The sequence below is a fragment of the Kitasatospora sp. NPDC094016 genome (assembly GCF_040304045.1).
GTDB lineage: Bacteria > Actinomycetota > Actinomycetes > Streptomycetales > Streptomycetaceae > Kitasatospora.
In genome coordinates this window covers 1-55143 of the sequence record NZ_JBEOUK010000046.1, presented here as the reverse complement: position 1 = coordinate 55143, position 55143 = coordinate 1, and the positions used below count along the sequence as shown (strand labels likewise).

Genomic DNA, 55143 nt, shown 5'->3' with positions numbered 1-55143 from the left:
GCCCCTTTGCGCCCACGCCGGGGCGTGCAAGCATGGAGGTGATCCGGGGACGCCGTACGGCGCCACGAGACGACAACCCTTCAGGAGTCCGTTCGATGAACGCTTCTTCGCCTTCGCCTGCCCAGAACCAGGCGGCGACCGCCACCCTCTACGGCGGGGTCACCAACCGCCGCATCACCGTCCGCGACCTCGCCAGCGCCAAGCAGCGCGGCGAGAAGTGGTCGATGCTCACCGCCTACGACGCCCTCACCGCCGGGGTGTTCGACGAGGCCGGCATCCCCGTCCTGCTGGTCGGCGACTCCGCCGGCAACTGCCACCTCGGCTACGAGACCACCGTGCCGGTGACCATGGACCAGATGGTGATGCTCTCCGCCGCCGTCGTCCGCGGCACCAAGCGCGCGATGATCGTCGCCGACCTGCCGTTCGGCTCCTACCAGGAGTCCCCCGCGCAGGCCATGCGCAACGCGGCCCGGCTGATGAAGGAGGCCGGGGTCGGCGCGGTCAAGCTGGAGGGCGGGGAGCGCAGCGCCCGCTCGATCGAGCTGCTGGTCGAGGCCGGGGTCCCGGTGATGGCGCACATCGGCCTCACCCCGCAGTCCGTGCACGCCTTCGGCGGCTACCCCGTCCAGGGCCGCGGCGACGAGGCGGCGCACCAGCTGCTGCGCGACGCCAAGGCCGTCCAGCAGTCGGGCGCCTTCGCGGTCGTGCTGGAGGCCGTGCCGGCCGAGCTGGCCGCCCAGGTCACCGAGCAGCTGACCATCCCGACCGTCGGCATCGGCGGCGGGCCCGACACCGACGCCCAGGTCCTGGTCTGGACCGACATGGCCGGCATGACGGCGGGCCGGGTGCCCAAGTTCGTCAAGCAGTACGCCGACCTGCGGACCGTCCTCGGCGACGCCGCCCGCGCCTTCGCCGAGGACGTCCGCGGCGGCGCCTTCCCGGCCGCGGAGCACAGCTTCCACTGACGGCCTACCCGCACCGTCGCCCGTCGCCGCTTCGGCATCGCCGAAGCGGCGACGTTGCCGGTCGAAAAGGGCAGGGCCCCGCGGTTCCTTCGTTGGCCGCGGGGAGACAGGACGAATCCCGGCCTCGTCAGAGCTCGATCCGCTCAGATGTCGGAGACGCAGACGACCCCCAGGTCGGCGAGTCCTTCGCTCTGGCAGAGGTGATCGGACGCGCCGCCGACGGCGGTCTGCAGCAGCTGGTAGTCGGCGCCGTGCGCCCGGCCCCAGTGCATGGCGGCCCGCCACAGTTGCCGCCCCAGGCCGAGTCCGCGGTACTCCGGCAGGACTCCGAAGTACTGGGGCAGGAGGCGGACTCGCCCGATCGGGTCAGCCATCGTCTCCATGGGGCCGATGGCACCGGCCACCCGCCCGTCCCGCACCTCGATCAGAACGGGGCCGACGGTTTCGAGCCTGGAGTGCAGGAAGGCGAACCCCTCGCCGGCCAGCTTCTCGGCGAAGGCCTCGAAGGTCTTCGCCACGTCCGCGGCTGTTCCGGACAGGGCCTCGACTCCGTCGACAGCGGGAACGCGGCTGTCGAAGGTCCTGAGCTGGACGCGGGTGGATGCGGCCAGAGGCTCCGGGGCCTCCTGGAACCACACGACGCGGGCTTTTGCGGCTCCGCGCAGGGTGGCGAGTCCGGCGGCGTTCTCGCGGGCTCCGGGCAGGCACTCCGAGGCACCGTAGAGGTGGAGCCGCATGATCCCGCGGTCGGTGATCGTCGGGATCAGGGTGTGTTCGCGGTCCCTTCTGGCTCGCACGGACCCAACTCCAGCGGCGAGAGGTCGAATTGGCATGCGCCACCGCTGGGGAGGCCCTCGCCCTGACCGCAGCCATCGAGTCCCCCAGGGTGGTCGCCCATCTCCATGAGTTCTGCCGACTCCTGAGGCCCTACCGCAGCAGCGCCTCGGCCGCGGAACTGTCCGACCGGATCACCGGCATGGCCGAGTGATCAGTGACCGGCCTCGTCAAGCAGCAGGTACAGCACTCCCACGAGCGTGCCGCTGCTGACGATCTCGCGGCGGTCGATCATGCCGCGAAGCTCGGACAGGGGAATCCACTCGACTCGGTCGGACTCGTTGCGCTCGGTCGGCGGGCCCACGTACTCGACAGCGTCGGCCCGGAAGACGAAGTGCTCCGAGTCCGTGATCCCGTTGGCCGGCTGGGCGTAGATCAGCGGCTCGACCCCAGCGACCTTCCAGCCGGTCTCCTCCAGTGTCTCGCGGGCTGCCGCCTCTGCCGGGCTCTCGTCCGGCTCGATGAGCCCCATCGGGAGTTCCCAGGCCCAGGTATTGGTGATGAAGCGGTGCCGCCACATCATGAGGACCTGCTTCCGGTCGTTCACGACAGCCGCCACAGCGAGGTGCCGCAGCTTGACCACGTGGTGTTCCCAGCGGTGGCCGTCGGGCTGCTCGATGTCGGCCAACCACAGGTTCACCCATGGGTTCTCGTAGATCGGACGTTCCCCGTGGATCTTCCACTGCATTGCTGAAGCCTCCCTCGATGGACCCTCAGCATCTCAGAGGTCGGCGCCGCGGGCAGGCCCCTCCGACTAATTCGCGTCAGACTGACGAATAGTGGTGATATCGGCAGACAGTTGCCAAGTCCCCCTTCATTCCGAGCCCGGTCCCTCCCTGTTCGTTCAGAATTTTTTCTTTCGGTGGCGCCTCCTCGTCCGAGGAGGCGCCACCGATTAAAAATCTTTTCTTTTGGTGTTGAAATAACTTGGATGCCGCATCCCCGTACGCCGGTGACAGCCGGGTGACAGCGGCCTGACAGCGAGCGGCGCCGGCCGACAGGGGGCTGACAGCCGGGCCGGACAACCTGAGGGCATGACACGAATCGCCACCGCCCCGAACGACCGGGGGACCGCCGCGGGCAACGCCGTCGAAGTCCGCGGCATCGTCAAGCACTACGGCACCACCAAGGCCCTCGACGGGGTCGACCTCACCGTCCGCGAGGGCACCGTACTCGGCGTGCTCGGCCCCAACGGCGCCGGCAAGACCACCCTGGTCCGGGTCCTCTCCACCCTGATCAAGCCCGACGCCGGCACCGCGTTCGTCGGCGGCTACGACGTCCTGCGCCAGCCCAAGCAGCTGCGCCGCACCATCGGCCTCACCGGGCAGTACGCCTCCGTCGACGAACTCCTCTCCGGGTACGAGAACCTGTACCTGATCGGCCGGCTGCTCGACCTCCCCAGCCGCGAGGCCAAGGCCCGGGCCACCGAACTGCTGGAGCGCTTCTCGCTCACCGAGGCCGCCAAGCGGACCGCCAAGACCTACTCCGGCGGCATGCGCCGCCGCCTCGACCTGGCCGCCAGCATGATCGGCCGCCCCAAGGTGCTCTACCTGGACGAACCCACCACCGGCCTCGACCCGCGCACCCGCAACGAGGTCTGGGACGAGGTCCAGCGGATGGTCGCCGAGGGCAGCACCGTGTTGCTCACCACCCAGTACATGGAGGAGGCGGAGCAGCTCGCCGACGAGCTGACCGTCATCGACCGCGGCCGGGTGATCGCCAACGGCGGCGTGGCCGAGCTCAAGGCCAAGGTCGGCGGCCAGACCCTCCAGATCCGCGCCGTCCACCCGGCCGAGCTGCCCGAGATGGCCAGGTGCCTGCGCGACCGCGGCATCACCAGCGCCACCGTCTCCACCGACACCGGACTGCTCGCGGTGCCGATCACCGACGACGAGCAGCTGACCACCGTCATCGGGGTGCTCGGCGGCCGCGGCTTCGCGATAGCCGGCATCGACACCAAGGTGCCCAGCCTCGACGAGGTCTTCCTCGCCATCACCGGCAAGCCCGCCGACACCGCGGACGCCACCCCCAGCCTCGTCAAGGAGCCCGTCGCATGACCACCGCCACCATCGCCCCCTCCCGGGTGGAGGACTCCCGGATCGGCCTGTCCGGCACCTTCCGCCACGTCGGCGCACTGACCCGGCGCAACCTGATGCGGATCAAGGCCGACCCGGAGTCGATGTTCGACGCCGTGCTGATGCCGGTCATCTTCACGGTGCTGTTCGTCTACGTCTTCGGCGGCGCCGTCTCCGGCAACCAGGACTCCTACAAGCAGTACATGATCCCCGGCCTGCTCGGGCAGACCGGCCTCACCCTCGCGATGGCCGTCGGCACCGGTCTGAACAGCGACTTCCAGACCGGCGTGATGGACCGCTTCCGGACCCTGCCGATCGGCCGGGCCTCCGTCCTGCTCTCCAAGATCGCCGCCGAGACCTGCCGGGCGCTGCTCTCCTTCGTGATCCTGATCGGCTTCGCGATGTGCATCGGCTTCGAGGTGAAGACCGGTCCGCTGGAGGTCGTGGCCGCGGTCGGCCTGTCGCTGGTGTTCGGCATGTCGATCGTCTGGGTCTCGATGCTGCTGGGCATGGCGCTGCGCAGCGCCCAGGCCGTCCAGGGCGTGGCCATGCTGGTCCTGATGCCGATGCAGTTCGGCAGCTCGATCTTCGCGCCGACCGACACCATGCCGGGCTGGCTCCAGGCCTTCACCAAGGTCAACCCGCTGTCGGCGCTCGCCGATGCCTCCCGCTCCCTGCTCAACGGCCAGGGGCCGCTGGCCCACCCGGTGATGGTCGTGCTGATCTGGTCGGTGGCCACCACCGCGATCTTCGCGCCGCTCGCCGTCGCCCGCTTCCGCAAGCGGACCTGAGAACGGCCGCCGGCCCTCCGCGGGGGAGGGCCGGGGGGCGACCGGCCGGCACCAGGGGACGGGGCCGGCCGGCGGATCGGCTGACCGGTGACCAGGGACGGACGCCGGTCAGCCGATCCACTCCTGTCGGCTGACCGGTGACCAGGGACGGACGCCGGTCAGCCGATCCACTCGTACATCCGCTCCCGGACCTGTTCCGGGTTCAGGCCCTCGCCGGCGGCGTGGGCGGCCTCGAACGCGGCGTCGCCCAGCTGGGCCCGCAGGTCCGCCGCCGCCCTGCCCCGCTCGACGCGGTCCAGGTAGCCGCCCTTCGGGCCGTTCAGCACGTGGTGCGCGCCGTGCAGCACGGTGGCCTGCCGGGCCCGCTCCAGGTCGCCGTCGCGCTCGGCGAAGGCACGCAGCACCCCCACCACCGCGGGAACCACCATGACCGTCATCTGCTCGCCGAAGCCGCTCGTGCGCGACGTCTCGCGGAGCAGCGTCCGCCCCTCGCGCAGCATCGCGAGCCCCTCGTCCGGCCGGCCCGCCCGGGCGGTGATCCAGCCCCGCGTGGTGATCAGCATCCCGGTCACGATCCCCGGGGCGAAGCTGCCGACGCTGGTCGCCTCCATCCGGTCCAGCTCGGCCAGCGCCTGCCCGTACTCGCCGCGCAGCATGTGGACGCCGCAGAGCGTGAGGCCGCCGAACAGCAGCGCGCCGGTGGAGGAGTGGTCCGCGCTGTGATGGTCCAGCCCTTCCAGCGTCTCCCGGATGATCCGCTCGCCGTGCTCCATGTCCTGCTCCAGCAGGGCGGAGCCGAGGTTCACCCGCAGCATCGGCACCTCGTGCGGCGTCCCCAGCTCCTCGGCCAGCTCGATCGCCCGCTCGTACGCGACGGCGGCCGCCTCCGGATCACCCCGGTTGGCCAGCGACTCGCCCTGGGCGGACAGGGCCTGGGAGACCCCCCAGAGGTTGCCGGCCTGCTCGAACAGCTCCAGCGAGCGCTGGCCGTCCAGGATTCCCTGGTCGGCCCCGCCCGGCCAGTCGTTCAGCATCTTGGCCCGGAGCTGCAGGATGAACGCGAGGTCGTTCGGCCCGCCGTGCTCCTCGCAGCCGCGGACGGCGTCGTCCAGCAGGCTCCTCATCATCTCCAGCCGGCCGGCCAGGAACGCCCCGAACACCCGCATCAGGCCCGGGAACCGGTAGGCCTGCGGCAGCTCCGGGGTGTAGACGTCCAGCAGTTGCTCCGCGACGGCGATCGCCTCCGGGTTGCCGAGCACGTCCAGGTTCCCCTCGAACATGCCCATCAGCCGGTACATCGCGAGCAGTCGCCGGGCCTCCTCGACGACCCCTTCGGGCATCGGCAGGCCGTAGGAGAGCACGTCCCGCTCCAGCGGTACGGGCGGCTTCGGGCCGAACGGATCCGGCCCGAGCGCCGCGACGGCCTCGTACCAGCCGCGGGCCTCCATGCTGTAGCCGCGCAGCGACCAGTACCAGCTCATGCCGAGGGTGAGGGCCAGCGACTGCTCCTCGTCCCCGAGGTCGATGGCGCGCCTCAGCGCGGCCCGGATGTTGTCCAGCTCGCGCTCCAGCACCGTCAGCCAGTGCAGCTGCTGGGGGCCGTGGATGTTCAGGAAGGCGGTGGCGGCGATGGTGCGGAAGTGCGTCAGGTGGCGGGCCCCGGTCGCGTCGCGCTCCTCCTCGGACTCGGCGAGGCGCTCGGTCGCGTACTCGTGGATGGTCTCCAGCATCCGGTAGCGCGGCAGGCTGCCGTCGTCCAGGTCGGCGACCAGCAGGGACTTGTCGACCAGCGACAGCAACAGGTCGGCGACCTCCCCGCCGACCACCTCGACGCCGTCCGCGCAGATCGCCTCGGCGTCCTCCAGCTGCCAGCCGCCGGCGAACACCGAGAGCCGGCGCAGCACCGCCCGTTCGCGCTTGCCCAGCAGATCCCAGCTCCAGTCGACCACCGCGCGCAGGGTCTGCTGGCGCGGCAGCAGGGTGCGGCTACCTGCGGTGAGCAGGGCGAACCGGCCGTCCAGGCGGTCCGCGATCTGGCGCGCCGTCATCACCCGCAGCCGGGCGGCGGCGAGTTCGATGGCCAGCGGAAGGCCGTCCAGGCGGCGGCAGATCTCGGCGCAGGCCGCCGGGTCGGTGTCCGGGTCGAAGCCGGGTCGGGCGGCGGTGGCGCGCTCGGTGAGCAGGCGCAGCGCCACCGGGTCGGGCAGCGGCTCGACCGGCAACACGGTCTCGCCGGGCACGCCGAGCGGCTCCCGGCTGGTGGCGAGCACGGTCAGCTCGGGGCACTCGGTGAGCAGGATGTCGGCGAGGTCGGCGGCGGCCTGGATCAGGTGCTCGCAGTTGTCCAGGACGAGCAGCATCCGGCGGTGGCCGCAGTGCTCGACCAGTCGGCGCACCGGGTCCTCGGCGCGCTTCTCGATCACCTCGGCGACCATGCCACCGCTGTGCAGCACGATCTCGCGCAGGCCGAGCGCGGAGACCACGGCGGCGGGCACCGCGTCCGGGGTCTCCAGCGGGGCGAGTTCGGCCACCCAGACGCCGTCCGGCCAGTGCCCGGCGGACTGCTCGGCGCGGCCGGCCTCGATCGAGAGCCTGGTCTTGCCGGAGCCGCCGGGGCCGGTCAGGGTGACCATCCGACGCTCCGTCAATGTCCCGCGCAGGGCGGCGAGATCGCTCTCACGACCGACGAAGCTGGTCAGCCTGCCGCGCAGGTTGCCGCCGACCCGCGGGGGTTGGGGCGCAACCCCGGACCGACCGGCGGCCGGCGGGGCCGGCGGGGCCGGTATGGACTCCGGCGCGGGCCCGGGCTCCGCCGCCGCGGGTGCCGGTTCGACCTCGGCCGGGGTCAGCAACGTGGCGTACAGGGACTGGAGTTGGCGCCCCGGGTCGACGCCGAGCTCCTCGGCGAGGGCGCGCCTGGTCCGCTCGTAGTGGCGCAGCGCCTCGGCGGTGCGGCCGCTCTCGTGCAGCGCCCGGATCATCAGCTGCTGCAACGGCTCGTCCAGCGGCTGCCGTTCGCAGAGCTCGGTGAGTTCGGCAACCAGTTCGGCGGCCCGGCCGAGCCCGAGCTCGGCGGTGATCCGGTGGCGGCGGGCCTCCTCGCGCTGGGTCTCCAGCCGGGCGGCCGGGCCGCCGCGGTCCGGCAGGTCGGCCAGGGCGGGGCCGCGCCACAGCGCCAGGGCGGCGCGCAGCCGCTCGGCGGCGAGCGCGTGGTCCCCGGTGTCGAGGGCACGGCGGCCTTCGGCGCCGAGCCGCTGGAACTCGGCGAGGTCGGTGGCCGGGTCGGTCAGCCAGTACCCGGCCGGGCCGGAGCCGATCTCGTCCCGGCCGACGGTCCGGCGCAGCCGGCCGACCAGGGTCTGGAGCGCGGCGGAGGAGTCCTGGGGCGGCTCGGCCTCCCACACCTCGTCCACCAGCAGGTCGGCGGGCACCGGGCGGCCCTGCCGGAGGGCGAGCGCGGTGAGCAGTGCCCGTAGCCGGGCGCCGCCTAGCGGCACCGGGGTGCCGTCGTCGTGGTGGGCCGTCGTGGTCCCGAGGATGCCGTAGTACACCGGTCCATTCTGGTCGATGGGCGGCGATCGGGGCGCACAATTGTGCAGGGGCCCCTCACCGGCGGTGGAACCCGGACGGGGCCTTCGGACGTTCACCCGGGACGGCTTGTCCGGTCACCGGCCCGCCCGGCATGATCGATCCCCTGCCCGCTTTCCCTCGGACACCCGGAGCACCCACACCATGACCTTCGCCGCCACGCAGCGCTCACGCAGCGAGGACCGCCGGATCAGCCCGGTGTTCTGGGTGCTCCTCGCCGTCCTCGCCACCTCCGGCTGGGCGGTGTACTCGGGCTACGGGAACGCCGCGTTCGGGGTGTTCCTGTTCGTGGTGGCGGGCTGGATGGTCTCGCTGTGCCTGCACGAGTACGCGCACGCCCGCACCGCGCTGCACGGCGGCGACATCACCGTCGGCGCCAAGGGCTACCTCACGCTCAACCCGCTGAAGTACACCAACGTGCTGCTCAGCTTCGTGCTGCCGATCGTGTTCGTGATCATGGGCGGCATCGGCCTGCCCGGTGGCTCGGTCTGGATCGAGCGGGACCGGATCCAGGGCCGGCTCAAGCACAGCCTGATCTCGGCGGCCGGGCCGCTGGTGAACCTGGCGTGCGCGGCCCTGCTGCTGATCCCGATCGGCGCCGGCTGGCTGGACGACCCGACGGTGCACGCGGTCTGGAACGGCTACGAGCTGAACGTCTCGCCGTTCGCGGCCGCGCTCGGCTTCCTCGGCCTGCTCCAGCTCAGCGCCGCCCTGCTGAACCTGCTGCCGGTGCCCGGGCTGGACGGCTACGGGATCGTCGAGCCCTGGCTGTCGTACAAGACCCGGCGCGCGGTCGAGCCGTTCGCGCCGTACGGGCTGCTGGCCGTGTTCGCGCTGCTGTGGCAGCCCTCGGTGAACTCGTTCTTCTTCGGGGTCCTCCACGACCTGATGAACCTGTTCGGCGTGGACCAGGACTACGCGACGCTCGGCCGGTACCTGTTCAGCTTCTGGAACAACTAGCCGGCTCGGCCGGGCTCAGGACACTAGCCCTGCTCGGCTGCCGCGGCGGCCGTGGCCTCGGCGATCTTCGCGCGGCGGCGGTTCATCCAGAGCACGTTGCTCGCCACACCGGCCATCGGGAGCCAGATCAGGCCCAGCCAGAAGCCCTGGGTCAGCGAGACCACGGCGGCCGCCAGCGCGAGGACGACGACGATCAGGGCGAAGAGGGACGTGCGGGGCATGGCGGGAGGCTCCTAGGGCCGGGTGCGGTCGGCCGGGTTGCGGCCGCACCCATTGTCGCCGACCTCACCTCCGGAGCCGGTCCAGGGGTGAGGCCGACACGGCTCCACCGGATCTCAGACGTCCGTCACCCGCAGGCCCGCGTGGGCCTTGTAGCGGCGGTTGACCGAGATCAGGTTGGCCACCAGCGACTCCACCTGGTGCGCGTTGCGCAGCCGGCCAGCGAAGATCCCCCGCATGCCGGGGATCCGGCCGGCCAGCGCCTGCACGATGTCGGTGGCGGCCCGCTCCTCGCCGAGCACCATGACGTCGGTGTCGATCTGCTCCACCGACTCGTCCTGGAGCAGCACCGCCGAGAGGTGGTGGAAGGCGGCGGTGACCCGGGAGTCCGGCAGCAGCGCGGCGGCCTGCTGGGCGGCGCTGCCCTCCTCCGGCTTCAGCGCGTACGCGCCCTGCTTGTCGAAGCCGAGCGGGTTGACGCAGTCGACCACGATCTTGCCGGCCAGTTCCTCGCGCAGCGCGGTCAGGATCGCGGCGTGGCCGTCCCAGGGCACCGCGACGATCACCACGTCGCTCTCCCGGGCGGCGGTGGCGTTGTCGGCGCCGCGCACGCCGAGGCCCAGTTCGGCGGCGGAGGCCTCGGCCCGGGCCGCGTCGCGCGAGCCGATGATCACCTGCTGGCCGGCCTTGGCCAGCCGCAGGGCCAGGCCGCGCCCCTGGTCGCCGGTGCCGCCGAGGACACCGATCACCAGCTGTGAGACGTCCGGCAGTTCGTGGGCCGGGTTTGTCGCTGAATCGAGGGAAGTCATGGGCCGATCCTGTCAAACCCCCGGCCGGACGCGACATTCTGGGCCGCATGGACACGGTGAGAGTTTCGGCACTCCGGCAGCACCTGGCGGGCACCGGCTGGCTGGAGGCGGTCGGCGGCTTCGCCGGATCGCTGCGGCGCTCGGTGTCGCGGCGCGGGGCCGGCGAACTGCTGCTGATCGGCACCGAGGCGTACGAGCCCTGGCATCTGGCCGCGCACCTGGCCGACGAGGCCGCCTGGTCGGCCGTCCCCCGACTGGCGCCCACCCTGCTGCGGCACGCTCCGCCGGCCGGCGCCCCGGCGCACCTCGCGCACGGCCTGGGTCGGCTCACCGCGGCCGGGCGCGGCGCCACCGTCCTGGTGGTGGCGCCGGAGGCGGCCGGCGCGCCGCTGCTGGAACGGGTGCGGGACGCCCGCCGGCACGGCGCGACCGTGCTCGCGCTGGACGGCGCCGCCCCCGCCGAGCCGGGTGACCTCGGCGGGCTCGCGCACGAGCGGCTCGCGGTCGGCACCGCCGACGAGGAGCCCTTCGACCTCGCCCAGCACCTGGTCAGCGCCGCCGCCGGGCGGCCTCCGGCCCGCCGCACCGCGCTGGACCGGCTCGCCGAACTCGCCGGCCGGCTGACCGCACCGCCCGCGATCAGCCGCTGGTAGCCCGGGCCCGACCCGCCCCAGCCCGCCCCAGCCCGCCCCGGTCCGACCGCGACGGCCGGACGCCGACCGTGACAGCCGTGTGTCGGGCTGAAAAACCCTTTGCGAACCCGGCGGCCCGCGTTCGAGGATGCTGGTTCGTGAACGACGACGAACCCCCGCATCCCCCCGGCACCTCCGGACGGCTGCGCACGCTGGTGCGCTCGCTCGCGCCCGACCTCTCGCCCTGGCGCGCCTCCCGCGACTTCCGCTTCCTCTGGCTCTCCGGCTGCGTCACCAGCTTCGGCAGCTACCTGACCTACGTCGCCGTGCCGATGCAGATCAAGGAGCTGACCGGCTCCTCCTTCGCGGTCGGCCTGATCGGCGCCTTCGAACTCGTCCCGCTGATCGTCTTCGGCCTGTGGGGCGGCGCCCTCGCCGACGCCCTGGACCGCCGGAAGCTGGTGCTGCGGGCCGAGGCCGGGCTGGGTCTGCTCGCCGGCCTGCTGCTGCTCAACGCGCTGCTGCCGTCCCCGCTGCTCTGGCCGATCTACCTGGTCGCCGCGCTGGTCGCGGCCTGCGACGGGTTGCAGCGCCCGGCCCTGGACTCGCTCACCCCGCGGATCGTCCCGCACCAGCACCTGACCGCCGCGTTCGCGCTCAACTCCCTGTACCGCAACGCCGCTTCGGTGGCCGGTCCGGCGCTGGCCGGCGTCGTGGTGGCGTTCTCCGGGGTGGGGACGGCGTACGCGCTGGACGTGCTCACCTTCGCCGCCTCGCTGCTGCTGCTCGTCCGGATCCGGGCGGTGCCGCCGGCCACCGGCGCCGAGCGGCCGTCGGTGCGGGCGGTGCTCACCGGCGTCCGGTACGCGTGGAGCCGCAAGGACCTGCTCGGCACCTACACGATCGACCTCTGCGCGATGCTGTTCGCCTTCCCGGTGGCCGTCTTCCCCTTCCTGGCCTCCGAGTTGGGCGCGGACTGGGCGCTCGGCCCGATGTACGCGGCCTCCGCGGCCGGTGCCCTGCTGGTCGGGGCGACCAGCGGCTGGACGTCCCGGATCCACCGGCACGGCCGGCTGCTGGTGGTCGCCGCCGTGGGCTGGGGCGCGGCCATGGCCCTGGCCGGCCTGTCCGGGAGCATCTGGCTGGTGCTGCTCGGCCTGGCGCTGGCCGGCGGCGCCGACGAGATCAGCGGGCTGGCCCGCTCGACCATGTGGAACCAGTCCATCCCGGACGAGGTGCGCGGCCGGATGGCCGGCGTCGAACTGCTCAGCTACTCCGTCGGCCCGCAGCTCGGCCAGGTCCGGGCCGGCACCATGGCCGGGCTGGTCGGCGTCCGCGCCGCGGTCTGGAGCGGCGGCCTGATCTGCGTCGCCGCCGTCCTCGCGGTGGCCGCCGCGCTGCCCAAGCTGCTCGCCTACGACGACCGCACCGACCCGCACACCGCCGCCGTCCGCGCCGGGCACGAGCGCGCGGAGCGCGAACGGGAGCAGCGGCGCGAACGGGAGGCCGCCCCGGCGACGGACTGACGGCGGCCGGCCGGCGGCGGCTTGGACGGCGACGGCTTGACGGCGGAAGCCGGCCGCCGGGCGCCGCCCCGGCCGCTACTCGCCGCCGCCGTCCTTCGGCGTGTCGTTCCAGCGCTCGTCCCCCTGCCGCCACTCCCGGTTGCGCTCGTCGGCGAGTTGCAGGGCGTGTGCGGCCTCCTCCGGGCTGTCGTACGGGCCGAGGCGGTCCTTGGCGGGGCACTCCGGCCCCTCCTCGACCTTGCCGTGCTTGATGCAGTAGAACCACTCGCCGGGCTTGCCGGTCGGCTTGCGGTGGAATCCCAGGGGCATGGTGCCCTCCCGTCGATGCGATGGGGTCGTACCGATCATTCCCCGGCCGGGGCCGCCACGCACACCGCCCGGGCGCGCCGGGGGCGGCCGATAGACTCGCGGCCATGGCTCTCGTACCCGGCATCCAGTCCCCCACCCGCAAGGTCCCGGCGCACATCGCGCGCCCCGAGTACGTCGGGCGGCCCGCCCCGACGCCGTACACCGGGCCCGAGGTGCAGACCGCCGAGACGATCGAGAAGATGCGGATCGCGAGCCGGATCGCCGCCCAGGCGATGGCGGAGGCCGCCAAGCTGATCGCCCCCGGCGTCACCACCGACGCGCTGGACGCCGTCGCCCACACCTACATGTGCGACCACGACGCGTACCCGTCCGACCTCGGCTACCGCGGCTTCCCCAAGTCGGTCTGCACCTCGATCAACGAGGTGATCTGCCACGGCATCCCGGACTCGACCGTGCTCCAGGACGGCGACATCGTCAACATCGACGCCACCGCGTACATCCACGGGGTGCACGGCGACCTCAACGCCACCTACCTGGTCGGCGACGTCGACGAGGAGTCCCGGCTGCTGGTCGAGCGGACCCGCGAATCCCTCAACCGGGCGATCAAGGCCGTCAAGCCCGGCCGTCAGATCAACGTGATCGGGCGGGTCATCGAGTCCTACGCCAAGCGCTTCGACTACGGCGTGGTGCGGGACTTCACCGGGCACGGCATCAACACGTCGTTCCACTCCGGCCTGATCATCCCGCACTACGACAGCGAGCGGGCCACCGAGGTGATCAAGCCGGGGATGACCTTCACCATCGAGCCGATGCTCACCCTCGGCACCTACGACTACGAGATCTGGCCGGACGGCTGGACGGTCGTCACCAAGGACCGCAAGCGCACCGCCCAGTTCGAGCACACCCTGGTGGTCACGGCGGACGGCGCGGAGGTCCTCACCCTGCCGTGACCCCGGCCGGGCGCCGGTTCAGCCGATGAGCCACTGCTCCTCGGCGACGGCGCCCACCTCGGTGCAGGCGTCGGTGAGCACGTCCAGGACGCGCAGCGGGTCCGGCAGCGGCAGCTCGGGCCCGCGCAGCCACCGCACCTGCGAGCCGTCCGGCAGCGCGGCCGGCGGCAGCAGGGTGTACGAGCCGCGGCAGTGCCAGCGCAGGCCGGGGTGCTCGGACATGGTGTCCGGGGTGGAGTCGAGGACGCTCGGCCACCACTCGTCCTCGTCCTGCGGGGTGCCCCTGGTGGCGGTGAAGAACAGGTAGCGGTCCTCGCCGACGGCGGCGACCGGGCCCTCGACGCCCCGCTCGGTCAGCCGCTCCAGGGCCAGCCGGCCGGCCTCGACCGGGACGTCCAGGACGTCGTGGGCGCGGCCGGTGGCGGTGATGAAGTTGGTCTGCGGATCGCGGGCGAGCCAGCGGGCCAGCTGCTCGGGATCGGTCGTGGCCTGGGTCTGCCAGGCGAAGGAGACCGGGTGCTGGGCGGGAGCCGGACAGGCCACCCGGTCACAGGAACAGCGGTAGCCGGCCGGATGCGCGGCCGGCGCTAGCGGGAACCCGGCGCGCACCGCGCCGAGCAGCTGATCGAGCCGGGCGGCGGGGCCGTCCGCCTCACCCGACCGGGCCCGCTGACGCTCACGCTTCTGCCACCAGGTCGTCCACCTGCCGCCGGCTTCCATCGGGCCCCTTCCGCGCACTGCCGTACCTGGTGCGGCACAGCGTTCGACGTACCACTCCGACGCAACGCACAGCGCCCCCCGCTGCTTCCCGGGGCGGTGCTCGGCCCTGCTGTCCACGCCCTGCCGACCGGGAACCGGGGTCACCGGAGGGCCGACGCCCGGGTCACGGTACGCAGTCGCGGCAGCACGCTGTCCGCGCCAGGTCGGCCGGAGGGCGCGCGGATCCGCGCCCCGCCCGGCCCGTACGGGGCCCGCTGACCCGGGTGAACCCCGGGGGCGTAACAGGAAGGATAAGGGTGCGCGGGGCCTCCGGATGACCGGGGGCGGTGCCTCTCCGGTCACACTCCCCGCGCCCGGCCGGAGGGCTCCCCGGCGTGTGCGCCGGTCACCCGTACGGAGGTGAGACCCTGGTGGGGTGAAGAGCGCGGACACCGAATTCGTCGGCGGCCCCCTGGACGGCCGCATCCTCCCCATCCCGCTGGGGCCGATGTTCGGCGTGCCCAAGACCTACAAGGTGCCGGTCCCCGCGCACGGCGCCTCCCCCGCGCGCACACTGGTGTACGTCCGGTCCAAGCAGGTGCGGGGCATCAGCTGGCACTGGCGCTACGAGTTCGACGAGGCGGCCACCGCCCGCGCGTCCGGCTGACGGCCGCGCCGACCGCACCGGCCGCCGCCCCCAGCCTCCCCGGGAGGACGGCATGGCGAGAACGGCACGGCACCCCCGCAGCCGCCCCCAGGCGGTCGCGCACCATAACCGGCAGGTCGCCGGTGTCACCGGGGCGCTGCTGGTGGCGGTGTGCGTCTACACCGTGGTGATCGGCCCCGACGGCTGGCTCTGGTTCGGCTGGGCGGTGCTGCTGCTCGCCTGCGTGGCCCTGTTCACGGTCCACCCCTGACTGAACAGCCGCACCGCCCGTGCCCAGCCCCCCACGGCGGTCAGTCCTCCTCGGCGAGGATCAGGTACAGCTTCTTGCGCGCCTCGGTGAGCACCACCAGGCCCTTGGCGCGCTGCGCCTCGGTGCCCGTCGCCATCACCTGGCGGATCGCCTGGTCGACCGCGGCCAGCGCCTGGCCGACCTCCTGGACGGCCTCCCAGTCGACCTCCCGGCCGGCCTCCGCCCACGGCTCGGCGGGCCCCGCCTCGGCCTCGGCCCGGCCCGCCTCGGTGAGCGACACCAGCCGCTTGCCGCCGACCTCCTCCGCGGTGATCAGGCCCTCCTCCTCCAGCAGTTGGAGGTTGGGGTAGATCGAGCCCGGGCTCGGCCGCCAGGCCCCACCCGTCCGCTCGGAGATCTCGGCGATCATCTCGTAGCCGTGCATCGGCCGCTCCTTGAGCAGCGCCAGCAGCGAGGCCCTGACGTCCCCGCGCCGCGCCCGGCCGCCGCGCCGCCCGTGCGGACCGCCGCGGCGCCCGCCGTGCCCGCCGAAGCCGTGCCCGAACGGACCGCCCATCGGCCGCCCGGGGCCACCACCGCCGAACGGCGGCGGGCCGAAGCCGCCGAAGGCCTCCCGGCCCTCGAACTCCCGGCCTTCGAAGTCCGGCCCCGGCCCGCGGCGCCAGCCACCGCGCGGACCCTCGCCGCTGAACCGCATTCCCGGATTTCCTCGGTTTCCTGAGCGCATGGCGCTCACCTCCTCGTTCACCGAGCCAGTCGAGTTACTGTCTCGATAGCTCGACGATATATCGGCGACTGTCGCTCGTCAACGGATTCCGACACGAACGGCGCATCGGCACCCCACCCCGCCGCCCAGACCCCGTCCGCCCGCTACGGTGACGGGCATGGCCGGTGAAAGAGACCTCGCGAAGCTGCTGCACGGGATGCGCCCGCTGCTCAATCCGGGGCGGTACGTCTACTGCACGCTGCCCGCCAAGGTGCCCGCGGGCATGCGGCCGGTGGTGACCGTCGCCGAACCCGAAGGGGTCACGGTCGTCGTCGCCCAGGAGGAGGCCGACGCGCTCGGGCTGCGCTACGAGTACGTGGCCGCCTGGATCACCCTGCAGATCCACTCCGCCCTGGAAGCCGTCGGCCTCACCGCGGCCGTCGCCGGGCGCCTCGCCGAGGAGGGGATCAGCTGCAACGTGGTCGCCGGCTTCCACCACGACCACCTGTTCGTCACCGCCGACGACGCCGACCGCGCCGTCCGGGCCCTGGAGGAACTGGCCGCCCGGCCCGCCTGACGACGCCGCCGAGTGGCCGCCCCCGCACGGCCCTCCGACACTGGGAACGGCTGCCCGGCCACCCCGGCCGACCGGCCCCCACCGGAAGGAGACGGCCGCCATGGCCACCTGCGTCACCTGCGGCAACGACTACTGGCTCGCCTTCGAGATCAGGACCATCACCGGCGACACCTACACCTTCGACAGCTTCGAGTGCGCGATGGAGAAGCTCGCGCCGCGCTGCGAGCAGTGCCAGGTCCGCATCGTCGGCCACGGCGTCGAAGTGGCCGGCCGCTTCTTCTGCTGCGCCAACTGCGCCCGCGTCAACGGCGGCCTCGGCGACCAGATCCGCGACGCCGTCGGCGCCCGCCCCGCGTAACGGCGGGCGGGCGAAACAGCCGGCCCGCACCCCCGGCTCTTCCTCCCGGAGTGCTCGCGCGACGGGGGCGGCCCCACGACGAAGGCCCCCTGAGCAGCCCCTCGTCCAGGAACCGGCCCTGGTGGCCGGTCAGGTCGTAGCCGAAGGCGGAAGCGGCCTCGATCATCAGCGAGTGTGCGGGCTTGCCCACGTGCCAGTCGCGGGTACCCGCCGAGCGCACGTCCAGCACGCCCCCGGACCGCTCCGCGATGGGGGAGCAACATGCCGCAACACAGCAGCGATGGCGATGACTTGACCGCTACGTTCTTCTGCACGGACCCCAACTCTCAGGGTGGCGTCGAGTGCGAGACGTTCTATGAGACCGACCGTGACTCATGGATCGTGCAACTCAAGAAGCGCGGGCCGAAGGTTCGGGATCAGCTCGTCGCCCTTGCCGACGACGAGACGTTCGGGGAGATGTCCGGGCGGACCATGGATGTGTTCGTTCGGAAGTACGTCAGGGAGCGCTATGGAATTGATCTCGGCGGCACGCCGAATTGAGCTGCTGTTCGGTGAGCCCGCCCAAGAGGTCCGAAAGCTTGAGCTACGGGACTTCTATGAGGTGGACCGACCGTTGTTCGAGGCATGGCGCTCGGGCGACCGTGGGACGGTCGAGGAGACGATGCGCGGGCATCGGGCGTTCCTGACCGGGAAGGCCACTGCCGGCTTCCCGTACCGGCGTGTGCGAGTCGTCTCCGAACCCCTCTCGGACTACCAGCGGATGGCGGTCGAGCTGGCCGACCCCACGGAACGTCTTCGGTGGCTTCCCCGCCGTCTCGTATCGGCCCTGCCGTTGCCGGGGAACGACTGTCTCATCCGGGATGACCTGGTGGTCTTCAACCTCATCGGAGGAGACAACCAACAGACCGACATCCAGCTCTCAACCGATCCGGACGTGATCCGGTCCTGCAGCGAAGCGTTCGAGCGGGCTTGGTCGCTCGGCGTCCCCAATGGTGAGTACAAGCCGTAGCGACATGTCCGACCAGGAACCATCCGAGTCCGCAAGGCGCGCTTTCGGGACTCAGCTCAAGGAACTCCGCCGGGATGCCCATCTCTCGGGTGTCGAACTCGCGCAGCGCTGCGGTTGGCACAAGACCAAGGTGTCGAAGATCGAGCACGGGACGCAGATCCCCACCGAGGAAGACATCCGAAGATGGGCAACGGCCTGTGCCGTCGAGGGACAGACCCCCGAGCTCACCGCGATGAGTCGTGAGATCGAGCAGATGTGGACCGACTACAAGCGGTGGCACCGACCGGGGATGAAGCGTCTCCAGTTCCAAGCCATGGACTTGTACGCGAAGACCAAGCTGCTCCGGGTGTACGAGTCACTGTTCGTCCCCGGCTTCCTACAGACGGTCGACTACGCCAAGGCGCAGTTCACCATCCATGCCAAGCTGCACGGCCTGCCGTCGGATGACGTCGAGGAAGCGGCACAGAACCGCATGGTCCGGAAACGGTTCCTCGGTACCGGGGCACCGATATTCTCGTTCCTCCTGGAAGCCTCAGCGCTAACTAACAATACGGGCGGTGCTGAGGTGATGAACGGGCAACTTGACCACCTCCTGGAGGTGTCCAGACTCCCGTACGTGTCCATCGGGATCATCCCGCAAGGTCGGCCACGGTCGCTCTACCCCGGTGAGGGCTTCTACCTGTTCGATGAGAGCTTGCTCAAGCAGGAGTTCTGGTCGGGGGCGTTCCAGACGGCCAGGCCCGAGAACATCTCGTACTTCGTCCGCGTGTTCGCCGCTCTGCGGGACCAAGCCGTGTTCGGCGCTGCGGCCCGGAGCGAGATCGAAGCGGCCCGTGGCCGTCTTCAAGGGACCTGAGGAGCGGTGATCAGCCGACGGCGCCGCCACACCATCGCCACAGAGCGCCGAGAAACGGCCCCGAACGGGCAGAACCACCCTGGATTGACAACCCGGGGTGGTTCAAAGGTGAAGGCCCCCTGAGCTGCGGTTTCGCAGGTCAGGGGGCCTTCCCTCAGGTCGGCGACGGAAGAGTCGGCCTGTACGCCGGGTTCTGTCTCCCGGGGTGCTCGCGCGGCCCGGGGAGGCGGCCATCCATCTAGGGCTGCCGTTGCCGACAGCCTCGTGCGGTCTACCCGCGGACTCGGGCGAGCAGCCCTCGGTCATCCGCGCACGGCGCCCGAGGGCACCGATCTTGACCTTGCTCCAGGTGGGGTTTACCGAGCCGGCCGAGTCACCCCGGTCGCTGGTGGTCTCTTACACCACCGTTTCACCCTTACCCGCCGCCGAAGCGGTGGGCGGTCTGTTTTCTGTGGCACTGTCCCGCGGGTCACCCCGGGTGGGCGTTACCCACCACCCTGCTCTGTGGAGCCCGGACGTTCCTCGGCGGGTCAGGGACCCGTCGCGACCGCCCGGCCGGCTCTTCCGCCGTAGTGGTCATCGTAGCCGCTCGGGTGGGGCCTCCCGTACACCGGAGCGGACCGCGGGCGGCTCGCCGCCGAGGCGGGCGGCCACCCGGACGGCGGTCGCGGTCGCCCACGGGGTGGTGGTGGCCAGGCCGAGGAGGAGGATCGCGCCGCCCAGGCCCACCAGGATCCACCAGCCGGCGTGGCTGGCCGGGGCGAAGCCCGTCGCCACCGGGCCGACCACGGCCGAGGTGACGACCGTGCCGATCACCGCCACCCCCAGCGACTGGCCGATCTGGCGGCTCGTCGAGGCGACCGCCGCGGCCACCCCCGCCTGGGCGCGCGGCATGCCGGAGACGGCCGCGTTGGTGATCGGCGCGTTGACCATGCCGAAGCCGAAGCCGAACAGCGCGTACGCCGCCAGCAGCAGCGCCGCCGGGGAGTCGGCGGCCAGCCTGGTCAGCAGCAGCCCGCTCGCGACCAGGCCCAGCCCGGCCGCGACCAGTGGCCCGCGCGGGCCCCCGCTGGCGACGATCCGGCCGGACAGCGGCGCGCAGACCAGCATCATCGCGGCCATCGGCAGCGTCCACAGGCCCGCCTCGAACGGGTCGTAGTGCCGGACGTTCTGCAGGTAGAGCGTGTTGAGGAAGAGGAAGCCGCCCAGGGCCGAGAAGGCGCAGACCGCGGTGACGGTGGCGCCGGTGAACGGCGCGCTGGCGAAGAACCGCGGGTCCACCAGCGGTTCGGCCACCCTCCGCTCCCACAGCGGGAAGGCGACCAGCGCGACCACGGCGACCGCCGCCAGGGCGAGGATCAGCGGGGACGTCCAGCCGCTGCCCGGGCCTTCGATGATGGCCGCGGTGCCGCAGCCCAGCAGGACGATCATCAGCAGCTGCCCGACCGGGTCCAGCCGGCGCGGCCGGGGCGAGCGGGACTCCGGGACGTAACGGGCGGTCAGGAGCATCGCGACCACGGCGACCGGAACGTTGATCAGGAAGATCGACGGCCAGCCCGCGCCCTCCACCAGGAAGCCGCCCAGCAGCGGGCCGAGCGCCATCGAGATGCCGACCACGCCGCCCCAGACGCCGATCGCCCGGGCCCGCTCCTTCGGGTCGGTGAAGGTGTTGGTGATGATCGACATCGCCACCGGGTTCAGCATCGAACCGCCGACCGCCTGCAACGCCCGGAACGCCACCAGCCACTCCAGGCTCGGCGCCAGACTGCACAGCAGCGAGCCGAGCGCGAAGCACAGCAGCCCGGTCTGGAACACCCGGCGGCGGCCGAAGCGGTCGGCCACCGAGCCGAACAGCATCAGCAGCGAGGCCAGGACCAGGGTGTAGGCGTCGATGATCCACTGCAGCCCGGACGCCGGGGCGTCCAGGTCCCGCTGGATCGCCGGCAGGGCGATGTTCACCACGGTGTTGTCCAGACCGACGATGAACAGGCTCAGGCAGCAGATCGCCAGGACGAGCAGTCGGCGGCGGCGCCCCGGGGCGCCGGAGGGCTGGGCTTCGGGCACGGGACCGATCCTCCCACCTGGGCGGTGCTCGGGGGCCGTGTGACGGACCGTCCGGGTGGCGGCGCCGGGGGGAGCGCCGGGGGCGCGTGGAAGCCCGGGGGGTCAGACGGCGGCGAAGCGGACGGTGCGGGTGACCGGGTCGGCCTGCGTCAGCCGGACCCGGATCAGCCCGCCGAGCGGCAGCACCGCCCCGGGATCGGCGCCGTCGCAGCGGGCCCGGACGGCGGGCCGGCGCAGTTGCACGGTGCCGGCCGCGGGCCGCCGCTCGTCCACGTCGATCACCACCGCGGTGAAGTCCTCGCCCTCCCGGCCTGCCAGCAGCTCCGCCTCCACCAGGTCCACGCAGGCCCGTTCGACCTCGGCCGCGCGGCGGTCCCCGCTCGCCATCAGGCCCGGCACGGCGGGCAGCGCCTCGCGCGCCCAGTCCGGCACCTCCTCCCCCGCCGCCACCGCCGCGCACACCTCCTGCGCGAAGCGGTCGCCGAGCCGGCGCAGCGGCGCGGTGCAGTGCGCGTACGGCGCGGCGAGCGCGGCGTGGCCCGGGTCGGCCGGGGCGGGCAGGCCCCGGGACTCGTCGAAGGCGTGGTAGCCGGCGCCGCGCAGCAGGCCGGTGCACGCGTTGAGGAAGGCGGCGTCCATCGGCGCGTCCGGGTCCAGCGAGCGGATCAGCTCCGGGTACGGGAGCGTCTGCGGCCAGTCCACGTCCAGCGCGGCGGCGATCCGGCGCAGCCGCTCGTACGCGGCGGCGGGCGCGGCGGGCAGGGTGCGCAGCAGGCCGACGCCCGCGTCGAGCATCAGGTCGGCCGCGGCCATGCCGGTGAGCAGGGAGATCTGCGCGTTCCAGCCGTCGGCGGGGCCGGGCGCGCGGTAGCCGAGGACGTAGCCGTGCAGGGTCTCCTCGACCTCCTGCTCGGGCACCGGGAGGCTGATCCCGCCCCGCGCGCGCTCCCGCTCCTCGCGCAGCCGGCCGACGGTGGCGAGCAGGGCGAGCTGTTCGTCGGCGCCGCCGAGGTCCACCGCGCGCTGGACGGCCGCGTAGTCGAGGCGGCGGTGCGAGCGGACCAGGGCGCGGCGCAGGTCGGCGAGCACCACGGCGCCGTCGGCGTCCAGGTCCAGCTGCCAGAGCAGGGCGGGCCGGGGCTCGCCGGGCAGCAGGCTGGCGGCGTCCTCGGAGATCCGGGTGGGGTGCAGCGGGACGCGGTGGTCCGGGAAGTACAGGGTCTCGACCCGGCGGCGGGCCTCGGCGTCGATGGCGCCGCCCGGGCGGACGAAGGCGGCGACGTCCGCGATGGCGTAGTACACCCGGTAGCCGCCGCCGGGGCGGTGGAGCAGGTGCATGGCCTGGTCGAGGTCGCGCGAGCCGGGCGGGTCGACGGTGAACAGCGGCAGGTCGGTGGCGTCCTCCTCGGGCAGCCGGGGGCGCTCGGCCGCCTCCTCCGCCTCGGCCAGCACCGGCTCCGGCCACTCGGTGTGGATCTCCAGGCGGGCGCGGAGTTCGGTCAGTTCGGTGTTGATCCGGGCGGAGTCGGCGGCCTTGACGCGCAGTTTTCGGCGAGGCATGCAGGCAGCGTAGGGCGAATCGGGTGATTCCGGACGGACCACCCCGCCGGACGCGCCGGACGCCGGGCCGCCGGTGCCACCGGACTGCCGGTGCTGCCGGTGCTGCCGGTGCTGCCGGGCTCAGCGCCCCAGCAGCGACTTCAGGTCCTTGCCCGCGAGCACGACGGCGTCGTCGTAGCCGCCGGTGGCCAGCCGGAGCATGAAGGCGACCGCGTCGTCCGGGTGCGGGTCGGTGTACGGCTCGCCGTTGTAGTCCAGGAACAGCAGCATCGCCTCGAAGGCGGTGCGCTTGTTCCGGTCGATCAGCGGGTGGTTGCGGGCCAGGCTCTGGCCGAGGGCGGCGGCCTTGGTCCACGGGTCCGGGTAGGCGTCCCCGCCGAACAGGCTCGCCTGCGGGCGGGCGATCGCCGAGAGCAGGCCGCCGAGGTCCCGGATGTTCTCCGGGCCGCCGGCCAGGTAGGTGACGTCCTCCAGGTCCAGGTACTCGGTCACAGGTCCTTGAGCCTCTCCAGCGTCTCCGCGTTGGCGGCGCGGATCCGGGCCACCATGGCGGCCCGGCGCTCGGACCTGCTCTGCCGGCCGGGCTCCTGCTGGTCGGACCTCTGTGGGCCGGGCTCCTGCGACTGCTCGGTGAGCGCGTCCGGCACCTCGGACTGGCGGACCTCGAAGGCCAGCTCGGCGGTGTCCGACCCGGCCGGGGCCTCGGTCACCCGCACCCGCCCGGCCATCACGGCCTCGGCGGCGGCCCGCACCGCGAACTCCAGGGCCTGCCGGGTCTCCGCCGGCAGGCCGGCGGGCAGGCGCACGGACAGGGACTCCTCCACGGCGTCGTCGTCGCCGGGCACCAGGTCCAGGGGTCGCAGGGTCATCTCGTTCACTCTCCTCGCTGCTCACCGTAGTGGCGAACGCCGGGCGGCCCCAGCGGATTTCCGTTCCCGGGCGGGGGCACGGGCGGGGGCACGGGCGGGGTGGGGCCCGGGTGTGAGCGCTCGTAGGGTGGGGGCGAGTTGTCGTTCACGGAGGGGGTTCGGGCGATGGGTGTGGTGAAGGCGACCGGGGCTGCGGTGTCGGGGGTGTTGGCGGCGACGGGGGCGCTGCACGTGGTGTGGGCGGTGACGCCCTGGCCGCTGCGGACGCCGGAGGAGTTCGCGGACACCGTGGTCGGCGCGGGCGACGGGGTGCCGTCCGCGGCGGCCTGCGTCAGGGTGGCGGGGCTGCTCGGGACGGCCGCGTACCTGGTGGGGGCGGAGGCCGGGGTGCTGCCGGCGGTGGGGCCGCGGCGGCTGCGGCGGGCCGGGGTGCGGGCGGTGGCCGGGGTGATGCTGGCGCGCGGCGTCGGCGGCCTGGTGCTGTTCGGGAGGGTCGTCGAGCGGTCGGAGCGGTTCAAGCGGCTGGACACCCGGTACTACTCGCCGCTCTGCCTGGCGCTGGGGGCCGGGGCGGCCGTGGTCGCGGGGGCCGGTGGCGCCGGGTAGCCGGGGCCGGACGGGCCGCCCGGGGCGGGCCGGTTTTGCGTAGGGTGGCGGGGTTCATCCGCCACAGAGTGTTGAGGAGTCCGCTGTGCTGGTGCTGTTGCCGCCTTCGGAGGGCAAGGCCGCGTCCAGGGACGGGGTGCCGGTGGCGCTCGACCGGCTGTCGCTGCCCGGGCTGACGGCCGCGCGCGGCGAGGTGCTGGACGCGCTGGTCGGTCTCTGCCGGGGTGACGAGGACACCGCCGCGGAGGTGCTGGGGCTCAGCCCCGGGCTGCGGGGCGAGATCGCCCGCAACGCCGGGCTGCCGGCGGCGGGTGCCCGGCCGGCGGGCGAGGTGTACACCGGGGTGCTGTTCGACAACCTGGGTCTGGCCACGCTGGACGCGGCCGCGTACGGCCGGGCCGAGCGGTCGCTGCTGGTCTTCTCGGGCCTGTGGGGCGCCGTGCGGATCTCCGACCGGATCCCGCCCTACCGCTGCTCGATGGGCGTGAAACTGCCCGGCCCGGGGGCGCTCGGCGCGTACTGGCGGGGCGCGATGGCGTCGGTGCTGCCGGAGGTGGCGGACGGGCTGGTGCTGGACCTGCGCAGTTCGGCGTACGCGGCGGCGTGGAAGCCGGTCGGCGAGGTGGCCGCCCGGACGGCGACCGTCCGGGTGCTCCAGGAGCGCAACGGCAAGCGCACGGTCGTCAGCCACTTCAACAAGGCGACCAAGGGGCGCCTGGTGCGGGACCTGCTGGTCGCGGGGGTCGAGCCGAAGACGCCGGGCGAGCTGCTGGACGCGCTGCGGGGCCTGGGGCACCGGGTGGAGCTCGCCGCCGAGGGCACGGCGCGCAAGCCGTGGCAGCTGGACGTGGTGGTCACCGAGGTGCACTGAGCCGGCTCCGGGAGGGGGGCACCCCCCGGAGCCGGGCGTTCAGCGCAGGTGCGAGGTGTCGTTGAGCAGCCGCACCGAGGCGTTGCCGTCCGCGTAGTACTGGACGGCGCAGAACGAGGCGGCGGACAGCTCCATCCGGTACAGCGCGTCCGGCGGGGCGCCGAGCGCCAGCCGGACCAGCGTCTTGATCGGGCTGACGTGGGAGACCACCAGCACGGTCTTGCCGGGGTGCCGGGCGATGATCTTGTCCCGGGCGACGCCGGCCCGGTGGGTGAGCGTGGTGAAGCTCTCCGTGCTGCCGGTGGGCTTGGCCTTCGCCGAGCCGAGCCAGGCCGCCAGGTCCTCCGGGTGGCGCTCCTGCACCTCGGCGAAGGTCAGGCCCTCCCAGGCGCCGAAGTCGACCTCGCGCAGCCCGTCCTCGTACCGGACCTCCAGGCCGAGCCGGGCGGCGACGATCTCGGCGGTCTCCCGGGTGCGGCGCATCGGCGAGGCCACCACGGCCTGGATGCTGCCGCGGGCGGCCAGTTCCTCGGCGGCCCGCGCGGCCTGCCAGCGGCCCTTGTCGGACAGTTCCGGGTCGCTGCCGCCGCTGCCGGAGAAGCGCTTCTGCGGGGTCAGCGCGGTCTCGCCGTGACGGAGCAGGACGAAGGTGGTCGGGGTGCCGAGGTCGGCGGGGGCGGCCCAGCCGACCTTGGGGGCGGCGGTCTCCAGCGGCGGCTCGTCCACCACCGCGGCGGCCCGCGGCCGGGGCTCCCACTGGCGGCCGGCCTTGCCCGCGTCCATCGCCTCGTTGGCGAGCCGGTCGGCGTCCTTGTTCCGCTCGCGCGGGATCCAGGTGTACGTCACCCGGGCGCGCGGGAGGATCGTGCGGGCCTCGGCGGCGAGCGGCTGCATGTCGGGGTGCTTGATCTTCCATCGCCCGGACATCTGCTCGACGACCAGCTTGGAGTCCATCCGGACGTCCACCGAGGCGTCCGGGTCGAGCTCCCGGGCCGCCTTGAGGCCGGCGATCAGGCCCCTGTACTCGGCCACGTTGTTGGTGGCGTGGCCGATGAACTCGGCGGCCTCGGCGATGATCTGCCCGGTGTCGCCGTCCCGGACCACCGCGCCGTAGCCGGCCGGCCCCGGGTTGCCCCGGGACCCGCCGTCCGCCTCGACGATGAAGCGAGCCGCCACCGGGTCAGGCGCCCGAATCGGCGGTGCGGACCAGGATCCGCGAGCAGTTCTCGCAGCGGACCACCTTGTCGGCCGGCTCGGCCTTGATGGCGTTGAACTCGGTGATGGAGAACTCGGTGCGGCAGCCCTCGCAGCGGCGCTGGTAGAGGCGGGCCGCGCCGACGCCGCCCTGCGTCTGGCGCAGCTTGGTGTAGACCTTCAGCAGGTCGGCGGGGATGACGGCGGCGACGGTCTCGCGGTCCCGCTTGACCTTGTCGGCCTCGGCGTCGATCTCGGCGAAGGCGGCGTCCCGGCGGGTCTCGGCCTCGGTGAGGACGACGGTGGAGTGCTGGAGGCGCGCGGTCAGCTCGGTGACCCGGGTCTGGGCGCTCTCCAGCTTCTCCATGACCTCCAGCACGATCTCCTCCAGGTCGCCCTGGCGCTTGGCCAGCGAGCCGATCTCGTGCTGGAGGTTCTCCAGGTCCTTCGGCGAGGTGATCGCGCCGGAGTCCAGGCGCTGCTGGTTGCGGGCGGACCGGGTGCGGACCTGCTCCACGTCCTGCTCGGCCTTGGTCAGCTCGCGCGTGGTGTCGCCCTGCTGGGCCTCGGCGGCGACCACCAGGTCCTTGAGCGCGGTGTGGTCGGCGGAGGCCTTCTCGATCTCGGCGTGCTCGGGCAGGCTCCGACGCCGGTGGGCCAGCTGGTCGAGCTTCGAGTCGAAGGCCTGGAGGTCGAGCAGGCGGATCTGGTCGGCGGGCGCGGCGTTCAAGGGGAAGGCTCCTGTGAATCGGGTCAGGCGGTGAAGGACATGGGGGCGTGCGCGGTCCACGGGTCGGTGACCCGGTGGGAGACCTTGGTCTCCACGGCCCAGCCGCGCTGGTCGGCGGCGGCGTGCAGGGCCCGCTCGGCCAGGGCGAGCCAGGGCCACTCGGTGGCCCAGTGCGCGGCGTCGACCAGGGCGACCGGCGCCGCCTCGGCGGCCTCGGACGCGGGGTGGTGGCGCAGGTCGGCGGTGAGGTAGGCGTCCACCCCGGCCGCCCGCACCTCGGCGAAGAAGCTGTCGCCCGAGCCGCCGCACACCGCGACCCGGCTCACCAGCCGGTCCGGGTCGCCGGAGACCCGGACGCCCGTGGCGGTGGCCGGCAGGCCCTCGGCCACCTGCGCGGCGAAGGCCGACAGGGGCAGCGGGGGCTCCAGCAGGCCGATCCGGCCGGTGCCGCGGCGGCCCAGCGGGTCGGTCGGGTCCGGCACCAGCGGGCCGGTCACCCTCAGGCCGACGGCCTCGGCGAGCGCGTCCGAGACGCCGGGGTCGGCGTGGTCGGCGTTGGTGTGCGCGACGTGCAGGGCGATGCCGTTGCTGATCAGCGTGTGTACGACCCGGCCCTTGAAGGTGGTCGCGGCGACGCTGGTGGTGCCGCGCAGGTAGAGGGGGTGGTGGGTGACCACCAGGTCGGCGCCCCACTCGACGGCCTCGTCGACGACCGCCTGCACGGGGTCGACGGCGAACAGCACGCGGCCGACCTCGGCCTGAGGGTCTCCGCAGACCAGGCCGACGGCGTCCCAGGCCTCCGCCCACTGCGGCGGGTAGACCTCTTCGAGCGCGGTGATGACGTCGGACAGTTTCGGCACCTGTCGAGACTACCGTGCGCGCGGGGGCGGTCGGGCCTCGGCCGTTCGGCGACCCGGGCGGCGGCGGGGCGGCCGGTGCAACGAGGATGCGGCGGCGGCGAGGCGGCGGCGGGGTTCGGACACGGGTGCCGATGGCGTACGGGCGCGCGTCAACCTGCGGCGGGGGCGCCCGGGAGGGGCCGGCGCCGGTCGCACGCGCCCGCGCGCCCGGCGCCCACTGCTCACACGGGAGCCCTCGCACGAATTCGAAACCGCCTCCTGATCACCCTTAAGAGTGAAGTGACCGGCTCTGCGTTGAGCCACTCCCGCCTCGAAAGTAACTTCAGTCCTGCGAACGGGAGTTGCCCCGACAGTTGCCCCGACCGGGGGTCGGGAAGGCGCTCCGCCGGACACGGGCCCTGGCGAGACCGGGCCCGGGGCGGGCGCGGCCGGGGCACCTGCCCCAGGCGCGGCGCCGCCGTACCAGGGCGGTGCGCCGCACCGGGGCGGCGCTCCTGTTCAGGGGCGGCACTCCCGCTCCTTCCGAGGAAACCGATCAGGCCGGGCCGCACGCCCGGGTGCCGGAGCAGTGGGCACCGCGAGCGGCGGACGAGACGAAGGGATGTGGTGGCGGATGGCGGCGGGCACATCGCTGCGTACGGCCGGGGGCGGGGAATCGGCGGGCCACGGGCCGGATGCGGCCGGACCGTGGCCGGAGACGACGCGGGCGGCGCTGGCGGACGCCGGCGGCCGGGGAGGCGGCGGCGACTGGGAGGTCACCGCCGGGGGCTTCTGGTGCACGGCCAGGCCGCCCGCGTCGCCTCCACTCCCGGAGCAGGGCTGGAAGCTCCACGTCAGCGCGGCCTCGGCGGCGGGCGAAGCGGTGCTCGCCGCCGTCGTACGGGCTCTGGCCGACGACCCGTGCCCGTTCAAGTTCGCCGCCGGGGAGCAGCGGCTGCGCGAGCTCAACTCCCGTAACAGCGATCGGGGTTCGGCGGGCAAGTTCATCACCGTCTACCCGGCCGACGACGCCCAGTTCCGGCGGCTGGCCGCCGGACTCGACCGGGCCACCGCCGGACTGCCCGGACCCGTCGTGCTCTCCGACCGCCCCTACCGGCCCGGCAGCCTGGTCCACTACCGGTACGGCGCCTTCGCGGCCCGCGCCGAGCTCGGCCACGACGGGGAGTACCGCTCCGTCCTGCACGGGCCGGACGGCGAACGGGCCGAGGACGTGCGCGGCGCCTCCTACCGGGCGCCGTCCTGGGCCAGGGACCCGCTGGCGACCGGTGCGGCCCGGCCGGGGGCGAAGCGCGGCACGGGCGTGCTGCTCGCCGAGCGGTACGCGATCACCGCCGCCGTACGGCACAGCACCAAGGGCGGGGTCTTCCTCGGCCGGGAGGCCGCGAGCGGCGCCGAGGTCGTGGTCAAGCAGGCCCGCGCGCACATCGAGATCGACCGGGCCGGCACCGACGCCCGCGACGCCCTGCGGCACGAGGCCGCCCTGCTCACCCGGCTGGACGGGCAGGGCCTGGCGCCGCACCCGATCGAACTGATCGAACGGGACGACTCCCTCTTCCTCGTGCAGGAACGAATCGCCGGACAGCCGCTCGGCGCGTGGGTCGCCGCCCGGCTGCGGCGCGACGGCAGCCCCGACGTCGACTGGGCCGACGCCGAACCGGTCGCGCACGCCCTCCTCGACCTCGTCGAGCGGGTGCACGCCCAGGGGCTCGTCCTGCGCGACCTCTCCCCCGGCAACGTGATGGTCCGCCCCGACGGCCGCCTCCGGCTCGTCGACCTCGAACTCGCCGCCGAAACCGGCCGCCCCGCCGGCTCCGCCGGCACCCCCGGCTACCGCGCCCCCGAACAGGGGCCCGGCCGGCTCGGCCTCGTCCACGACGGCACCTGCGTCGCCGACCCGGCCGTCGACCTGTACGCCCTCGGCGGCCTGCTCTTCCTCCTCGCCACCGGCCACGACCCGCTGCTGCCGGACGACCTCCCCCGGGCCCGCCCGGTCGCCGAGCGCCTCGGCCGCTGGCTCACCCTCGCCGCCCGCACCGGCACCACCGCCCGCCGCCTCGCCCCCGCCGTCCTCGGCCTGCGGGCCGAGCAGCCGGGGCAACGCTGGAGCCTCGCCCGGGTCAGGGCGGAACTCGCGGGCGGGGCCACTGCGGGCGCCCGGCGCGGCGGTGACACACGCCCGGGCGAGGCCCCCGGCGCCGCGCACGACCAGGAGACCACCGCCGCCGTCACCCCCCTGTGGCAGGCGCCGAACCGGCGAACCGCGCACACCGGGCACCCCGACGGCCCGCAGGCCGCCCGCGCGACCGGTGCCGCCGCCACCGCGCCCCCACAGCGAGCCGGAGACGGCAGTACCGCGCCCGCCAGGGCCGGTGCCATGCGGGCCGCCGCGGCTCCGCCGCGGCGCGCTGCGGGCCACTGGGCCACGCCCGCCGAGCACTCCGGCGACGCCCACGACGACCGTTCCGCGACCGCCGCGACCGCCCCGGCCGACGGCCTCCGGGCTGCCGTCCGACCCGACGGCGCCGCGGCGGACGCCGCCCGCCGCGCGTCGGCCGGCCTCCTCGACCGGGTGCTGTGCGACGGCCTGCGGCAGCTGGCCGCCACGGCCACGCCGCTGCGGCGGGACCGGCTGTGGCCGGTCGTGCCCGCCGGGGAGCGGACGGATCCGTGCAACGTGCAGCACGGCGCCGCCGGGGTACTGGCGGTGCTGGCGCGGGCGGTGGCGGCGGAGGGCCTGCCGGGCGGGGTCCGCGCGGAGGCCGCGCGCACGGCGCGGACGGCCGCCGGGTGGATCGAGCGGCGCCTGGCCGCCGAGCCGGTGGTGCTGCCCGGGCTGCACTTCGGACGGTCGGGGACGGCCTGGGCGCTGTTGGACGCCGCCCGGGCGCTGGGCGACGACGGGCTGGCCGCTCGGGCCGCCGCGCTCGCCCGGCGGATCCCCGTCGAGTGGCCCAACCCCGACGTCTGCCACGGCGCGGCCGGCTCCGGGTTCACCCAACTCCGCTTTGCCGCAGAAGACTTCACCGCCGAAGCCGTCGGCGACCCGGACTTCCCCGACCGCGCCGCCCACTGCGGCCACGCCCTGCTCGCCGCCGCCCGGCGCGAGCCGTACGGGACGGTGTGGCCGGTGCCGGCGGACTTCGACTCGGCGCTCGCCGGGATCACCCATCTCGGCTTCGCGCACGGCGTGGCCGGTGTGGGCGCCTTCCTGCTGGCCGCCGCCGAGGCGACCGGCGACCGCGCACTGCTCGCCGGCGCCGTCGAGGCCGGGCACACGCTCGCCACGACCGTCCGCTGGGACGCGCCGCGCGAGAGCGCCTGGTGGCCGCAGAGTGCGGGCGATCCGGACCGCGTCCGGCTGTCGCACTGGTGCAGCGGCTCGTCCGGCGTGGGCACCTTCCTGCTGCGACTCTGGCGGGCCACCGGCGACGCCACCGCGCACGGGCTGGCGCTGGCCGCCGGGCGGGCCGTACTGGCCGGGCGCTGGCACGGCGGGGTGAGCGCCTGCCACGGCCTGGCCGGCGACGGCGAGTACCTGCTCGACCTCGCCGAAGTCGCCGACGAGCCAGAATTCCGTTCCAGCGCGGAGGAGTTGGCGCAGCTGATCGCCGCCCGGTCGGCGCTGCGGGGCGGCCTGCTGGTGCTGCCGGACGAGACCGGGACGGGCTGCGCGGCCGGCTACGGCACCGGCGCGGCGGGCGCGCTGGCCTTCCTGCTGCGGCTCCGGCACGGCGGCCCCCGGCTCTGGGTGGATCCGGTGCCGCCCGCCGTGCGCCGGCTCCGGGGCGCGGGCAGCGGGGTGAGCGGGGCATGAACGTGGCCACCCGGACCGTCGCGCAGGCGCTGCGCCGGCTGAGCTTCACCTTCGCCGCCGACGGCGGTCACGCCGCCTGCCTCGCCTCGGCCGCCGACGGCGGCTGGTACGTGGAGAGTTGGCGGCTGCCGTCGGACGGCGGGCCGGCCACTCCGCTGGCGTTGCCGCTGCCCGGCAACCGGTCGGAGAGCCTGCGTTCGCAGCTGGTCGCGCTGCCGGACGGCTCGGTGCTGGTCTGCCGGCACGACGGCGAGCGGCACGACCTGGTCCGCCTCTCGTACGGAGAGAACGGCGCCGTGGAACAGCAGATGGCCACGATCCGGATGCCCGGGCTGCGGCTGCTGCCGATCCCGACGCACCACGGCGCCGGTCCGCGGACGCCGGTGGCGCTCGCCCTCGGGACGGACACCCGCCCGGCGACCACCGCCTGGCTGCTGCGGACGGACGGCAGCGAGCCCGAACGGGTCGCCGAGATCCCGGGGTTGCACGGCGGCGGCGCCTGGCTGGACCACGCCGGGGCGCTGCTGGCGCTGGACCGGGTGAACGCGGGGCTCGTCCGCACCGTGGTGCTGGACCTGCGCAGCGGCACGACCACCCCGCTGCTGGAGATCGGCGAGCGCAGCAACGACCGACTGGTGCTGTTCGACCCGGACAGCCGGTTCGCGATGGTGCGCAGCGACGCGCCGGGCACCGACCGGCTCGGCTGGGGCGTGCTGGGCGGCGGCGAACCGCTGCGGTTCCCGGAGTGCCTGCACGTCGCGGGCATGTTCCTGCGGCCGGTCGCGCTGCGGCGGACGGCGGACGGCCCGCAGGTGGCGGTGCAGGTCGACCACGGCGCCGGCTCCGCGCTCGCCCTGTGGCGGGCCGCCGCCGGGCGGCTGGACCAGCTGCCGGTGCCGCCCGGCCGGCTCGGCGCGGTCGGGCACTGGGGCGGGGCGGCGCTGCGGCTCCCGTACTCCTCGCCCGACCACCCGGCGGCGCTGGCCGCCCTGGACGTGGACGCGCTGCTGGCGCACGGCCCGGCGAAGGCCGGGTCAGGCCCGATGCCGATGCCGCTGCCGCTGCAACTGGCACCGTTGGGCTCCGGCCTGCCCGGCCCGTGGCGGGACACCGTGCCGCCCTGGCAGCCCGGCGGTCCGCGCACCTCCCGCACCCCGCCGCCGGGTTGGCGGGTGGACGGCAGCACCGCACCCGGGGACGGCGGCCGCTGGCAGCCCGCGCAGAGCCTCGAACTCGCCGGCCCGGCCGGGCCGTTGGAGGCCGTGGTGTACGGCGGGGACACCTGGCTGAGCAGCCCGCACCTGGTGCTGGCGCTGCACGGGGGCCCGGCGGACGCCTGGCGGCTGGAGTTCGACCCGGCCCTTCAGCGGATGGCCGCCGAGGGCCTGGCCGTGATCGCGCCGAACCAGCGCGGCTCCACCGGCTACGGGGTGGCGCACGCGATGGCCATCCGGGGCGCCTGGGGCGGGCCCGACCTGGACGACGTGCTGTACCTGCTGGACGGCATCGCCGGCCAGCGCGCGGCACTCGGACTGGAGCCGCCGGCCCTGTTCGGGGTCAGCTACGGCGCGTTCCTGGCGCTGCTGGCGGCCGCGCACGCGCCGGCCGAGCAGGTGTCCCGCTGCGCGGTGGTCGCGCCGTTCCTGTCCGGCGCCCGACTGCTGGCCGAAGCGGCGCCCCCCGTACGGGCGTTGACCACCCGGCTGGCCGGCGACGAACCGGTCACCGACGCCCGCGGCCCGCGCGACGTCCTCCAGCTGGCGCACCGGCTGAGCGCCCCGCTGCTGGTGGTGCACGGCAACCGGGACGAGGTCGTGCCGGTGAGCCAGTCCCGTTCGCTGCGGCACGAGTTGCTGCGGATCGGCCGGGTCGAGGGCGCGGACTTCCGGTACGTCGAGGCGGCCGGATCGGGCCACGAGGTGCTCGCCGAGGAGGGCGCGGCCGTGCTGCACGAGCTGCTGGCCGCGTTCCTGCGGACCGGCCGACCGGGCTGACCGGAGCCCCGGCGCCTCGCCACACCGACACCTCGACCCGTCAGGACGTCGACTCCTCGAATCCTCGACACCTCGACTCCTCGACTCCTCGACATCAGGACGTCGACACCTCACCACACAGACTCCCGGGCCCGACGCGGCCCGGGGCACCACCCCGGCGCGGCGGACCGAGCCGCCCGGGGGCGACACCCGATGCCCGCAGGCAGATCGCGGCGGGCGTAGTTCCAGGGGAGGAACCCGATCATGGAGAACATGGTGGACTTCGAGACCGACCTCGCGGCGCTGCAGGACCTGCCGGAGACCGAGTCCGTCGAGCTGACCGGCCACGGCGCCGGCTGCCAGTACACCTGTCTCATCCTCACCTGCCTGATCTTCACCAACAGCTGATCCAGGCGGTGAGCCGTGGGTGCCGTCCCCGCCTGTCCGGACAGGCGGGGACGGCACCGTCCGTTTCCCTGCACGTGCCCGCCCCCCGACCCCTACCCGACGTTCCGACGATCCGACGTTCCGACGGGAGCTCCGACTTGCCCCGCCGCCCCACCGGCTGGACCCTCGCACTCGGCATCGCCCTGCCGGTCGGGGCCGCCACCACGCTCGCCCTGCCCGCCGCCCTCGCCGCGGCCGTCGACGCCGCCCTCGGCCACCGGCCCGGGCCCGGCGCGTTCGTACGGCTCGCCCTCGTCCTGGGCGTGGCCGCCGCGGCCGACGCCACCGCCGCCGCGGCCGGCCCGGCCTGCTCCGCCGAGGCCACCGCCGCCCTGCGCGGGCGCCTCGTCCGCCACCTGCTCGCCCTCGGGCCCGGCGGCCGGCTCCGCCACGGACCACCGCCCGGCGACCTCGCCGCCCGCCTGCTGGGCTCGGCCGGCGACGCGGGCGGCCGGCGGCCCGCCGTCCTCGGCGCGGCCACGGCGCTGCTCACCTCGGCGGGCGCGATCGTCGGGCTCGGGCTGCTGTCGCCGTGGCTGGCGCTCGCCTTCTTCGCGGGCGTCGTCCCCGGCGTGGTGCTGATCCGGCTCTTCCTGCGCGAGGCCGGACCGGCGTTCGCCCGCTACCAGGAGGTCCAGGCCGACCTTGCCGCCCGGCTCAGCGGCGCCCTCGCCGGACTGCCCGGCATCCACGCCGCCGGCGCCGAACAGCGCGAGGCGGCACGGGTGTTGGCGCCGCTGCCGGAGCTGTCCGCCGCCGGACAGGCGCTCTGGGCGGCGCAGCGGCGCACCGCCTGGCAGGCCACCCTGCTGATCGCGGCGGTCGAGGTCGCGGTGCTCGCCACCGCCGGGTCGCTCCTCGCCGACGCTGCCCTGGCCCCCGGGGCGCTCGCCGCCGCGGCCGGCTGGGCGGCCCTCGGCGCCGGGCTCTTCGAGCAGGTCGAGGCGCTGGTCGCGGTGGCGCACGCCCGCGCCGGGCAGGCCCGGGCCGACGAACTGCTGGCCGTCCGCCCGACCGACCCCGGCCTGGCGGCCCTCCCCGCCTGCGGCTACGGGGAGGTCGTCCTGCGCGGCGTGGTGGTGCGCGACGGCGACCGGGTGCTGCTCGGCCCGCTCGACCTGACGATCCCCGGCGGCCGCACGGTCGCGCTGGTGGGGCGCTCCGGCTCCGGCAAGTCCCTGCTGGCCGCGCTGCCCGGGCGGCTGCGCGACCCCGACGAGGGCACCGTGCTGATCGACGGCGTCCCGGTGGACGCGCTGGCCCCGTCCGAACTGCGGCACGCGGTCGGCTACGCCTTCGCCCGGCCCGCCCTGGTCGGCCGTACGGTCCGCGACGCGCTGGCCGGCGCCGGCCCGGCCGAGGCGGCGGCCGCCCGCGCGGACGGCTTCCTCCAGCGGCTGCCCCGGGGCTGGGACACCCCGCTCGACGAACTCCGGCTCTCCGGCGGCGAACTGCAACGCCTCGGCCTGGCCCGGCTCCTGGCCCAGCCCGCCCGGGTCGTCGTCCTCGACGACGCCACCTCGGGCCTGGACCTCGCCACCGAGTACCTGGTCACCGAGGCCCTCGATCGCGCGACCCTCGGCCGCACCCGGCTGGTGGTCGCCCACCGCGCCGGCGTCGCCGCCCGCGCCGACCTCGTCGCCTGGCTCGACGCCGGCCGCCTGCGCGCCCTCGCCCCGCACACCACCCTCCTCGCCGACCCCGACTACCGCGCCGCCCTGTCGGACACCGCCCTCCAGACGGCCTCCGCCTGATGGCCCGCCACCGCACCCCGTCCGACGGCGGCGCAGGACGTCGGCCCGCTCGACTTCCCACGCAACCGCCCGCCCCGCCCGGCACGAGAAGTCGGCATCGCCGGCGGCCCGCAACAGCCGGAGCCCCGCACCGGCCCGGCGCGGGCCGACCACCCGGCACCGGAAGTCGGCGACGCCGACTTCCCGCGCTCGCCTCCCCCGGATGGGTGCTGCTGTTCCGGCAACTGGCCGTCACCCGCGGGCCGCTGCTGCGGCTGCTCGCGTGGTCCGGGGTGGAGGCGCTGCCGCCGCTGCTGTCCGGGCTGCTCGTCTCGGCCGCCGTCGACCAGGGGTTCCTGGCAGGGCGGCCGGGGGCCGGGGTGGCCTGGCTGGCCGGGTTCGGCGCCGCGATGGCCGTCCGGTCGTACGCGGCGCGGGCCGGGTTCCCGCACCTGGCGGGGGTGGTGGAGCCGTTGCGGGACGCCCTGGTCGAGCGGGTGGTCCGCAGCGCGCTCGCCCGGCCGTCGGCGGATCCGGCCGAGGTCGCCCGGCTCACCGAACAGGTGGAGTCCGCGCGACAGTTGACCGCCACCCTGCTGCGCACCCTGCGCGGCGTCGGGGTCACCCTGGTCGCCGCCCTGGCCGGCCTGGCGCTGCTGGCGCCCGCCGTCCTGCCGCTGGTCCTGCTGCCGCTGCTCGCCGCCGGGTTCCTCTTCGCCCGGCTGCTGCGCCCGCTGGTGGCGCGGCGGCACGCGGTCGTGCTCGCCGAGGAGCGGCTGGCCGCCGAGGCGGGGCGGGCGCTGCACGGGTTGCGCGACGTGCAGGCCACGGGCACCCGGGAGCAGGTCGCCGAGGCGCTGACCGGGGCCGCCCGGGCGAGCGCCGCCGCCTCCCGCGCCCTGGGCCGGGCCTCGGCCCTGCGCGCGCTGGTCGTGGCCCTCGGCGGCCGGCTGCCCGTCCTGGCCGTCCTCGCCGCCGCGCCCTGGCTGCTCGCCCGCGAGGCCCTGACCCCCGGCGAACTGCTCGGTGTCGCCACCTATCTGCTGCAGCAACTCGACCCGGCGGTGCGGACGTTGGCGGGTACGGTCGGCGGCTGGCTGCTCAACCTCGCCGTCGTCCTGGACCGCCTGGCCGCCACCACGAGCGACCTCCCGGCGGACGCGGCCCCGAGCACACCGCCCGCGAGAGCCGCGGGGCCGGAGCCGGAGGTCCTGGTCAGCGGGTTGAGGTACGGGCACGACGGGGCCGGGGCTCCGGTGCTGGAGGGGCTGGAGGTCGGCTTCGGCCCCGGGGAGCACGTGGCCGTGGTGGGGGTGAGCGGGGCGGGGAAGTCGACGCTGGCGGCCCTGCTGGCCGGGGTGCTGACGCCGACGGGCGGGGCCGTGTCGGTGGGCGGGGTGCGGCCGGACGGGCTGGCGGGGGCCGCGCGGGCGCGGCTGGTGGCGCTGGTGCCGCAGGAGGCGTACGTGTTCCCGGGGCCGGTGCGGTCCAATCTGACCTGGCTCTCCCCGGAGGTCACCGAGGAGCAACTCGCCCGTGCCGTCCGCGTGCTGGGGGCCGATCAGGTGGTCGCGCGGCTGGGCGGACCGGAGGCCGTCCTGCGCGATCCGGGCGTGTTGTCGGGCGGGGAGCGGCAGTTGCTCGCGCTGGTGCGGACGTATCTGTCGCCGGCTCCGGTCGTGGTGCTGGACGAGGCGACCTGCCATCTGGACCCGCGTGCGGAGGAGCGGGTCGAGCGGGCGTTCGCCGCCCGGCCGGGGACTCTCGTCGTCGTCGCGCACCGGATCAGTTCGGCCCTGCGCGCGGACCGGGTGCTGCTGCTGGACGGCGGGCGGGGGGTGCTCGCCCGGCACGGCGATCTTCAGGTGCTGTCCCCGCTGTACCGCGAGTTGGTCGGTCACTGGCTGGGTTCGACGGCGGGTCGCGCGTCATGATCTCGATAGGATCTCGTCCGTTCCGGCCGTTATGGTGGCCGGGGCACGGGCCGCGATCACCGGCTGTGGCGCGTACCGAGCGCCCGATCGGGGACCCGACCGCGCGCCGCCAAGCGCCGGCCGGGCGCCGATGACCTGCACCCTCCGCACGGAAAAGACGATTTCTGATGTCCGACACCCTCACCGACACCACCGGACCCACGGCCAACGGGACCGACGCCGACGAGAGCACCGCCGGGGACACCTCGTCGCACGGCCGGCACCGGGGCCGTTCCGCCGCCGACGACAAGCCCGAGGCCGACCCGCACGGCCGGCACCGCGCCGCGGCGGACCGGGGCTGAGCACGCCCGCACCGGGAGGGCCCGTCGGGGGGAGCACCCCCCGGCGGGCCCTCGTCGCATCCCGGGTCGCGGGTTCGGGGAGGGCGCGCGGCTCAGCGCCCCAGCGTCACGACCGTCCGCAGCGCCTCGCCGCTGCGCATCTGGGCGATCGCCTCGTTGACGTCCGCCAGGTCGACGCGGTGGCTGATCATGCCGTCGAGGTCGATCCGCCCGGCCCGCCACAGGTCGACGACCAGGGCGATGGTGCGGGCCACCGGCGCCCCGCCGTAGAGCGAGGGCAGCAGGCGCTTCTCGTTGAAGAACAGCTCGCCCATGGTGAACTGCGCGAGGTCGTCCTGCGCGCCGGCGCCGATCACCACGACCGCGCCGCCGCGCCGGGCCGCGTCGTAGCCGGCCCGGACGGTGGCGGACCGGCCGACGGCCTCGAAGACGTAGTCGAAGCCGCCGCCGGGCAGGCCCTTCGCCGTCGCCTTGAGGTCCTCGGGGGCGATCGCCTCGGTCGCGCCGAAGGCCAGGGCCCGCTCGCGGCGCGAGACGACCGGGTCGACGACGGTGATCCGGGCGGCGCCGCAGACCCGGGCGCCCTGCACGGTGGCGACCCCGACCCCGCCCGCGCCGATCACCGCGACGGAGGCGCCGGGTTCGACCCGGGCGGTGTTGACGGCGGCGCCGACGCCCGTGGTCACCCCGCAGCCGATCAGCGCGGCGGCCTCGTACGGCAGGTCGGCGGGCACCTTGATGACGGCGTCCGCGGCGACCACGACCTCCTCGGCGAACGCCCCGGTGCCGTAGAACCCGGAGGCCTCGACCGCCGCGCCGCCGTCCTCGAAGCGGAAGCCGGGCGCGCCGAGCCGCCGCAGGCTGGCGATGCACAGGTGGCCGCGGCCCCGCTCACAGTGCGCGCAGCGGCCGCAGGGCGCCATCCAGCAGAGCACCACGCGGTCACCGGGGGCGAGGCCGGTCACACCCTCACCGACCTCCACGACCTCCCCGGCGCCCTCGTGCCCGGGAACGAACGGCGCGGGCTGCGGCAGGACGCCGCTCATCGCCGAGAGGTCGGAGTGGCAGAGGCTGGCCGCGCGCATCCGGACCCGTACGGCGCCCGGCCCGAAGCCGACGGCCGTCACGTCCTCCCGGACGTCGAGGGTCTCCTGGCCGGTCTTGTGCAGGACGGCTGCGCGCATGGGGCTGCTCCCGGTGTGCCTCGTGTGCTCGGTTTCCACGGTCGGGCCCGATTCTGACACGGGCGCCCCGACCCGACTAGAACACGTTCCAGGGCCGCTGTGGTCCGCCCCTCTACCGTCGAGTAGGGTCCGGGGCGAACGCGTTCGCGCACGTCCCGAGCCCGAGGAGCACCGTGATGTCCGACCTGCTGGAGAGTGTCCGCCCGGCGGCCGAGGTGCTGGCGGCGTTCGAGGCGGCCACCGGATTCATGCCGGTGGACGAGGGGCTGGCGCTGTACGCGGCGGCGGTGACGGCGGCGCGGCGCACCGGTCTGCCGGTGCTGGAGATCGGCACCTACTGCGGCCGCTCGGCGGTCCTGCTGGCGGCGGCCGCCCGGGAGACCGGGACGACCGCGCTGACGGTGGACCACCACCGCGGCTCGGAGGAGCAGCAGCCCGGCTGGGAGTACCACGACCCGACGCTGGTGGACCAGGAGGTGGGGCTGATGGACACCCTGCCGCGCTTCCGCCGGACGCTGCACGCCGCCGGGCTGGAGGAGCACGTGGTGGCGCTGGTGGGCCGCTCGCCGCGGATCGCGGCACTGTGGGGGCGGCCGCTGGCCCTGGTGTTCATCGACGGCGGGCACACCGACGAGCACGCGACCGGCGACTACGAGGGCTGGGCCCCGCACCTGGCGCCGGACGGGCTGCTGGTGGTGCACGACGTGTTCCCGGATCCGGCGGACGGCGGCCAGGCCCCGTACCGGGTGTACCTGCGGGCGCTGGCCGAGGGCTTCGAGGAGGTCTCGGTGACGGGCTCGCTGCGCGTCCTGCGCCGGACCGCCGCGAGCTGACCGCCCGCCGATCCACCGCCCGATCCGCCCGCCGATCCGCCGAGCGGCCCCACAGCCCCGCACGGATGCTCTAACGTCGTGCCGGAGCTGTCGGGCGGAGGTTCGAACGGTACGGTGTCCGCGCAGCACCAGGCAGAGCATCGGCGGACGGTGGGGGCTAGCGGCACATGACGGACCAGCACAACACCGCTCCGGCAGTCTGGGATCCCACCGCGCGCGGCGGCGCGGGCGGCTGGGTGCGCGGCCCGCAGCGACCCGCCGAGCCCACCCCGGCTCAGCCCACCCCGCCGCAGCCGAACCCGGCGCAGCCCACCCCCGCTCAGCCCGCCACCGGCGCCGTCGGGGACCAGGGCCCACCGCTGGGCGCCCGCCCGTACCTGGCCGCCCCGAAGCCGCCGTCCGTGCCGCCGCCGGCGCCGTTCCCCTCCCACGCGTCCGCGCAGAACCCGGGGCCCGGCTACGTGTCCGGCGAGGCCCCCGGCCCCGGCTACGTGTACCCGCCGCAGCCGCCCGCCGGCCCGCAGCAGCCCCCGTTCGTCCCGTACCAGGGACAGCCCGACTACCCCTCCGACCACCCCTCCGGCTATCCCGCCGGCTATCCCGCCGGCTACGAGGACCCGGACGACGAGGACCGTCCGAAGAACCGGAAGGCGCCGCTGCTGATCGGCTTCGCGCTGCTCCTGGTGGTGGCGGTCGGCGGCGGCCTGCTGGTGGCCGCCCGGAACAGCGGCGACAAGAAGGACCAGGCCTCGCCCGCCCCGCCGTCCGCCTCCGCGACGTCCACCGGGAACCCGCCGACGGGCCCGGCGCCCACCGGTACGGACGCCGCGCCGAACGGCGCCACCGACCCGGCCTCGTCCGCCGCGGCACCGTCCCCGACGGCGAGCGGTGCCGGCGCCGACGCCAAGACGCAGGCACAGGCCCTGGACGGCCTGCTCACCGAGGGCGAGAGCGCGAAGGCCCCGATCGGCAGCGCGGTCGCCAAGGTGAGCAGCTGCCCGGCGAAGGCCGACATCGAGAGCGCGGCGCAGGTGTTCGACAACGGCGCCAAGCAGCGCGACGGACTGCTGCGCAAGCTCGCCGGGATGAGCGCCTCCGACGTGCCGGGCGGCGCGGACGCGATGGCGTCGCTGAAGTCCGCCTGGCAGCTGTCGGCCGACATCGACCGGGCGTACGCGAACTGGGCGCGGGCGGTCGCCGGCCAGGGCTGCTCGGGCTCGGCCCCGAACACCGCCGACAAGAAGCGGGCCGACGAGCTCAACCCGCAGGCCACCCAGGCGAAGAAGGACTTCGCGGGCAAGTGGAAGCCGATCGCCGACACGTACGGCCTCACCCCGCGCACCCAGGACAGGATCTGATCCACCCGTGACCGGCCCGAACGCCCGAACGCCCCGCCGTTCCACCCTGCTGCGCGCCACCACGGCGGTGGGCGCGGCCGTTCCGCTCTGTCTGGCGGGCTGGCTGGGCTGGCAGTCCCTCGGCCACTCCGCGGCGGTGGGCGGCACCGCCGCGCCGGCCACCTCCCCGGCCGGAACCGCCACCCCGGGCACCACCGCACCGGGAACCCCGGCCCAGACGCCGACGACCCCGACGACCCCGGCGCCCTCGACAACTCCGGCGACGCCCGCCCCCTCGAACACACCCGCCCCGTCGGACACCCCGGTCTCCCCCACCGCGCTCACCGGCCGCACCATCCTGCTCGACCCCGGCCACAACCCCGGCAACTCCGCGCACACCGCCGAGATCAACCGCCTGGTCGACATCGGCAACTCCCGCAAGCAGTGCGACACCACCGGCACCGAGACCAACTCCGGCTACACCGAGGCCGAGTACACCCTGGACGTCACCCACCGGGCCCGCGCCATCCTGGCCGCCCGCGGCGCGACGGTGGTGCTGGCGCAGGACGGCGACCGCCCGTGGGGCCCCTGCGTCGACGAGCGCGCCCGGGCCGGCGCCGACGCGCACGCCGACGTGGCGCTGTCGGTGCACGGGGACGGCGGTCCGGCGGGCGGCAGCGGGTTCCACGTGATCCTCCCGGCGAAGGTGGTGGCCGGGAAGGCGGACAACGCGGCGATCGTCGAGCCCTCGCGCCGGCTCGGCCTGCTGCTGCGCGAGCACTTCCGCGCCGCGACGGGCGAGCCGTACGCGGACTACATCGCGAGCGACGGCCTGGACACCCGCTCCGACCTGGGGGGTCTGAACCTGTCCACGGTGCCGAAGGTGTTCATCGAGTGCGGTAACATGCGCAACCCGGTGGACGCCAAACGGATGACGGATCCTCAGTGGCGGCAGCGGGCGGCCCAGGGCATCGCCGACGCGCTGACGGCGTATCTGACCACCCGGTAAGGGAGTTGGGCCGAGGCGGCCGACGACGTGCGCGCCGCCCGGGTCGCGCCTTTGACAACGACTTCGCCCCATTCCCGGTCCCGCCGTGCACCGGCGGTGCGGTTGGGCCTAGGCTTCTGGTCCGTTCGGGAGTTTCGGCCGGTCAGCCCGACCGCACGAACCGCCGTCCACGACACGTCAACGAGGGGAACGTTAGTGAATCTGCGCGCTCTCACCAGGGGAGACGCCGCCGTCGCCGGCGCGGCCGTCCTGCTCTTCATCGCCTCCTTCCTGCCCTACTGGACGGTGGACTGCACCGGCCGGTACTGCGGCGACACGTCGCAGAACGCGTGGAGCACCCAGCTGTTCCCCATCCTGCCTTCGATCTACCTGCTCGGTATCGCCTCCGCGGTGCTGATCCTGCTGCACCGCTTCCAGGGCGAGGCCGCGGCCGGGCGCCAGGTGCTCGGCCTGCGGCTGGACCAGTGGGGCATCTCCTTCGCCGTCGTCGCGCTGTGGACGTCGCTGTGGTCGCTGGCCGGCGGCCCGGCCGGCGGCAGCTTCGGGCACGGCTTCGGCGCCTGGCTCGGCCTCATCGCGCTGATCGTGCTGGCCGGTGCGGCCGCGGCCGCGCCGCTGGTGCCCGCGCTGAAGGCCCCGCTGGTCGCCGACCGTCCGGCGGCCGTCCCCTACCAGGGCGGCTACCCGGCCCCGGGCCAGCCCGGCCAGCCGGTGCAGCCCGGCCAGTACGGCTACCCGGCCCCGGGCCAGGACCCGAACCAGGCCCCGGCGTACGGTGCCCAGCCCGGTGGCTACGGCTACCCGGCGGCCGGCCAGCCGCAGCCGGTGCAGGCCGGTCAGCCGCAGGACGCGGCCGCTGCCCCGCAGCCGGTCCCGGCCGCGCAGCCGCAGCCGACCCCGGCCGCCCCGGCGGCCGACTTCGCACCGTTCTGGTTCGCCGTCCCGGCCCCGCGTTCGCTGGCGTCGAAGGACAACCCGGCGGGCGCCCCCGTCGGCGAGCTGGTGCCCGGCACCTGGTACCTGGCGGTCGAGCAGCGCGGCAGCGCGCTGGTCGCCCAGCTGCAGGACGGCACCGTCGGCCTGCTGGCCGACACCTCGGGCATCCAGCGCGGCTGACGCCCCCGCCGGTACGACGAAGGGGTGGGACCGGATCTCTCCGGTCCCACCCCTTCGCGTTACCCGTACGAGCCTCAGCCGTCCTAAGCGAGCCTCGGCCACGGCCACGGGCCTCAGCAGCAGTCCTGGACCACCAGCCCGGCGGGCAACTGCTCCCCGCCGAAGACCGCGACCGTCGCCGGGTCGCCGCCGAGCGCGGCGACCGCGAGCAGCAGCGCGCCGGCCGTCCAGGTGGTGCGCTCCTCCGGCCAGACGGCGTCGTCCTCGAAGACGTACCCGGTCCAGTAGGAGCCGTCCTCGTGCCGCAGGTGCTTCTGGATCCAGCGCAGGATCTCCACGGCGCGGTCGGATCGGCCGATCGCCCAGAGCGCGAGGGCGAGTTCGGCGCTCTCGCCGCCGGTCACCCACGGGCGGTCGCTGACGCAGCGCACGCCGAGGCCGGGGACGACGAAGCGGTCCCAGTCCCGGTCGATCCGTTCCAGCGCCGCGTCGCCGCGCAGTCCGGTGCCGAGCACCGGGTAGTACCAGTCCATCGAGTAGCGGCCCTTGTCGAGGAACCGCTCGGGGTGGTGGGTGATGGCGTGTCCCAGCCGGCCGGCGGCGAGTTCCCAGTCGGGCTGCGGCTCCTCCAGGTACTCGGCGATGGCCAGCCCGCAACGCAGCGCGTGCAGCATGCTGGACGAGCCGGTGAGCAGCGCCTCGTCGGTGGCGGTGCCGTCCTCGTCGAGGCGCCAGGCGATCGGGCCGCCGGGCAGCCGCTGGCCGACGATGAAGTCCAGGGCGCGCCGGACGACGGGCCAGATCCACTCCAGGAAGGCGTCGTCGCCGGCGCTGAGGTGGTGGTGCCAGACGCCGACGGCCACGTAGGCGCAGAAGTTGGTCTCCTTGGCCCGGTCGGTGACGGCGCCGTCGGTGTAGGCGGCGTACCAGGAGCCGTCCGGGTTCTGGGTGGCGGCGAGCCAGCGGTAGGCGGCCTCGGCGGCGGCGTGCTCGCCGGCGGTGTCGAGGGCCATGGCGGCCTCGGTGTGGTCCCACGGGTCGAGGTGGTGGCCGGCGAACCAGGGTATGGCGCCGTCGGGGAGCTGTTCGGCCAGGATGCTGCGGACGGTGCCGGCGGCCTGCTCGGCGTCGAGCACCCCGTCGAGCAGCAGTGCCTCGGGGACGGCGGCGGTCATGCGTCCACGCGCCCGGGCTCGGTGTGCTCGGTCCGCTCGGTGCGCTCGGTCCGCCGCGGCTTGGACGCGTAGGCGACGAAGCTCTTGCCGATGACCGGGTTGAGCGCCCGTTCGGCGGCCTTGGTGAGGGTGCTGATCACCGGGGTGCCGACGATGTCCCAGACCAGCAGCTGGTGGTAGGCCTTGACCGGCAGCGCCTTGTCGTTGTTCACGCCGACCGCGCACTTGATCCACCAGTACGGCGAGTGCAGCGCGTGCGCGTGGTGGGTGCCGTAGGGCTCCAGGCCGGCGTCCTTGAGCTTGCCGAGCAGTTCGTCGCCCCGGTAGATCCGGATGTGGCCGCCCTCGACCTCGTGGTACTCGTCGGACAGCGTCCAGCAGATCTTCTCGGGCAGCCAGCGCGGCACGGTGACGGCAAGCAGCCCGCCCGGCTTGAGCACCCGGAACATCTCGTTGAGCACACCCTTGTCGTCCGGTATGTGCTCCATCACCTCGGAGATGATGATCTTGTCGAAGTAGTCGTCCTCGAACGGCAGCGCCAGCGCGTTGCCCTCCATCGCGACCGCCGACGCGCCCTCCGGGGCCTCACCGGCCTGCTCCATCGCGGCGAACCACTTCTGGACCTCGGCGATCTCCTCGGCGTTCTGGTCGAGGGCGATCACGTTGGCGCCGCGGCGGTAGCACTCGAACGCGTGCCGGCCCCCGCCGCAGCCCAGGTCTAGCACCCGGTCGCCGGGGGCGAGCGGGAAGCGCGAGAAATCGACGGTCAGCACTGCAGGGCTCCCATTCCTTTTGCTACCAAGCGAACTTGACGCCGCGTCAGTTCGATCCCGCTACCGCTCCGGACCGGGCGGCCGGGGCCGCCGGGCGGGCGCCGCGCAGGGCGGCCGGAGCGGCTCAGGGCACGTACCGCCAGCCCGGCCCGGAGCGGGCCCGGGCGCCGGCGCCGGTGGCGATCGCCGCCCGGTAGGCGTCGGCGGTCAGCTCGGCGGCCCGCGCCCAGGTGAACCGGGCCAGCACCCGCTCCCGGCCGGCCGCGCCGAGCCGGGCGCGCAGCCGCGGGTCGTCCAGCAGCCGGCCGAGCGCCGCCGCCAGCCGGTCCGGCTCCCCCGGCGGCACGGCCAGGCAGGTCTCCCCGTCCGGCCCGGCCACCTCGGGGATCGCGCCGCCGGTGGTGGCGACCAGCGGGGTGCCGGTGGCCATCGCCTCGGCGGCGGGCAGCGAGAAGCCCTCGTACAGCGACGGCACGCAGGCCACCTCGGCCGAGCGGTAGAGGTCGACCAGCTCCTGGTCGGTCAGACCGCTGCGGAACTCGATGTGGTCGGCCAGCCCGAAGCGGCGCACCGCCTCCGCCACCGGGCCGTCCTCCTTCTGCGGCTTGCCGACCACCACCAGGTGCGCGGGGCGCTCGGTGCGCACCTTCGCCAGCGCCTCGACCAGGAACACCAGGCCCTTGAGCGGGACGTCCGCGCTGGAGGTGGTGACGATCCGTCCGGGGACGCGGGCGATCTCCTCGGACGGCGACCAGAGCCGGGTGTCGGCGCCGATCGGCACCACCGAGATCGCGCCCGGCGCGGCGCCCAGGTGCTCGGCGATCTCGCGCTGCGAGGTGCCGGAGACGGTGATCACGTGGTCCAGCCGGGCGGCGACCCGGCGCTGCATCCGGGTGAAGGCGTACCAGCGGCGCAGCGACAGCCGCTTGACCCGGGTGGTGGCCGCGTCCAGCTCCAACTGCCGGTCCACGGTGATCGGGTGATGGATCGTGGTGACCAGCGGGAAGCCGTGCCGGGCCAGGCCGAGCAGGCCGTAGCCGAGCGTCTGGTTGTCGTGCACCACGTCGTAGCGGCCCTTGTGCCGGGCCAGGTACCGGCGGGCGCGCAGCGAGAAGGTCAGCGGCTCGGGGAAGCCGCCGGTGCGCATGGTGGCGAACTCCAGCACGTCCACCGGACTGCGGAACTCGCCGCGGGCGGGCGTGCGGAACGGGTCCTCGGCGCGGTAGAGGTCCAGGCTGGGCAGCTCGACCAGGCGCACCGAACCGGGGCCCTCGACCTCGTCCAGCACCGGGTACGGCTGGGCACCGATCACGTCCACGTGGTGGCCGAGCCTGGCCAGCTCGCGGGAGAGGTGGCGCACGTACACGCCCTGACCGCCGCAGAAGGGGTCCCCGCGGTACGACAGCAGGGCAATCCGCAGCGGCTGCGCGGTCATCCTCGGGCCCTCATCTCTAGCTGCTATTCCTGTGCTGCTGCTGTCTCTGCGTTGGCGACGGCGCTGCCGCCGGTCGCTAAAGTAGATCAGGTTTCAGTGGCTGTGGAACTCGTCATCGACCATGTGAACAATGAGAGACCTCGAAGATACCGGCCCGTAGCTTTCCCTCAGGAGCCAGGGCTGGTGATTCCCGCCACGCCGACCCTGCCGACCTTGTGGAGCACGCCGCCACCCACGCGCCCCGGGAGCACTCCTTGCCGCCGCCGACCACCTCCACGAGCCCCACCACCCCGCCCCCCGCACAGCCGGGCGAGCCGCCGCTGACCGCCCGCCAGGCCGAACGCCGGCGCCGGATCCTGCGGGCCGCCACCGCCCTGGCCGCCCGGGGCGGGTACGAGGCGGTGCAGATGCGGGAGGTCGCGGAGACCGCGCAGGTCGCCCTCGGCACGCTCTACCGGTACTTCCCGTCCAAGGTGCACCTGCTGGTCGCGGTCATGCTGGAGCAGTTGCAGGGCCTCCAGGAGCACATCCGGCGCCACCCGCCGACCGACCCCGAACCGGCCCCGCGGGTCGCCGACACGCTCACCCGCGCCTTCCACGCGCTCCAGCGCGAACCGCTGCTCGCCGAGGCGATGGTCCGGGCGCTGTCCTTCGCGGACCGCTCCGTCGGCGCCGAGGTGGACCAGGTCAGCACCGCCACCGGCCAGCTCATCCTGGACGCCATCGGCCAGTCCGGGCCACCCAGCGAGAGCCAGCGCGCGGCCGTCCGGGTGATCGAGCACACCTGGCACTCCGCCCTGGTCGCCTGGCTCTCCGGCCGCGCCTCGATCGCCGAGGTCCGGGCCGACCTGCACACCGCGGCCAGGCTGCTCACCCTGCCCTGACTGGAACCTGTTCCTGCCCGGGCAGGAGGGGCCGGCCGCGCCCGGCGGTTAAAGTCGACGGACAGCACAACTTCATCCCGTCCCTCCCCCGGGGGAAGCCGGTGCGAATCCGGCGCTGACCCCGCAACCGTGAGCCCGGCCCCGTGACGGCCCGGGCGAGTCGGACCGCCCGTGGAGGGGCGAGCGGCCAGCCCGGGCCCGCCACGCGCACCGCCCGGCACCGTCGAGGACTACGGAACGGCCCCGCCGGGCCACCACCGCTCACCGAAAGGCACACCCCCACCATGCTCACCGCCGCCCGCCTGGGCGCCGCCGCCCTGTCCGCCGCGCTCCTCGCCGGCGCCGCCGCCGGACCGGCCCTCGCCGACAGCCCCGCGCCCACCGCCGCCGCCGTCCCCGACGGCCTCTACGGCAAGGGCGACCCGACGTACGACGGCGTCTGGCGGCAGTCCCTCGCGCTCACCGCGCTCGCGGCGGCCAAGGCCACCCCGGCCGACTCCGCCGTCGGCTGGCTCACCGGACAGCAGTGCGAGGACGGCGGCTGGCCCTCCTTCCGGGCCGCCGGCGCCGCCTGCGACCCCAAGACCGAGGACAGCAACGCCACCGCCGTCGCCGTCCAGGCCCTCGTCGCCCTCGGCGGGCACCAGGAAGCCGTCGACAAGGGCGTCCAGTGGCTCAAGGCCACCCAGAACGCCGACGGCAGCTGGCCCTACAACCCCGGCAGCCCCGGCGACGCCAACTCCACCGGCCTCGCCGTGAACGCCCTCTTCGCCGCCAAGACCGACCCGGCCGGCGTCGCCAAGACGGGCAGGAACGCCTTCGACGGGCTCGCCCTCTTCCAGCTCGGCTGCACCGCCCCCGCCGACCAGCGCGGCGCCTTCGCCTACCAGCCCGACCCGTCCTCCGGTGCGCTCGCCCCCAACGCCCTCGCCAGCGCCCAGGCCTCGCTCGCCGCCGCCGGCGGCCACCTCCCGGTCGCCACCACCGCCCGCACCGACGCCGCCCCCAAGGCCCTCGGCTGCGACTCCGCCTCCGCCGCGGCTACCCCCGTCGCGCACGCCGACTCCGGCGAGGCCGCCGGGGCGTACCTCACCGCCCAGCTCGCCGCGGGCGGCAACCACCTCACCCTCACCACCCCCGGCGCCGCCCCCACCCCCGACTACAACGCCACCGCCTGGGCCGCCCTCGGCCTCATCCAGAGCGGCCACCCCCAGCAGGCCGCCGGCGCCGTCGACTGGCTCGCCAAGGAAGGCGCCGGCTGGACCAAGGGCGGCACCGACGCCGCCGCCACCGCCAGCCTCCTGCTCGTCACCCAGGCCGCCCAGCGCGACACCGCCCCGCTGACCGCCGAGCTCACCGCCCTCGGTCCGGCCCTCAAGGCCACCGCCGGCCCCGCCCCGACGACGGCGGCGGCCAAGAAGGACGACGGCATCGGCCAGTACTGGCTGATCATCGTCGGGCTCCTCGTCGGCCTCGGCGGCGGGCTCCTCCTCAGCCTCCAGCGCAAGCGCGGCCAGAGCCTGTGACACCCCGCCCCGCGTACCTGGGCCGCCTGGCCCGCCTGGCCCGCCGCCGTGGCCGCCGCGCTCTCGGCTCGCTGCTCGGTGCGGCGCTCGGTGCGGTGCTCCTGCTGGTCGCCTCCGCCGGGGCGCCGGCGGAGGCGGCGACGGGGTACCGGTACTGGTCGTTCTGGCGTGCCGGCGGCGACGGGTGGCTGTACCAGCAGCAGGGGCCGGCCGTCGCCGTGCCGCCGGACGGGGCCGTCGACGGGTGGCGGTTCGCGGTGAGTCCGGACGGCGGGCAGGATGCGGCGCGGCCCCGGACGGCGGGCGACTTCGCCGCCGTCTGCGCGGACACGCCCGCGCAGGCGGGCCGCAAGCGGGTCGCGGTCGTACTGGACTTCGGCACCACCGCCGACTCGGGTTCGGGTTCGGGTTCGGGTTCGGGCTCCGGCTCCGGATCGGGTTCTGGCTCGGGTTCCGGCTCGGGCTCCGGTTCCGGCTCCGGTTCCGGTTCCGGTTCCGGTTCCGCCGAGGCTCCGCCCGAGCAGCGGAGCGCGTGCGCCAGCGTCGTCTCGAACGCCACCTCGGCCGAGGTGCTGGCCGCCGTCGCCCCGCCGCTGCGCTACGACGCCAACGGCCTGCTCTGCGCCATCGCGGGCTTCCCGAAGGCCGGGTGCGCCGACCAGCTCGGGTCGGCGGCCAAGCCGGCCGGCCCGTCCGGCGACGGCGGCGGCTCGGACTCCGGCCCGGACTCCGGCCCGGACGTCGGCCTGATCGCCGGTGGAGCGCTGATCGCCGTGCTGGCCGGCGGTGCCGTCTGGCAGGCGCGCCGCCGCCGCACCTCCTGAAGCCTCCCGAGCCGCTCCCCCTCCGGCCCCCTCCACCTGGACTGACCCATGAGCACCGCACGCGCCACCCGCCCGCCCACCGGACCCCGGCAACTGCACCCCGGGGCCTGGTGGTTGTGGGCGCTCGGACTGGGCGCGGCGGCGACCCGCACCACCAATCCGGTGATCCTGCTGCTGCTCGCCGCCGTCGCCGGGTACGTGGTCGCGGCCCGGCGCGGCGACGCGCCCTGGTCGCGTTCGTACGGCGCGTTCCTGCGGCTGGGCCTGCTGGTGCTGGGCATCCGGCTGGTGTTCGCAGTGCTGCTCGGCTCGCCCGTCCCAGGCACGCACGTGCTGTTCACGCTTCCCGAAGTGCCGCTTCCCACCTGGGCGCAGGGGGTGCGGATCGGCGGCCGGGTGACCGTGGAGGGACTGCTCGCGGCCCTGTACGACGGGCTGCGCCTGGCCACCCTGCTGGTCTGCGTGGGCGCCGCGAACGCGCTGGCCAGCCCGGCCCGCCTGCTGCGCGCCCTGCCCGGCGCGCTGTACGAGGCGGGCGTGGCGGTGGTGGTGGCGATGACCTTCGCGCCGAACCTGGTCGCGGACGTCCGCCGGCTGCGGGCGGCCCGCCGCCTGCGCGGCCGCACCGACCGGGGGATCGCCGCCGTGCTGAGCGTCGGACTGCCCGTCCTGGAGGGCGCGTTGGAGCGTTCGGTGGCGCTGGCCGCGGCGATGGACACCCGCGGCTTCGGCCGCACCGCGGACGTCCCGCGCCGGCTCGCCCGGGCGACGGCCGCGCTCACCCTGGCCGGCCTGCTCGGGATCTGCCTGGCCGCGTACGGGCTGCTGACCGCCGGCGGCGCGGGCTGGGCACCGCCGGTGCTGCTGCTGGGACTGGCCGCCGCCTTCGCCGGGCTGCTGCTGGGTAGCCGACGCTCCGTCAGAACGCGCTACCGTCCTGACCCTTGGGCGCTGCCCGAGTGGCTGACCGCCGGATCGGGCGCCGCCGTCGCCGGGTTGACCATCTACCTGTCCACGCGCGACCCGGCCGCCTTCGCGCCCACCGTCGTCCCGCCGACCGTCCCCGCGCTGCCGCTGGCCGCCGTGCTGGCCGTACTGCTCGGCCTGGTACCGGCGTTCGCCGCCCCGACCCCGCCCCGGAGGGCTTCGTGATCACCTTCGAGCAGGTCTCCGTCCGGTACGCGGACGCCGCCGCCCCCGCCGTCGCGGACGTCGACCTGACCGTGCCCGAAGGGGAACTCTGCCTGCTGGTGGGCCCGTCGGGCTCCGGCAAGTCCACCCTGCTGGGCGCGGTCAGCGGGCTCGTCCCGCACTTCACCGGCGGCACCCTGCACGGCCGGGTCACGGTCGGCGGCCGGGACACCCGCGAGCACCGGCCGCGCGAACTCGCCGACCTGGTCGGCACGGTGGGCCAGGACCCGCTGGCGCACTTCGTCACCGACACCGTCGAGGACGAACTCGCCTACGGCATGGAGTCCCTGGGCCTGCCCGCCGACGTGATGCGGCGCCGGGTCGAGGAGACCCTCGACCTGCTCGGCCTCGCCGACCTGCGCGACCGCGCCCTCACCTCCCTCTCCGGCGGCCAGCAGCAGCGCGTCGCGATCGGCTCGGTGCTCACCGTGCACCCGCGCGTCCTGGTCCTCGACGAGCCCACCTCGGCGCTGGACCCGGGCGCCGCCGAGGAGGTGCTGGCCGTCCTCCAGCGGCTCGTGCACGACCTCGGCACCACCGTGCTGATGGCCGAGCACCGGCTGGAGCGCGTCGTCCAGTACGCCGACCAGGTGCTGCTGCTCACCCCGGGCGCCCCGCCCGTCCTCGGCGAGCCCGCCGAGGTGATGGCGCACTCGCCGGTGCACCCGCCGGTGGTCGGCCTCGGACGGCTCGCCGGCTGGCGGCCGCTGCCGCTGTCCGTCCGCGACGCCCGCCGCAAGGCCGCCGGGCTGCGCTCCCAGTTGGACGGTCTGCACCCGGGCGCGGCCCCCGTTCCAACCGTTTCGACCGCCGCACCGACCGCCGCACCGATCGCCGCCGCCGAACGCCTCGCCGTCCGGCGCGGCCCCGTCCAGGCCCTGCGCGGCGTCGACCTGGCGCTGCACCCCGGTGAGATCACCGCCCTGATGGGCCGCAACGGCGCCGGCAAGTCCACCCTGCTGGGCAGCCTGGTCGGCCTGCACACCCCCGCCTCCGGCCGGGTGACGGTCGGCGGCCGCACCCCGCACCGCACCCGCCCGGCCGAACTGATCCGCCAGGTCGGCCTCGTCCCGCAGGACCCGCGCGACCTCCTCTACGGCGAGAGCGTCACCGCCGAATGCGCCGCCGCCGACACCGACACGGACGCCACCCCCGGCACCTGCCGCGCCCTGGTCGAACGACTGCTGCCCGGCATCGCCGACACCGCCCACCCGCGCGACCTCTCCGAAGGCCAACGGCTCACCCTCGCGCTCGCCGTCGTGCTCACCGCCCGGCCCCCGCTGCTGCTGCTCGACGAGCCGACCCGAGGCCTCGACTACGCCGCCAAGGCCCGGCTGGTGGAGATCCTGCGCGACCTCGCGGCACAAGGCCACGCCGTCGTGCTGGCCACCCACGACGTCGAACTCGCCGCCGAACTCGCCCACCGCACGGCGATCCTGGCCGAGGGCGAGATCGTCGCCGACGGCCCGACGGCCGACGTCGTCGTCTCCTCCCCCGCGTTCGCCCCGCAGGTCGCCAAGGTGCTGGCACCCGGCCCGTGGCTCACCGTCCGCCAGGTCGCGGAGGCGCTGAGCGCATGAGCCACCCCGTTCCTTCCGGCGTTCCCGCCGGTCGCCCCGTTCCTTCCGCCGTTCCCGCCGTTCCCGCCGGTCGCCCCGTGCCCCTCGGCCGCCGATCCGTAACGGTCCTGCTCCTGACCTCCCTCGTCGGGGTGACGGCCTTCGGCTGGCCGCTGCTCGCCTCCACCAAGTCCGCCCTGGTCGGCCACGCCACCGACGCCCCCTGGCTGTTCGCCCTGCTGCTGCCGTTGCTCCTCGCCGTCGTCATCGCCCAGATCTCCGAGGGCCGCACGGCGGGCGGCGGCGCGCCCGGCCTGGACGCCAAGTCCGTGGCCCTGCTCGGGGTGCTCGCGGCGGCGGGCGCGGCACTGCGGCCGCTCGGCGCGGGCACGGCGGGGCTGGAGCCCATGTTCTTCCTCATGGTGCTGTCCGGCCGGGTGCTCGGGCCGGGCTTCGGCTTCGTCCTCGGTTCGCTGTCGATGTTCGCGTCCGCGCTGCTCACCGGCGGCGTCGGGCCCTGGCTGCCGTTCCAGATGCTCGCCATGGGCTGGGTCTGCCTCGGCGCCGGCCTCCTCCCGGGCGCCGCACGTCTGCGCGGCCGGCCCGAGCTCTGGCTGCTCGCGGGCTACGGCGCGCTGGCTTCCGTCCTCTACGGCACGATCATGAACCTCCAGGGCTGGCCGTACATCGCCGGGCTCTCCGGCTCCATCTCCTTCGTCCCCGGCGACCCGCTGCCCGCCAACCTGGTCCGCTTCGCCGCCTACTGCCTCACCACGTCGCTGGGCTGGGACCTCCCCCGCGCCGCCCTCACCGTCGTCCTCTGCCTCACCCTCGGCACCGCCGTCCTGCGCGCCCTGCGTCGCGCCACCCGCCGGGCCGCCTTCGACGCGCCGGTGGCGTTCCGTCCGCCCGAGTCCCGGCCGCCGGGCGGGTGAACTCCGCCTCCCCACCCCGGGGCCGACTACGGCAGGGCCCGCGACACCCTCGGAGCCCGGCACTCCCCGCACACCTGCCCGACACCCGCGACGGGCCGCCCGCACAAGCCGTCCCGCCCGGGGCACTCATGCCGACGCGGCCCCGGCCCGCCGCCGCCCGGCGGAGTCGACGGAACGGGCGGCACCTTCGCCAACCTCCCCGCGAGAACCGCGCCCACGCTGTGCGTGACCCTCTCCGGCAAGGGCGCGGCCAGAATCCCCGCCAGCGCCTCCCCGCTCCACCCGCCCGCGAGCAGCCCCTCCACCCGCGCGGCCTGATCGCACAGCGGCTTGCCCGCCAGCGCCATCCTGGGATCCCTGCGCCCGAGTTCGAGCAGCAGCGCCATGCCCGCCGTCAACTTCCCGGACGGAGGGACGGAGGGAACTTCCGCTTCCTTCGCCCTCACCTTTCCGGAAGGGCTTCCCGCCTTCCCGTCGCCCGCCACCCCAGCTCCGGGCCCACCGGCGGCCGGGGACACGGGAAGCGGCGGCACGGTGTGAACCGCCTTGCCCGTCACCGGCACTTCGTGCACCGAGACGATCGTCCGCACCTGCCCCGTCACCGGATCCCGCTGTGTCCGCCGCACGTAGTGCCCGGCCGCTTCCAGCTCACGGAGAGCCCGCGCCACCGCCGCCCGCCCCTCGACGCTCTTCGCCGCCAGCGTCCGGATGTCCTCCCGCGCACCGTCCGGCAGGCTGAGCAGGTAGCTGAGCAGCCCACGCGCCGTCCAGCTCAGCGAGTGCTTCCGGACGACGTGGCCGTTGTCGAGGATCGTGTACCCGGGCGAGTGCTTCGGGATACGATGAATGTGCATTCGGGAGTCCTTTGCTCCTGGTGCCATTCCCCGGGGTGTTAGCGCACCGCCGGGGCTCACTTGTGCCGCGCACAGGCCGTCCCTCCGAACGCCCGCGCCGACCCAATGATCACCGTAATGCGCTAACCAAGCGTCAAACTCCCCACCACATCACCCAAACGGACGGCGCAAGCGCGCACACCCCAGCGCCCCCCAGGCTCACAAGCCCGGGACACGCCCCACATCATGGGCGAGTTGCTACGTTCGACTCATGGCTGACCACGAAACCGCGTTCCGGCCACTGGACGGCACGGAACTGCTCGGCACGGTCACCCCTCCCCAACTCCCCCAGTGGCACTCGCCATTCGCACTCACGGTGCCGGCATCACCCGCGAAGAGGGCGGCTTCACCTCGACCCCGAAAGGCTCTGCGCCGACGCGCAGTCGCCAGTGCTCATCGTCCACGGAACGAAGGACACCTTCGTCGACGTCGAACTGTCCCGCCGGTTCGCTCCTCTGTTCGGCGCCGGAGCCGAACTGTACGAACTCGACGGCGCACAGCACGGCTTCGCCGTGCACGACGACCCCACGTACGCACACCCGCAGTCACAGGCGTGGCAGCGCGAGGTCGTCGCCAAGGTCGCCGACTTCCTCTCCCTCTAGGGCGCGTATCTGGTTGTGATCAATCTGAGGGAATCGCCTGCGTCGCGGGACCTGATCCGGTAGACCGTGTTGTGTGACACGAGCGCAACTT

General features: G+C 74.7%; 54 protein-coding genes, 1 other RNA gene and 1 riboswitch. Of the genes, 34 read left to right on the top strand and 21 right to left on the bottom strand.

Annotated features, from left to right (window positions below):
* Positions 1-95: 95 nt before the first annotated feature.
* A complete protein-coding gene (panB, locus tag ABT015_RS31165; RefSeq protein WP_350885090.1) occupies positions 96-965 on the top strand; it encodes a 3-methyl-2-oxobutanoate hydroxymethyltransferase in 870 nt (289 codons plus the stop codon).
* 143 nt (positions 966-1108) lie between these two features.
* Here the strand turns inward: panB and ABT015_RS31160 are convergent, their stop codons facing one another.
* Complete coding sequence (locus ABT015_RS31160; RefSeq protein ID WP_350885088.1) at positions 1109-1762, bottom strand: GNAT family N-acetyltransferase; 654 nt, start codon at positions 1760-1762, stop codon at positions 1109-1111.
* Positions 1763-1791: 29 nt separating this feature from the next.
* Between ABT015_RS31160 and ABT015_RS31155 the strand changes: the two genes are divergently transcribed.
* Complete coding sequence (locus tag ABT015_RS31155) at positions 1792-1953, top strand: hypothetical protein (RefSeq protein WP_350885086.1); 162 nt, start codon at positions 1792-1794, stop codon at positions 1951-1953.
* Here the strand turns inward: ABT015_RS31155 and ABT015_RS31150 are convergent, their stop codons facing one another.
* The gene (locus ABT015_RS31150) at positions 1954-2487 is read right to left on the bottom strand and encodes an NUDIX hydrolase (RefSeq protein WP_350885084.1); all 534 of its coding nucleotides are present in this window, start codon (positions 2485-2487) and stop codon (positions 1954-1956) included. It lies immediately after the preceding gene.
* Positions 2488-2833: 346 nt separating this feature from the next.
* Between ABT015_RS31150 and ABT015_RS31145 the strand changes: the two genes are divergently transcribed.
* Positions 2834-3856 (top strand): ATP-binding cassette domain-containing protein, encoded by a 1023-nt coding sequence (locus ABT015_RS31145; RefSeq protein ID WP_350885082.1) that lies wholly within the window; start codon positions 2834-2836, stop codon positions 3854-3856.
* Positions 3853-4665, top strand: a complete 813-nt coding sequence (locus ABT015_RS31140) for an ABC transporter permease (RefSeq protein WP_350885080.1) — start codon at positions 3853-3855, stop codon at positions 4663-4665. The genes ABT015_RS31145 and ABT015_RS31140 overlap by 4 nt, the downstream gene beginning before the upstream one ends.
* 158 nt (positions 4666-4823) lie before the next feature.
* Here the strand turns inward: ABT015_RS31140 and ABT015_RS31135 are convergent, their stop codons facing one another.
* Complete coding sequence (locus tag ABT015_RS31135) at positions 4824-8216, bottom strand: AfsR/SARP family transcriptional regulator (RefSeq protein ID WP_350885078.1); 3393 nt, start codon at positions 8214-8216, stop codon at positions 4824-4826.
* Between the two features lie 181 nt (positions 8217-8397).
* Between ABT015_RS31135 and ABT015_RS31130 the strand changes: the two genes are divergently transcribed.
* Positions 8398-9213: a site-2 protease family protein gene (locus ABT015_RS31130; protein ID WP_350885076.1), complete on the top strand. Its 816-nt coding sequence runs from the start codon at positions 8398-8400 to the stop codon at positions 9211-9213.
* Between the two features lie 23 nt (positions 9214-9236).
* Here ABT015_RS31130 and ABT015_RS31125 read toward each other — a convergent pair whose 3' ends face one another.
* Together ABT015_RS31125 and npdG are read right to left on the bottom strand one after the other, a co-directional pair.
* Positions 9237-9434, bottom strand: a complete 198-nt coding sequence (locus tag ABT015_RS31125; RefSeq protein WP_063347357.1) for a hypothetical protein — start codon at positions 9432-9434, stop codon at positions 9237-9239.
* 114 nt (positions 9435-9548) lie between these two features.
* Positions 9549-10241, bottom strand: a complete 693-nt coding sequence (npdG, locus tag ABT015_RS31120) for an NADPH-dependent F420 reductase (protein WP_350885074.1) — start codon at positions 10239-10241, stop codon at positions 9549-9551.
* 47 nt (positions 10242-10288) lie between these two features.
* On the opposite strand from npdG, the gene ABT015_RS31115 reads away from it, so the two are divergent.
* The gene (locus tag ABT015_RS31115; RefSeq protein WP_350885072.1) at positions 10289-10894 is read left to right on the top strand and encodes a hypothetical protein; all 606 of its coding nucleotides are present in this window, start codon (positions 10289-10291) and stop codon (positions 10892-10894) included.
* 137 nt (positions 10895-11031) lie between these two features.
* On the top strand, positions 11032-12399 hold the full coding sequence (locus tag ABT015_RS31110; RefSeq protein ID WP_350885070.1) for an MFS transporter: 1368 nt from the start codon (positions 11032-11034) through the stop codon (positions 12397-12399).
* A gap of 75 nt (positions 12400-12474) precedes the next feature.
* Here the strand turns inward: ABT015_RS31110 and ABT015_RS31105 are convergent, their stop codons facing one another.
* Entirely contained in the window at positions 12475-12708 is a 234-nt protein-coding gene (locus tag ABT015_RS31105) for a hypothetical protein (RefSeq protein ID WP_063347360.1), read from the bottom strand.
* A gap of 104 nt (positions 12709-12812) precedes the next feature.
* On the opposite strand from ABT015_RS31105, the gene map reads away from it, so the two are divergent.
* Positions 12813-13658, top strand: a complete 846-nt coding sequence (map, locus tag ABT015_RS31100; protein ID WP_063347361.1) for a type I methionyl aminopeptidase — start codon at positions 12813-12815, stop codon at positions 13656-13658.
* A gap of 18 nt (positions 13659-13676) precedes the next feature.
* On the opposite strand, the gene ABT015_RS31095 is transcribed toward map, so the two are convergent.
* Positions 13677-14378, bottom strand: a complete 702-nt coding sequence (locus ABT015_RS31095) for a bifunctional DNA primase/polymerase (RefSeq protein WP_350885067.1) — start codon at positions 14376-14378, stop codon at positions 13677-13679.
* 415 nt (positions 14379-14793) lie between these two features.
* Here ABT015_RS31095 and ABT015_RS31090 point away from each other — a divergent pair, with 415 nt between their 5' ends.
* Together ABT015_RS31090 and ABT015_RS31085 are read left to right on the top strand one after the other, a co-directional pair.
* A complete protein-coding gene (locus ABT015_RS31090) occupies positions 14794-15024 on the top strand; it encodes a DUF8847 domain-containing protein (protein ID WP_350885065.1) in 231 nt (76 codons plus the stop codon).
* Positions 15025-15076: 52 nt separating this feature from the next.
* On the top strand, positions 15077-15274 hold the full coding sequence (locus tag ABT015_RS31085) for a hypothetical protein (RefSeq protein WP_350885114.1): 198 nt from the start codon (positions 15077-15079) through the stop codon (positions 15272-15274).
* Positions 15275-15314: 40 nt separating this feature from the next.
* On the opposite strand, the gene ABT015_RS31080 is transcribed toward ABT015_RS31085, so the two are convergent.
* A complete protein-coding gene (locus tag ABT015_RS31080; protein ID WP_350885063.1) occupies positions 15315-15971 on the bottom strand; it encodes a PadR family transcriptional regulator in 657 nt (218 codons plus the stop codon).
* Positions 15972-16158: 187 nt separating this feature from the next.
* On the opposite strand from ABT015_RS31080, the gene ABT015_RS31075 reads away from it, so the two are divergent.
* From ABT015_RS31075 to ABT015_RS31055, 5 genes are all read left to right on the top strand, one after another.
* Positions 16159-16557 (top strand): ACT domain-containing protein, encoded by a 399-nt coding sequence (locus ABT015_RS31075; RefSeq protein WP_350885061.1) that lies wholly within the window; start codon positions 16159-16161, stop codon positions 16555-16557.
* Between the two features lie 100 nt (positions 16558-16657).
* Complete coding sequence (locus ABT015_RS31070) at positions 16658-16915, top strand: metallothionein (RefSeq protein WP_350885059.1); 258 nt, start codon at positions 16658-16660, stop codon at positions 16913-16915.
* Positions 16916-17176: 261 nt separating this feature from the next.
* The gene (locus tag ABT015_RS31065; RefSeq protein WP_350885057.1) at positions 17177-17455 is read left to right on the top strand and encodes a hypothetical protein; all 279 of its coding nucleotides are present in this window, start codon (positions 17177-17179) and stop codon (positions 17453-17455) included.
* Positions 17424-17924 (top strand): DUF6879 family protein, encoded by a 501-nt coding sequence (locus ABT015_RS31060; RefSeq protein ID WP_350885055.1) that lies wholly within the window; start codon positions 17424-17426, stop codon positions 17922-17924. Before ABT015_RS31065 ends, ABT015_RS31060 begins: the two co-directional genes overlap by 32 nt.
* Positions 17925-17928: 4 nt before the next feature.
* On the top strand, positions 17929-18780 hold the full coding sequence (locus ABT015_RS31055) for a helix-turn-helix domain-containing protein (RefSeq protein ID WP_350885053.1): 852 nt from the start codon (positions 17929-17931) through the stop codon (positions 18778-18780).
* Positions 18781-18946: 166 nt separating this feature from the next.
* Here the strand turns inward: ABT015_RS31055 and rnpB are convergent.
* The 5 genes from rnpB to ABT015_RS31030 all read right to left on the bottom strand — a co-directional run bounded on the left by rnpB (position 18947) and on the right by ABT015_RS31030 (position 23273).
* Positions 18947-19343: RNase P RNA component class A (gene rnpB, locus ABT015_RS31050), an RNA gene on the bottom strand.
* Between the two features lie 13 nt (positions 19344-19356).
* Positions 19357-20844 carry an MFS transporter gene (locus tag ABT015_RS31045; protein WP_350885051.1) on the bottom strand — a complete coding sequence of 496 codons (1488 nt, stop codon included), beginning with the start codon at positions 20842-20844 and terminating at the stop codon, positions 19357-19359.
* Between the two features lie 102 nt (positions 20845-20946).
* Complete coding sequence (locus ABT015_RS31040; protein WP_350885049.1) at positions 20947-22404, bottom strand: RNB domain-containing ribonuclease; 1458 nt, start codon at positions 22402-22404, stop codon at positions 20947-20949.
* A gap of 120 nt (positions 22405-22524) precedes the next feature.
* A complete protein-coding gene (locus ABT015_RS31035; protein WP_350885046.1) occupies positions 22525-22896 on the bottom strand; it encodes a type II toxin-antitoxin system death-on-curing family toxin in 372 nt (123 codons plus the stop codon).
* Entirely contained in the window at positions 22893-23273 is a 381-nt protein-coding gene (locus ABT015_RS31030) for a hypothetical protein (protein ID WP_350885044.1), read from the bottom strand. Before ABT015_RS31030 ends, ABT015_RS31035 begins: the two co-directional genes overlap by 4 nt.
* A 165-nt stretch (positions 23274-23438) precedes the next feature.
* Here ABT015_RS31030 and ABT015_RS31025 point away from each other — a divergent pair, with 165 nt between their 5' ends.
* Positions 23439-23879: a DUF3995 domain-containing protein gene (locus ABT015_RS31025; RefSeq protein WP_350885042.1), complete on the top strand. Its 441-nt coding sequence runs from the start codon at positions 23439-23441 to the stop codon at positions 23877-23879.
* Positions 23880-23964: 85 nt separating this feature from the next.
* The gene (yaaA, locus tag ABT015_RS31020; RefSeq protein ID WP_350885040.1) at positions 23965-24750 is read left to right on the top strand and encodes a peroxide stress protein YaaA; all 786 of its coding nucleotides are present in this window, start codon (positions 23965-23967) and stop codon (positions 24748-24750) included.
* Positions 24751-24789: 39 nt separating this feature from the next.
* Here the strand turns inward: yaaA and ABT015_RS31015 are convergent, their stop codons facing one another.
* From ABT015_RS31015 to ABT015_RS31005, 3 genes are read right to left on the bottom strand one after another with little or no spacing between them, the layout of a single operon-like run.
* Positions 24790-25926 carry a bifunctional RNase H/acid phosphatase gene (locus tag ABT015_RS31015; protein ID WP_350885038.1) on the bottom strand — a complete coding sequence of 379 codons (1137 nt, stop codon included), beginning with the start codon at positions 25924-25926 and terminating at the stop codon, positions 24790-24792.
* A 4-nt stretch (positions 25927-25930) separates the two neighbouring features.
* Positions 25931-26674, bottom strand: a complete 744-nt coding sequence (locus tag ABT015_RS31010; RefSeq protein WP_350885036.1) for a zinc ribbon domain-containing protein — start codon at positions 26672-26674, stop codon at positions 25931-25933.
* 23 nt (positions 26675-26697) lie between these two features.
* Positions 26698-27534 (bottom strand): Nif3-like dinuclear metal center hexameric protein, encoded by an 837-nt coding sequence (locus ABT015_RS31005; protein WP_350885034.1) that lies wholly within the window; start codon positions 27532-27534, stop codon positions 26698-26700.
* Positions 27535-28147: 613 nt separating this feature from the next.
* On the opposite strand from ABT015_RS31005, the gene ABT015_RS31000 reads away from it, so the two are divergent.
* The 6 genes from ABT015_RS31000 (at position 28148) to ABT015_RS30975 (ending at position 37776) form a co-directional block, all read left to right on the top strand.
* On the top strand, positions 28148-31348 hold the full coding sequence (locus ABT015_RS31000) for a class III lanthionine synthetase LanKC N-terminal domain-containing protein (RefSeq protein ID WP_350885032.1): 3201 nt from the start codon (positions 28148-28150) through the stop codon (positions 31346-31348).
* A complete protein-coding gene (locus tag ABT015_RS30995; RefSeq protein WP_350885030.1) occupies positions 31345-33342 on the top strand; it encodes an alpha/beta hydrolase family protein in 1998 nt (665 codons plus the stop codon). The genes ABT015_RS31000 and ABT015_RS30995 overlap by 4 nt, the downstream gene beginning before the upstream one ends.
* Positions 33343-33585: 243 nt before the next feature.
* Complete coding sequence (locus tag ABT015_RS30990) at positions 33586-33729, top strand: VenA family class IV lanthipeptide (protein ID WP_159398410.1); 144 nt, start codon at positions 33586-33588, stop codon at positions 33727-33729.
* Between the two features lie 137 nt (positions 33730-33866).
* The gene (locus tag ABT015_RS30985; protein WP_350885028.1) at positions 33867-35522 is read left to right on the top strand and encodes an ATP-binding cassette domain-containing protein; all 1656 of its coding nucleotides are present in this window, start codon (positions 33867-33869) and stop codon (positions 35520-35522) included.
* 206 nt (positions 35523-35728) lie between these two features.
* Complete coding sequence (locus ABT015_RS30980) at positions 35729-37435, top strand: ATP-binding cassette domain-containing protein (RefSeq protein ID WP_350885026.1); 1707 nt, start codon at positions 35729-35731, stop codon at positions 37433-37435.
* A gap of 167 nt (positions 37436-37602) precedes the next feature.
* The gene (locus ABT015_RS30975; RefSeq protein WP_350885024.1) at positions 37603-37776 is read left to right on the top strand and encodes a hypothetical protein; all 174 of its coding nucleotides are present in this window, start codon (positions 37603-37605) and stop codon (positions 37774-37776) included.
* Positions 37777-37868: 92 nt separating this feature from the next.
* Here the strand turns inward: ABT015_RS30975 and ABT015_RS30970 are convergent, their stop codons facing one another.
* A complete protein-coding gene (locus tag ABT015_RS30970) occupies positions 37869-38960 on the bottom strand; it encodes an alcohol dehydrogenase catalytic domain-containing protein (protein WP_350885022.1) in 1092 nt (363 codons plus the stop codon).
* Positions 38961-39136: 176 nt separating this feature from the next.
* On the opposite strand from ABT015_RS30970, the gene ABT015_RS30965 reads away from it, so the two are divergent.
* From ABT015_RS30965 to ABT015_RS30950, 4 genes are all read left to right on the top strand, one after another.
* Positions 39137-39793, top strand: coding sequence for a class I SAM-dependent methyltransferase (locus ABT015_RS30965; protein ID WP_350885020.1), 657 nt, complete (start codon positions 39137-39139; stop codon positions 39791-39793).
* Between the two features lie 167 nt (positions 39794-39960).
* On the top strand, positions 39961-41151 hold the full coding sequence (locus ABT015_RS30960) for a hypothetical protein (RefSeq protein WP_350885018.1): 1191 nt from the start codon (positions 39961-39963) through the stop codon (positions 41149-41151).
* A gap of 7 nt (positions 41152-41158) precedes the next feature.
* A complete protein-coding gene (locus tag ABT015_RS30955) occupies positions 41159-42139 on the top strand; it encodes an N-acetylmuramoyl-L-alanine amidase (RefSeq protein WP_350885015.1) in 981 nt (326 codons plus the stop codon).
* A gap of 195 nt (positions 42140-42334) precedes the next feature.
* Entirely contained in the window at positions 42335-43255 is a 921-nt protein-coding gene (locus tag ABT015_RS30950) for a hypothetical protein (protein ID WP_350885012.1), read from the top strand.
* Between the two features lie 113 nt (positions 43256-43368).
* Here the strand turns inward: ABT015_RS30950 and ABT015_RS30945 are convergent, their stop codons facing one another.
* The 3 genes from ABT015_RS30945 to ABT015_RS30935 all read right to left on the bottom strand — a co-directional run bounded on the left by ABT015_RS30945 (position 43369) and on the right by ABT015_RS30935 (position 46638).
* Complete coding sequence (locus tag ABT015_RS30945) at positions 43369-44430, bottom strand: prenyltransferase/squalene oxidase repeat-containing protein (protein ID WP_350885009.1); 1062 nt, start codon at positions 44428-44430, stop codon at positions 43369-43371.
* Complete coding sequence (locus ABT015_RS30940; protein WP_350885007.1) at positions 44427-45203, bottom strand: class I SAM-dependent methyltransferase; 777 nt, start codon at positions 45201-45203, stop codon at positions 44427-44429. The genes ABT015_RS30945 and ABT015_RS30940 overlap by 4 nt, the downstream gene beginning before the upstream one ends.
* 124 nt (positions 45204-45327) lie before the next feature.
* On the bottom strand, positions 45328-46638 hold the full coding sequence (locus tag ABT015_RS30935) for a glycosyltransferase family 4 protein (RefSeq protein ID WP_350885003.1): 1311 nt from the start codon (positions 46636-46638) through the stop codon (positions 45328-45330).
* A gap of 254 nt (positions 46639-46892) precedes the next feature.
* Between ABT015_RS30935 and ABT015_RS30930 the strand changes: the two genes are divergently transcribed.
* The 6 genes from ABT015_RS30930 to ABT015_RS30905 all read left to right on the top strand — a co-directional run bounded on the left by ABT015_RS30930 (position 46893) and on the right by ABT015_RS30905 (position 53557).
* A complete protein-coding gene (locus ABT015_RS30930; RefSeq protein ID WP_063351068.1) occupies positions 46893-47522 on the top strand; it encodes a TetR family transcriptional regulator in 630 nt (209 codons plus the stop codon).
* A gap of 92 nt (positions 47523-47614) precedes the next feature.
* Positions 47615-47689, top strand: a riboswitch (cobalamin riboswitch).
* Between the two features lie 117 nt (positions 47690-47806).
* Positions 47807-49048, top strand: coding sequence for an SCO2321 family membrane protein (locus ABT015_RS30925; protein ID WP_350885001.1), 1242 nt, complete (start codon positions 47807-47809; stop codon positions 49046-49048).
* The gene (locus tag ABT015_RS30920) at positions 49045-49872 is read left to right on the top strand and encodes an SCO2322 family protein (protein ID WP_350884999.1); all 828 of its coding nucleotides are present in this window, start codon (positions 49045-49047) and stop codon (positions 49870-49872) included. The genes ABT015_RS30925 and ABT015_RS30920 overlap by 4 nt, the downstream gene beginning before the upstream one ends.
* Before the next feature lie 48 nt (positions 49873-49920).
* A complete protein-coding gene (locus ABT015_RS30915; protein ID WP_350884997.1) occupies positions 49921-51024 on the top strand; it encodes a CbiQ family ECF transporter T component in 1104 nt (367 codons plus the stop codon).
* Entirely contained in the window at positions 51021-52643 is a 1623-nt protein-coding gene (locus ABT015_RS30910; protein ID WP_350884994.1) for an ABC transporter ATP-binding protein, read from the top strand. The genes ABT015_RS30915 and ABT015_RS30910 overlap by 4 nt, the downstream gene beginning before the upstream one ends.
* Positions 52640-53557, top strand: coding sequence for an ECF transporter S component (locus ABT015_RS30905; protein ID WP_502897443.1), 918 nt, complete (start codon positions 52640-52642; stop codon positions 53555-53557). Before ABT015_RS30910 ends, ABT015_RS30905 begins: the two co-directional genes overlap by 4 nt.
* 26 nt (positions 53558-53583) lie before the next feature.
* Here the strand turns inward: ABT015_RS30905 and ABT015_RS30900 are convergent, their stop codons facing one another.
* Positions 53584-54438, bottom strand: coding sequence for a helix-turn-helix domain-containing protein (locus ABT015_RS30900; protein ID WP_350884988.1), 855 nt, complete (start codon positions 54436-54438; stop codon positions 53584-53586).
* Positions 54439-54839: 401 nt separating this feature from the next.
* On the opposite strand from ABT015_RS30900, the gene ABT015_RS38045 reads away from it, so the two are divergent.
* Entirely contained in the window at positions 54840-55052 is a 213-nt protein-coding gene (locus tag ABT015_RS38045; RefSeq protein ID WP_502897442.1) for a hypothetical protein, read from the top strand.
* Positions 55053-55143: the final 91 nt, after the last annotated feature.

Excerpts from the sequence above, each read along its gene's own strand:
- ABT015_RS30995 (WP_350885030.1), top strand. The coding sequence starts at position 31,345 with ATGAACGTGGCCACCCGGACCGTCGCGCAGGCGCTGCGCCGGCTGAGC.
- ABT015_RS30935 (WP_350885003.1), bottom strand. The coding sequence starts at position 46,638 with ATGACCGCGCAGCCGCTGCGGATTGCCCTGCTGTCGTACCGCGGGGAC.
- ABT015_RS31025 (WP_350885042.1), top strand. The coding sequence starts at position 23,439 with ATGGGTGTGGTGAAGGCGACCGGGGCTGCGGTGTCGGGGGTGTTGGCG.
- ABT015_RS31140 (WP_350885080.1), top strand. The coding sequence starts at position 3,853 with ATGACCACCGCCACCATCGCCCCCTCCCGGGTGGAGGACTCCCGGATC.
- ABT015_RS30960 (WP_350885018.1), top strand. The coding sequence starts at position 39,961 with ATGACGGACCAGCACAACACCGCTCCGGCAGTCTGGGATCCCACCGCG.
- ABT015_RS31095 (WP_350885067.1), bottom strand. The coding sequence starts at position 14,378 with ATGGAAGCCGGCGGCAGGTGGACGACCTGGTGGCAGAAGCGTGAGCGT.
- ABT015_RS31080 (WP_350885063.1), bottom strand. The coding sequence starts at position 15,971 with ATGCGGTTCAGCGGCGAGGGTCCGCGCGGTGGCTGGCGCCGCGGGCCG.
- ABT015_RS31145 (WP_350885082.1), top strand. The coding sequence starts at position 2,834 with ATGACACGAATCGCCACCGCCCCGAACGACCGGGGGACCGCCGCGGGC.
- ABT015_RS31060 (WP_350885055.1), top strand. The coding sequence starts at position 17,424 with ATGGAATTGATCTCGGCGGCACGCCGAATTGAGCTGCTGTTCGGTGAG.
- ABT015_RS31105 (WP_063347360.1), bottom strand. The coding sequence starts at position 12,708 with ATGCCCCTGGGATTCCACCGCAAGCCGACCGGCAAGCCCGGCGAGTGG.
- panB (WP_350885090.1), top strand. The coding sequence starts at position 96 with ATGAACGCTTCTTCGCCTTCGCCTGCCCAGAACCAGGCGGCGACCGCC.
- ABT015_RS30925 (WP_350885001.1), top strand. The coding sequence starts at position 47,807 with ATGCTCACCGCCGCCCGCCTGGGCGCCGCCGCCCTGTCCGCCGCGCTC.
- ABT015_RS31070 (WP_350885059.1), top strand. The coding sequence starts at position 16,658 with ATGGCCACCTGCGTCACCTGCGGCAACGACTACTGGCTCGCCTTCGAG.
- ABT015_RS31130 (WP_350885076.1), top strand. The coding sequence starts at position 8,398 with ATGACCTTCGCCGCCACGCAGCGCTCACGCAGCGAGGACCGCCGGATC.
- ABT015_RS30945 (WP_350885009.1), bottom strand. The coding sequence starts at position 44,430 with ATGACCGCCGCCGTCCCCGAGGCACTGCTGCTCGACGGGGTGCTCGAC.
- ABT015_RS31150 (WP_350885084.1), bottom strand. The coding sequence starts at position 2,487 with ATGCAGTGGAAGATCCACGGGGAACGTCCGATCTACGAGAACCCATGG.
- map (WP_063347361.1), top strand. The coding sequence starts at position 12,813 with ATGGCTCTCGTACCCGGCATCCAGTCCCCCACCCGCAAGGTCCCGGCG.
- ABT015_RS31115 (WP_350885072.1), top strand. The coding sequence starts at position 10,289 with ATGGACACGGTGAGAGTTTCGGCACTCCGGCAGCACCTGGCGGGCACC.
- ABT015_RS30915 (WP_350884997.1), top strand. The coding sequence starts at position 49,921 with ATGAGCACCGCACGCGCCACCCGCCCGCCCACCGGACCCCGGCAACTG.
- ABT015_RS31040 (WP_350885049.1), bottom strand. The coding sequence starts at position 22,404 with ATGCCTCGCCGAAAACTGCGCGTCAAGGCCGCCGACTCCGCCCGGATC.
- ABT015_RS30990 (WP_159398410.1), top strand. The coding sequence starts at position 33,586 with ATGGAGAACATGGTGGACTTCGAGACCGACCTCGCGGCGCTGCAGGAC.
- ABT015_RS31000 (WP_350885032.1), top strand. The coding sequence starts at position 28,148 with ATGGCGGCGGGCACATCGCTGCGTACGGCCGGGGGCGGGGAATCGGCG.
- ABT015_RS31065 (WP_350885057.1), top strand. The coding sequence starts at position 17,177 with ATGCCGCAACACAGCAGCGATGGCGATGACTTGACCGCTACGTTCTTC.
- ABT015_RS31030 (WP_350885044.1), bottom strand. The coding sequence starts at position 23,273 with ATGACCCTGCGACCCCTGGACCTGGTGCCCGGCGACGACGACGCCGTG.
- ABT015_RS30970 (WP_350885022.1), bottom strand. The coding sequence starts at position 38,960 with ATGCGCGCAGCCGTCCTGCACAAGACCGGCCAGGAGACCCTCGACGTC.
- ABT015_RS31085 (WP_350885114.1), top strand. The coding sequence starts at position 15,077 with ATGGCGAGAACGGCACGGCACCCCCGCAGCCGCCCCCAGGCGGTCGCG.
- ABT015_RS30965 (WP_350885020.1), top strand. The coding sequence starts at position 39,137 with ATGTCCGACCTGCTGGAGAGTGTCCGCCCGGCGGCCGAGGTGCTGGCG.
- npdG (WP_350885074.1), bottom strand. The coding sequence starts at position 10,241 with ATGACTTCCCTCGATTCAGCGACAAACCCGGCCCACGAACTGCCGGAC.
- ABT015_RS30905 (WP_502897443.1), top strand. The coding sequence starts at position 52,640 with ATGAGCCACCCCGTTCCTTCCGGCGTTCCCGCCGGTCGCCCCGTTCCT.
- ABT015_RS31075 (WP_350885061.1), top strand. The coding sequence starts at position 16,159 with ATGGCCGGTGAAAGAGACCTCGCGAAGCTGCTGCACGGGATGCGCCCG.
- ABT015_RS31125 (WP_063347357.1), bottom strand. The coding sequence starts at position 9,434 with ATGCCCCGCACGTCCCTCTTCGCCCTGATCGTCGTCGTCCTCGCGCTG.
- ABT015_RS31055 (WP_350885053.1), top strand. The coding sequence starts at position 17,929 with ATGTCCGACCAGGAACCATCCGAGTCCGCAAGGCGCGCTTTCGGGACT.
- ABT015_RS30900 (WP_350884988.1), bottom strand. The coding sequence starts at position 54,438 with ATGGCACCAGGAGCAAAGGACTCCCGAATGCACATTCATCGTATCCCG.
- ABT015_RS30975 (WP_350885024.1), top strand. The coding sequence starts at position 37,603 with ATGTCCGACACCCTCACCGACACCACCGGACCCACGGCCAACGGGACC.